Source organism: Nocardia sp. TBRC8007, assembly GCF_056629435.1.
Genome location: NZ_JBWSOR010000005.1, coordinates 173015 through 229699, shown reverse-complemented (window position 1 = coordinate 229699; position 56685 = coordinate 173015). Strand labels below are relative to the sequence as shown.

57 protein-coding genes, 1 tRNA gene and 2 pseudogenes (2 of these 60 only partly in view) are annotated in these 56685 nt (G+C 62.8%); 27 read left to right on the top strand and 33 right to left on the bottom strand.

Annotated features, from left to right (window positions below):
* From acs to ACX4ZE_RS08280, 4 genes are all read left to right on the top strand, one after another.
* Positions 1–1954, top strand: partial view of an acetate--CoA ligase gene (gene acs, locus ACX4ZE_RS08295; protein WP_480272719.1) — the 3' portion only. The gene continues 2 nt to the left of window position 1, outside the view; only the last 1954 of its 1956 coding nucleotides appear in the window; its start codon straddles the left edge of the window (only 1 of its three bases is visible, at position 1); the stop codon is at positions 1952–1954.
* Positions 1955–2135: 181 nt separating this feature from the next.
* The gene (gene nhaA / locus ACX4ZE_RS08290; protein WP_480272759.1) at positions 2136–3395 is read left to right on the top strand and encodes a Na+/H+ antiporter NhaA; all 1260 of its coding nucleotides are present in this window, start codon (positions 2136–2138) and stop codon (positions 3393–3395) included.
* Positions 3392–3898, top strand: a complete 507-nt coding sequence (locus tag ACX4ZE_RS08285) for a phage holin family protein (RefSeq protein ID WP_480272718.1) — start codon at positions 3392–3394, stop codon at positions 3896–3898. The genes nhaA and ACX4ZE_RS08285 overlap by 4 nt, the downstream gene beginning before the upstream one ends.
* 45 nt (positions 3899–3943) lie before the next feature.
* Positions 3944–4876, top strand: coding sequence for an alpha/beta fold hydrolase (locus tag ACX4ZE_RS08280; protein WP_480272717.1), 933 nt, complete (start codon positions 3944–3946; stop codon positions 4874–4876).
* A 62-nt stretch (positions 4877–4938) separates the two neighbouring features.
* Here ACX4ZE_RS08280 and ACX4ZE_RS08275 read toward each other — a convergent pair whose 3' ends face one another.
* From ACX4ZE_RS08275 to nth, 4 genes are all read right to left on the bottom strand, one after another.
* Positions 4939–6132, bottom strand: coding sequence for a MarP family serine protease (locus tag ACX4ZE_RS08275; RefSeq protein WP_480272716.1), 1194 nt, complete (start codon positions 6130–6132; stop codon positions 4939–4941).
* Positions 6129–6845 carry an NUDIX hydrolase gene (locus tag ACX4ZE_RS08270; protein WP_480272715.1) on the bottom strand — a complete coding sequence of 239 codons (717 nt, stop codon included), beginning with the start codon at positions 6843–6845 and terminating at the stop codon, positions 6129–6131. The genes ACX4ZE_RS08275 and ACX4ZE_RS08270 overlap by 4 nt, the downstream gene beginning before the upstream one ends.
* Before the next feature lie 85 nt (positions 6846–6930).
* A complete protein-coding gene (locus ACX4ZE_RS08265) occupies positions 6931–7506 on the bottom strand; it encodes a TlpA family protein disulfide reductase (protein WP_480272758.1) in 576 nt (191 codons plus the stop codon).
* A gap of 65 nt (positions 7507–7571) precedes the next feature.
* Positions 7572–8498, bottom strand: coding sequence for an endonuclease III (gene nth / locus ACX4ZE_RS08260; RefSeq protein WP_480272714.1), 927 nt, complete (start codon positions 8496–8498; stop codon positions 7572–7574).
* Between the two features lie 13 nt (positions 8499–8511).
* Here nth and ACX4ZE_RS08255 point away from each other — a divergent pair, with 13 nt between their 5' ends.
* Together ACX4ZE_RS08255 and ACX4ZE_RS08250 are read left to right on the top strand one after the other, a co-directional pair.
* The gene (locus ACX4ZE_RS08255) at positions 8512–8748 is read left to right on the top strand and encodes a hypothetical protein (protein WP_480272757.1); all 237 of its coding nucleotides are present in this window, start codon (positions 8512–8514) and stop codon (positions 8746–8748) included.
* 213 nt (positions 8749–8961) lie between these two features.
* Entirely contained in the window at positions 8962–9636 is a 675-nt protein-coding gene (locus ACX4ZE_RS08250) for a Crp/Fnr family transcriptional regulator (RefSeq protein WP_379206808.1), read from the top strand.
* 52 nt (positions 9637–9688) lie between these two features.
* Here ACX4ZE_RS08250 and ACX4ZE_RS08245 read toward each other — a convergent pair whose 3' ends face one another.
* Genes ACX4ZE_RS08245 through sp36 form a run of 3 tightly spaced genes read right to left on the bottom strand, consistent with a single transcriptional unit; the run spans position 9689 to position 11179 of the window.
* The gene (locus ACX4ZE_RS08245; RefSeq protein ID WP_480272713.1) at positions 9689–10480 is read right to left on the bottom strand and encodes an MBL fold metallo-hydrolase; all 792 of its coding nucleotides are present in this window, start codon (positions 10478–10480) and stop codon (positions 9689–9691) included.
* Between the two features lie 38 nt (positions 10481–10518).
* Complete coding sequence (locus ACX4ZE_RS08240) at positions 10519–10977, bottom strand: RidA family protein (protein WP_480272712.1); 459 nt, start codon at positions 10975–10977, stop codon at positions 10519–10521.
* 40 nt (positions 10978–11017) lie between these two features.
* On the bottom strand, positions 11018–11179 hold the full coding sequence (sp36, locus tag ACX4ZE_RS08235; protein ID WP_085994820.1) for a Sp36 family protein: 162 nt from the start codon (positions 11177–11179) through the stop codon (positions 11018–11020).
* Between the two features lie 89 nt (positions 11180–11268).
* Between sp36 and bagA the strand changes: the two genes are divergently transcribed.
* Together bagA and bagB are read left to right on the top strand one after the other, a co-directional pair.
* Positions 11269–12306, top strand: coding sequence for an ATPase BagA (gene bagA / locus ACX4ZE_RS08230; protein WP_480272711.1), 1038 nt, complete (start codon positions 11269–11271; stop codon positions 12304–12306).
* Positions 12307–12323: 17 nt separating this feature from the next.
* Positions 12324–13445 (top strand): ATPase BagB, encoded by a 1122-nt coding sequence (gene bagB / locus ACX4ZE_RS08225; RefSeq protein ID WP_480272756.1) that lies wholly within the window; start codon positions 12324–12326, stop codon positions 13443–13445.
* A gap of 99 nt (positions 13446–13544) precedes the next feature.
* Here the strand turns inward: bagB and ACX4ZE_RS08220 are convergent, their stop codons facing one another.
* Entirely contained in the window at positions 13545–13868 is a 324-nt protein-coding gene (locus ACX4ZE_RS08220) for a WhiB family transcriptional regulator (protein WP_014981178.1), read from the bottom strand.
* 361 nt (positions 13869–14229) lie between these two features.
* Here ACX4ZE_RS08220 and ACX4ZE_RS08215 point away from each other — a divergent pair, with 361 nt between their 5' ends.
* Positions 14230–16587 (top strand): penicillin-binding protein, encoded by a 2358-nt coding sequence (locus ACX4ZE_RS08215; protein ID WP_480272710.1) that lies wholly within the window; start codon positions 14230–14232, stop codon positions 16585–16587.
* Positions 16588–16643: 56 nt separating this feature from the next.
* On the opposite strand, the gene ACX4ZE_RS08210 is transcribed toward ACX4ZE_RS08215, so the two are convergent.
* The gene (locus ACX4ZE_RS08210) at positions 16644–17108 is read right to left on the bottom strand and encodes a GatB/YqeY domain-containing protein (protein WP_480272709.1); all 465 of its coding nucleotides are present in this window, start codon (positions 17106–17108) and stop codon (positions 16644–16646) included.
* 133 nt (positions 17109–17241) lie between these two features.
* On the opposite strand from ACX4ZE_RS08210, the gene ACX4ZE_RS08205 reads away from it, so the two are divergent.
* From ACX4ZE_RS08205 to ACX4ZE_RS08180, 6 genes are all read left to right on the top strand, one after another.
* The gene (locus tag ACX4ZE_RS08205) at positions 17242–18204 is read left to right on the top strand and encodes a metallophosphoesterase (protein WP_480272708.1); all 963 of its coding nucleotides are present in this window, start codon (positions 17242–17244) and stop codon (positions 18202–18204) included.
* A 116-nt stretch (positions 18205–18320) separates the two neighbouring features.
* Positions 18321–18394 (top strand) — tRNA-Pro (locus tag ACX4ZE_RS08200).
* 693 nt (positions 18395–19087) lie between these two features.
* Positions 19088–19534, top strand: coding sequence for a 6,7-dimethyl-8-ribityllumazine synthase (locus ACX4ZE_RS08195; protein WP_480272707.1), 447 nt, complete (start codon positions 19088–19090; stop codon positions 19532–19534).
* Between the two features lie 170 nt (positions 19535–19704).
* Entirely contained in the window at positions 19705–20313 is a 609-nt protein-coding gene (locus tag ACX4ZE_RS08190) for a DUF3558 domain-containing protein (RefSeq protein WP_480272706.1), read from the top strand.
* 43 nt (positions 20314–20356) lie between these two features.
* A complete protein-coding gene (locus ACX4ZE_RS08185; protein WP_480272705.1) occupies positions 20357–20605 on the top strand; it encodes a hypothetical protein in 249 nt (82 codons plus the stop codon).
* A 49-nt stretch (positions 20606–20654) separates the two neighbouring features.
* Positions 20655–21371, top strand: coding sequence for an SDR family NAD(P)-dependent oxidoreductase (locus ACX4ZE_RS08180; RefSeq protein WP_480272704.1), 717 nt, complete (start codon positions 20655–20657; stop codon positions 21369–21371).
* Positions 21372–21456: 85 nt separating this feature from the next.
* Here ACX4ZE_RS08180 and ACX4ZE_RS08175 read toward each other — a convergent pair whose 3' ends face one another.
* The gene (locus ACX4ZE_RS08175; protein ID WP_480272703.1) at positions 21457–21915 is read right to left on the bottom strand and encodes a hypothetical protein; all 459 of its coding nucleotides are present in this window, start codon (positions 21913–21915) and stop codon (positions 21457–21459) included.
* 192 nt (positions 21916–22107) lie between these two features.
* Here ACX4ZE_RS08175 and ACX4ZE_RS08170 point away from each other — a divergent pair, with 192 nt between their 5' ends.
* The gene (locus tag ACX4ZE_RS08170; protein WP_480272702.1) at positions 22108–22815 is read left to right on the top strand and encodes a GntR family transcriptional regulator; all 708 of its coding nucleotides are present in this window, start codon (positions 22108–22110) and stop codon (positions 22813–22815) included.
* Between the two features lie 55 nt (positions 22816–22870).
* Here ACX4ZE_RS08170 and ACX4ZE_RS08165 read toward each other — a convergent pair whose 3' ends face one another.
* From ACX4ZE_RS08165 to ACX4ZE_RS08120, 10 genes and pseudogenes are all read right to left on the bottom strand, one after another.
* Positions 22871–23035: an LppU/SCO3897 family protein gene (locus ACX4ZE_RS08165; protein ID WP_480272701.1), complete on the bottom strand. Its 165-nt coding sequence runs from the start codon at positions 23033–23035 to the stop codon at positions 22871–22873.
* A 174-nt stretch (positions 23036–23209) separates the two neighbouring features.
* Positions 23210–24088, bottom strand: a complete 879-nt coding sequence (locus ACX4ZE_RS08160) for an ETX/MTX2 family pore-forming toxin (protein ID WP_480272700.1) — start codon at positions 24086–24088, stop codon at positions 23210–23212.
* Between the two features lie 713 nt (positions 24089–24801).
* Positions 24802–25392 (bottom strand): TetR/AcrR family transcriptional regulator, encoded by a 591-nt coding sequence (locus ACX4ZE_RS08155; protein WP_480272699.1) that lies wholly within the window; start codon positions 25390–25392, stop codon positions 24802–24804.
* Entirely contained in the window at positions 25389–26540 is a 1152-nt protein-coding gene (locus ACX4ZE_RS08150; protein ID WP_480272755.1) for a cytochrome P450, read from the bottom strand. The genes ACX4ZE_RS08155 and ACX4ZE_RS08150 overlap by 4 nt, the downstream gene beginning before the upstream one ends.
* A 520-nt stretch (positions 26541–27060) precedes the next feature.
* Positions 27061–27981 carry a class A beta-lactamase gene (gene bla, locus ACX4ZE_RS08145; protein ID WP_480272698.1) on the bottom strand — a complete coding sequence of 307 codons (921 nt, stop codon included), beginning with the start codon at positions 27979–27981 and terminating at the stop codon, positions 27061–27063.
* Positions 27982–28109: 128 nt separating this feature from the next.
* Positions 28110–28817, bottom strand: a pseudogene (locus tag ACX4ZE_RS08140) (catalase); the annotation flags it as partial.
* Positions 28818–28916: 99 nt separating this feature from the next.
* Positions 28917–29357: a Fur family transcriptional regulator gene (locus ACX4ZE_RS08135; protein WP_480272697.1), complete on the bottom strand. Its 441-nt coding sequence runs from the start codon at positions 29355–29357 to the stop codon at positions 28917–28919.
* Between the two features lie 48 nt (positions 29358–29405).
* Positions 29406–29546, bottom strand: coding sequence for a hypothetical protein (locus tag ACX4ZE_RS08130; protein WP_480272696.1), 141 nt, complete (start codon positions 29544–29546; stop codon positions 29406–29408).
* Between the two features lie 153 nt (positions 29547–29699).
* A pseudogene (locus ACX4ZE_RS08125) lies at positions 29700–30350 on the bottom strand (helix-turn-helix domain-containing protein); the annotation flags it as partial.
* A gap of 1 nt (position 30351) precedes the next feature.
* On the bottom strand, positions 30352–31314 hold the full coding sequence (locus ACX4ZE_RS08120) for a nitroreductase/quinone reductase family protein (RefSeq protein ID WP_480272695.1): 963 nt from the start codon (positions 31312–31314) through the stop codon (positions 30352–30354).
* Between the two features lie 661 nt (positions 31315–31975).
* Between ACX4ZE_RS08120 and ACX4ZE_RS08115 the strand changes: the two genes are divergently transcribed.
* Complete coding sequence (locus ACX4ZE_RS08115; RefSeq protein WP_480272694.1) at positions 31976–33325, top strand: serine hydrolase domain-containing protein; 1350 nt, start codon at positions 31976–31978, stop codon at positions 33323–33325.
* Positions 33326–33430: 105 nt separating this feature from the next.
* Here ACX4ZE_RS08115 and ACX4ZE_RS08110 read toward each other — a convergent pair whose 3' ends face one another.
* The 3 genes from ACX4ZE_RS08110 to ACX4ZE_RS08100 form a co-directional block, all read right to left on the bottom strand.
* Positions 33431–34354: an aminotransferase class IV gene (locus ACX4ZE_RS08110; protein ID WP_480272693.1), complete on the bottom strand. Its 924-nt coding sequence runs from the start codon at positions 34352–34354 to the stop codon at positions 33431–33433.
* A 237-nt stretch (positions 34355–34591) separates the two neighbouring features.
* A complete protein-coding gene (locus ACX4ZE_RS08105) occupies positions 34592–35626 on the bottom strand; it encodes an aspartate-semialdehyde dehydrogenase (protein WP_480272692.1) in 1035 nt (344 codons plus the stop codon).
* Positions 35627–35629: 3 nt separating this feature from the next.
* Entirely contained in the window at positions 35630–36895 is a 1266-nt protein-coding gene (locus ACX4ZE_RS08100; RefSeq protein WP_480272691.1) for an aspartate kinase, read from the bottom strand.
* A gap of 164 nt (positions 36896–37059) precedes the next feature.
* Between ACX4ZE_RS08100 and ACX4ZE_RS08095 the strand changes: the two genes are divergently transcribed.
* Entirely contained in the window at positions 37060–37473 is a 414-nt protein-coding gene (locus tag ACX4ZE_RS08095) for a secondary thiamine-phosphate synthase enzyme YjbQ (protein WP_480272690.1), read from the top strand.
* A gap of 70 nt (positions 37474–37543) precedes the next feature.
* Here ACX4ZE_RS08095 and ACX4ZE_RS08090 read toward each other — a convergent pair whose 3' ends face one another.
* Positions 37544–38122: a dihydrofolate reductase family protein gene (locus ACX4ZE_RS08090; RefSeq protein ID WP_480272689.1), complete on the bottom strand. Its 579-nt coding sequence runs from the start codon at positions 38120–38122 to the stop codon at positions 37544–37546.
* 241 nt (positions 38123–38363) lie between these two features.
* Between ACX4ZE_RS08090 and ACX4ZE_RS08085 the strand changes: the two genes are divergently transcribed.
* Positions 38364–38555, top strand: a complete 192-nt coding sequence (locus ACX4ZE_RS08085; RefSeq protein ID WP_480272688.1) for a DUF1918 domain-containing protein — start codon at positions 38364–38366, stop codon at positions 38553–38555.
* An 18-nt stretch (positions 38556–38573) separates the two neighbouring features.
* On the opposite strand, the gene ACX4ZE_RS08080 is transcribed toward ACX4ZE_RS08085, so the two are convergent.
* Positions 38574–38912, bottom strand: coding sequence for a spore germination protein GerW family protein (locus ACX4ZE_RS08080; RefSeq protein ID WP_480272687.1), 339 nt, complete (start codon positions 38910–38912; stop codon positions 38574–38576).
* Between the two features lie 252 nt (positions 38913–39164).
* Between ACX4ZE_RS08080 and ACX4ZE_RS08075 the strand changes: the two genes are divergently transcribed.
* The gene (locus ACX4ZE_RS08075; protein ID WP_480272686.1) at positions 39165–39623 is read left to right on the top strand and encodes an SRPBCC family protein; all 459 of its coding nucleotides are present in this window, start codon (positions 39165–39167) and stop codon (positions 39621–39623) included.
* Positions 39624–39711: 88 nt separating this feature from the next.
* Here ACX4ZE_RS08075 and ACX4ZE_RS08070 read toward each other — a convergent pair whose 3' ends face one another.
* The 4 genes from ACX4ZE_RS08070 to ACX4ZE_RS08055 all read right to left on the bottom strand — a co-directional run bounded on the left by ACX4ZE_RS08070 (position 39712) and on the right by ACX4ZE_RS08055 (position 44922).
* Positions 39712–40572, bottom strand: a complete 861-nt coding sequence (locus tag ACX4ZE_RS08070) for an ion transporter (protein WP_480272685.1) — start codon at positions 40570–40572, stop codon at positions 39712–39714.
* A gap of 111 nt (positions 40573–40683) precedes the next feature.
* Positions 40684–42303: a GMC oxidoreductase gene (locus ACX4ZE_RS08065; RefSeq protein WP_480272684.1), complete on the bottom strand. Its 1620-nt coding sequence runs from the start codon at positions 42301–42303 to the stop codon at positions 40684–40686.
* A 77-nt stretch (positions 42304–42380) separates the two neighbouring features.
* On the bottom strand, positions 42381–44015 hold the full coding sequence (locus ACX4ZE_RS08060; protein ID WP_480272754.1) for an alpha/beta hydrolase: 1635 nt from the start codon (positions 44013–44015) through the stop codon (positions 42381–42383).
* A gap of 139 nt (positions 44016–44154) precedes the next feature.
* Positions 44155–44922 carry a sulfite exporter TauE/SafE family protein gene (locus ACX4ZE_RS08055; RefSeq protein WP_480272683.1) on the bottom strand — a complete coding sequence of 256 codons (768 nt, stop codon included), beginning with the start codon at positions 44920–44922 and terminating at the stop codon, positions 44155–44157.
* A gap of 266 nt (positions 44923–45188) precedes the next feature.
* Between ACX4ZE_RS08055 and leuA the strand changes: the two genes are divergently transcribed.
* Both leuA and ACX4ZE_RS08045 read left to right on the top strand, forming a co-directional pair.
* Positions 45189–46982, top strand: a complete 1794-nt coding sequence (gene leuA / locus ACX4ZE_RS08050; RefSeq protein WP_480272682.1) for a 2-isopropylmalate synthase — start codon at positions 45189–45191, stop codon at positions 46980–46982.
* Positions 46983–47339: 357 nt separating this feature from the next.
* Positions 47340–48866 carry a MinD/ParA family ATP-binding protein gene (locus tag ACX4ZE_RS08045; RefSeq protein ID WP_480272753.1) on the top strand — a complete coding sequence of 509 codons (1527 nt, stop codon included), beginning with the start codon at positions 47340–47342 and terminating at the stop codon, positions 48864–48866.
* Between the two features lie 73 nt (positions 48867–48939).
* Here ACX4ZE_RS08045 and ACX4ZE_RS08040 read toward each other — a convergent pair whose 3' ends face one another.
* Positions 48940–49854: a LysR family transcriptional regulator gene (locus ACX4ZE_RS08040; RefSeq protein ID WP_480272752.1), complete on the bottom strand. Its 915-nt coding sequence runs from the start codon at positions 49852–49854 to the stop codon at positions 48940–48942.
* 110 nt (positions 49855–49964) lie between these two features.
* Here ACX4ZE_RS08040 and ACX4ZE_RS08035 point away from each other — a divergent pair, with 110 nt between their 5' ends.
* From ACX4ZE_RS08035 to ACX4ZE_RS08015, 5 genes are all read left to right on the top strand, one after another.
* Positions 49965–50903 carry an EamA family transporter gene (locus ACX4ZE_RS08035; protein WP_480272681.1) on the top strand — a complete coding sequence of 313 codons (939 nt, stop codon included), beginning with the start codon at positions 49965–49967 and terminating at the stop codon, positions 50901–50903.
* Between the two features lie 230 nt (positions 50904–51133).
* A complete protein-coding gene (locus ACX4ZE_RS08030; protein ID WP_480272680.1) occupies positions 51134–51772 on the top strand; it encodes a pyridoxamine 5'-phosphate oxidase family protein in 639 nt (212 codons plus the stop codon).
* Positions 51773–51848: 76 nt separating this feature from the next.
* Entirely contained in the window at positions 51849–53087 is a 1239-nt protein-coding gene (locus tag ACX4ZE_RS08025) for a DUF1727 domain-containing protein (protein WP_480272679.1), read from the top strand.
* A gap of 151 nt (positions 53088–53238) precedes the next feature.
* Complete coding sequence (locus ACX4ZE_RS08020; protein WP_480272678.1) at positions 53239–53949, top strand: type 1 glutamine amidotransferase; 711 nt, start codon at positions 53239–53241, stop codon at positions 53947–53949.
* An 864-nt stretch (positions 53950–54813) separates the two neighbouring features.
* Entirely contained in the window at positions 54814–55458 is a 645-nt protein-coding gene (locus ACX4ZE_RS08015) for a hypothetical protein (protein WP_480272677.1), read from the top strand.
* Positions 55459–55532: 74 nt separating this feature from the next.
* On the opposite strand, the gene recR is transcribed toward ACX4ZE_RS08015, so the two are convergent.
* From recR to ACX4ZE_RS08000, 3 genes are all read right to left on the bottom strand, one after another.
* On the bottom strand, positions 55533–56141 hold the full coding sequence (gene recR / locus ACX4ZE_RS08010) for a recombination mediator RecR (RefSeq protein WP_480272676.1): 609 nt from the start codon (positions 56139–56141) through the stop codon (positions 55533–55535).
* Between the two features lie 13 nt (positions 56142–56154).
* A complete protein-coding gene (locus tag ACX4ZE_RS08005; protein WP_480272675.1) occupies positions 56155–56487 on the bottom strand; it encodes a YbaB/EbfC family nucleoid-associated protein in 333 nt (110 codons plus the stop codon).
* A 185-nt stretch (positions 56488–56672) separates the two neighbouring features.
* A protein-coding gene (locus tag ACX4ZE_RS08000) for an SRPBCC family protein (RefSeq protein ID WP_480272674.1) crosses the window boundary here: on the bottom strand, positions 56673–56685 show its 3' portion. 422 nt of this gene lie beyond the right edge of the window; only the last 13 of its 435 coding nucleotides appear in the window; the start codon falls outside the window, past its right edge; the stop codon is at positions 56673–56675.

Here is a 56685-nt window from a genome sequence, read left to right as displayed (position 1 = left end):
GACTGAAACCACCGCCGATCCCAAAGGCTCGTATCCACCGGCCGCGGCATTCGTCGCGACGGCGAACGCAGGCCCGGAACTGTACGACCAGGCGGCGGCCGATCGCGATGCGTTCTGGGCCGAGCAAGCCGGACGACTGCACTGGCATCAACCATTCGAGCGGGTACTGGACTGGAGCGCGGCCCCGGTAGCGCAGTGGTTCGTCGGCGGTATGCTCAACGTCGCCTACAACTGTGTCGACCGGCACGTGCTGGCCGGACACGGCGACCAGGTCGCCATTCACTGGGAAGGCGAGCCAGGCGACTCCCGCGCCATCACCTACCGCGAGCTGCTCGACGAAGTCTCCCGCGCGGCCAACTACCTCACCGAACTCGGCCTCGTCGCAGGCGACCGGGTGGCCATCTATATGCCGATGATCCCCGAAGCGATCGTGGCCATGCTCGCCTGTGCCCGCCTCGGTCTACCCCACTCGGTGGTCTTCGCAGGCTTCTCCCCCACCGCCTTGCGCCAACGCGTGGACGATGCCAGGGCCCGGCTGGTGATCACCGCCGACGGCCAATGGCGACGCGGTAAGTCCGCGCCACTGAAAGAAGCGGTCGACGAGGCCCTCTACGCTCACGGCGGCACCCCGGCCAGTGTGGAACACGTGCTCGTGGTCCGCCGCACCAATATCGAGGTCCCCTGGACCGATGGCCGCGATCTGTGGTGGCACGAGACCGTCACCCCCGCATCCCCCGAGCACTATCCCCAGCCTTTCGAGGCCGAACACCCCCTGTTCATCCTCTATACCTCCGGCACCACCGGAAAGCCCAAGGGAATCCTGCACACCACCGGCGGCTACCTCACTCAGACCTCTTACACCCATCACACCGTCTTCGACCACAAACCCGACCGAGACATCTACTGGTGCACTGCCGATATCGGCTGGATCACCGGGCACAGCTATATCGTCTACGGTCCGCTCGCCAATCGCACCACCCAGGTGGTCTATGAAGGCACCCCCAACTTCCCCGATGAACACCGCCACTGGCAGATCATCGAGAAATACGGCGTCACCATCTACTACACCGCCCCTACTCTGGTACGCACCTTCATGAAATGGGGTAGAGACATCCCGGCCGCGCACAATCTGTCCAGCATCCGGCTGCTCGGCTCGGTCGGCGAACCCATCAATCCCGAAGCCTGGCGCTGGTACCGGGAAGTCATCGGCGCCAACCGCGCCCCCGTTGTGGACACCTGGTGGCAAACCGAGACCGGAGCCATTATGATCTCCCCTCTCCCCGGTGTCACCGCCACCAAACCCGGCGCCGCCATGACCCCGCTCCCTGGCGTCTCCGCCCGAGTGGTCGACGAGAAGGGCGAGCCCGTATCCCACGGCGAAACCGAAGCCAACGGGTATCTCGTGCTCGACCAGCCCTGGCCTTCGATGCTGCGCGGTATCTGGGGCGACACTCAGCGCTACCAAGCTACCTACTGGGAGCGCTTCGCCGAACAAGGCTGGTATTTCGCCGGAGACGGCGCCAAACTCGATATCGACGGCGACCTGTGGGTCCTCGGCCGCATCGATGACGTCATGAATGTCTCCGGCCACCGAATCTCCACTGCCGAAGTCGAATCCGCGCTCGTCGCACACCCCAGTGTCGCCGAAGCCGCCGTTGTCGGTGCCGAGGACCCCACCACCGGCCAAGGCATCGTCGCCTTCGTCATCCTCACCACCGAAGCCATCGATACCGGCAGCACGCTCATCGGCGATCTGAAGACCCAAGTAACCCGAGAGATCAGCCCGATTGCCCGGCCTCGCGAGATCCACGTGGTGCCAGAACTACCCAAAACCCGCAGCGGGAAAATCATGCGCCGCCTCCTTCGCGACACCGCCGAAGGACGGCGACTCGGCGATACCTCCACTCTTGTCGATCCCAGCGTCTTCGAGGCGATCCGGGCCAGTAAGGACTGACGAACAAGGAACTACCGGAAACAGGGATATAGCCAGGATCGGTGTCCGTCCTGGCCACACCCGCTAGAATTGCGGGAAGAATGCCGGAAAGTCTGTCTGCGAGCGGTCGTGTACCCGAGCACCCACTCCGGTGCGGGAGCCGCATCCGCTTGGCCGACTGCTGGCCGAAAGGTTTCCCGTGATCACGCAGGTGCGCTCAGAACTATCGCGTTATCTCCGCACCGAAACCGTTGGTGGCGCGCTCATTCTGATCGCAGCAGCAGTGGCGTTGCTATGGGTTAACTCACCGTGGGGCGAAAGCTACTTCGCCCTGATCCATACCGTCGTCACAATCCGGCCCCTACATCTGGAGTTGCCCCTCGACCACTGGGTCGGGGACGGCCTGCTCGCCGTGTTCTTCTTTGTTGTCGGACTGGAACTCAAACGCGAGCTCGTGGTCGGCGAACTCGCCGACCGCAAACGTGCCACTTTGCCGGTCATCGCAGCGATCGGCGGGGTGGTGATCCCCGGAATGATCGCGGGGATCATCGGGCTCGGCATTCCGGGCATGGAACGCGGCTGGGCCATTCCGGTCGCCACCGATATCGCGTTCGCACTCGCGGTACTCGCACTGACCGGCTCGCGGATTCCGGCGGGCGCTCGAGTGTTCCTGCTCAGCCTCGCGGTGGTCGACGACGTGATGGCGATCACCCTGATCGCGGTGCTGTTCACCATGACGTTGTCGCTGTTGTGGCTGCTCACCGCGTTCGGGTGTTTCGCTGTGTGGGCGCTGGCGCAGCACAAACGGATCAGCACACCTGTGCTGTATCTACCGCTGGCACTGGTGTCCTGGTACGCGCTGCATCAAGCTGGCGTCCATCCCACCTTGGCCGGTGTCGTTCTCGGCCTGCTCACCAGAGTGCGTCCAGATCCCGATGAACAAAAAGCGCCGGCAACCCGGCTGGAACATCTATTCCAACCCATCTCAGCCGGGCTGTGCGTTCCGCTGTTCGCGGTGTTCGCCTCCGGAGTTCGGTTGAACACCGGATTCTTCGGTGCGCTGTTCACCAATCGGATGACCCTCGCCGTCGTCCTCGCTCTGCTGATAGGAAAACCTCTCGGCATCTTCGGGATGAGCTGGGTGGCAATCCGGTTGGGCATCGCAGCACGCCCGCGCGAACTCGACTGGCGGGACGTGTTCGCCCTGTCGGTGCTCGGCGGGATCAGCTTCACCGTTAGCCTTCTCATGGCGGCACTCGCCCTCACAGATATCGGGGACGGGTCCGCCGTCGAATTGGCGAAAGCCGCGGTGTTGGTCACGTCAATGACGGCCTCGCTCGCCGGTTCGGCGTTACTGTGGCGGCGTGGGCGTGCCCACCAGGCGCGGCGAGACGCCCGCACGCTACATCCTGAAGAGCAAGGCCGAGCAGTGCCGGGACAGGGAGAAGGGTCGACCAAGTGAGTTTCAACCACGGCGGTAACGGAAATGACGTGCAGCGCGGTCGTACGGTGACCTCTATCCCTCTCACAGATACCGATCCGCTCGGCTCCGCCAGCTTCGGCACCCTGGTCCGGGACGCCGCCGAGCAGATGTCGACTCTGGTACGCGCCGAAGTCGAGCTGGCCAAGGCCGAGGTCACCGGTGAGATCAAAAAGGGGTTGCAGGGCAGCGGCTACTTCATCCTCGCGCTGACCGTGCTGCTGTTCAGCAGCTTCTTCTTTTTCTTCTTCCTCGGCGAACTACTCGACGTGTGGCTGTACCGCTGGGCAGCCTTCCTGATCGTCTTCCTGCTGATGGTGGCGATGGCCGGGGCGTTGGCGTTCCTCGGCCTTCGGCGGGTGAAGAAACTGCGTGCGCCGGAGAAGACGATCGACTCGCTCAAACAGGCCAGAACAGTGCTCCCGCACTCCCGCGGGGCAGCTGCGGACGGGAATCAGCTGACACTGGAAAAGTCGGCTTTCTAGACGCGCGTTCGCGAGGCGGCACCGCGACCATTAGGCTGCATCGGCGTGTCGGCGAATCTGCTTCCGGATCCGTCCAGCGTCCGTTACGGGGGACCGTGGACGCATCGGGATGTGCACGCCAACGGCATCCGCTTCCATGTCGTGGAAGCCGCGTCGGCCCCGACTGCGCCGCTGGTCGTGCTGTTACACGGCTTCGCGGACTTCTGGTGGTCGTGGCGGCACCAACTGACCGGCCTCGCCGAACTCGGCTACCGCGCCGTGGCTGTCGATCTGCGCGGCTATGGTGACAGCGACAAACCACCGCGCGGCTACGACGGCTGGACACTGGCAGGCGATATCGCCGGGCTGATCCGTGCGCTCGGCTGCACTGAGGCCGCATTGGTCGGACACGCCGAGGGCGGACTGGTCTGCTGGACCACCTCGGTGCTGCACCCTCGGCTGATCCGTTCGATCGCACTGGTCAGCTCGCCGCATCCAGCCGCACTGAAGAGCGCCGTGCTGCACGACCGCCACCAACGCGCAACCTGGCTACCGAACTTCCTGCGCTATCAGCCGCCCCGCTATGGCGAACACCTGCTCACAGCCTCCGATGGCCGGGAGGTAGAGCGGCTGCTGCGACAGCGCGTGAACCCCAGCTGGTCGAGCACCATCGAATTCCTCGATACTGCCCAGCGTATGCGCTCGGCCATCCAGATCCCCGGCGCCGCGCACTGCGGGCTGGAATACCAACGCTGGGCTTTTCGCAGTCAATGGCGTCCAGACGGTCGCAGGTTCATGGCGATCATGCGCGAACCCATCGAGATCCCGGTCCTGGCGTTACACGGCGAGCTGGACACCTACATGCTGCGACGCACACTTCATCGAGGAAAGCAGTGGTCACCGCATCGCCAGTTAGTCACGGTCGCCGATGTAGCGCATTATGCCCATCAAGAGAACCCGGACACGGTCACAGCCGAACTCGCGAAATTCCTTAGCTGAGCGTTCGCCTAACATGCGATCACCCCACTATCGCGGTGAAACCGACAAGTCGGAATCGTTGTTCAGCTGAGCGCACATGCGCCGGTGGCGACCGGCGCAGCGGAGCGGGACGCGGCGTTCAGCTGGGTGCTGACTTCATCGAGAGTGAGCACATAGCCGGTGTCGTTGTCGGTGACGGCGGCACCGAAGACGACTCCCAGCACTCGTCCTTGGGGGTCCACAAGTGGCCCGCCAGAATTCCCTGCCCTGACCAGCCCGCGTACCGTGTACACCTCACGCTCTACCGTGCCATCGCGATAGATATTCGGTCCGGTCAGATTCAAGGTCTCACGTATCCGAGCCGCGCTCGCCGTATATCGACCCCCACCGGGGTAGCCGAGCACGATCGCGCTCTCCCCCGAACGCGCGGGAACCGATGTCCGCGGCACGACCGGAGCGGTGAGTCCGGGTACCGCCAGTATGGCAATGTCGGTAGCCGGATCGAACAACACGACCCTGGCACGCAGCGGGCCAACCGCAGTATCCACATCGACACTGCTTGTGCCCGCGACGACATGAGCGTTGGTCATCACACGCTCCGGCGCGACCACGAAACCCGAGCCCTCCAGCGCCCGCTGGCAACTCGGCGCGACGCCACGGATTCGCAGTACGCTCTGCTGCAATGACGCGGCGACCGGACTGGCGAGCACGCTCGGATCGGGCGGCTCGACAGCGGCGATCGGCGCGCGGCCGAACGGCCCGATCACATCGGGCAGGCCCGAGGTGTTGAGCAGCTGGGAGAATTCGTTGGGTAAGCGACGCAGCCAATTCGGTGCGACGTCGTTGACATCGGCGAGCACTCGCGAACCATTGATCGCGGTCGCGATAGCCGGCTGCGACGAAGTGGCCAGCGGCAGGGCCAGCAACCATGCGATAGCCAGTACGGCGGCCGCCTGCAGCCCGGCGCCGACCACACTGTCCATACTCCGGGCGAACGGATGGCGCATACCGCTGCGTGCGGCGCGTCCGAGTACTATGCCCGCGATCTCACCGATGATCACTAGCATCACGATGAGCAGCACGCCAGTGAGCACCCTGGTGCGGCCCTGCTCGATATGGACCAGGATGTGCGGCGCGATCAGGATGCCCGCGAACGCACCGAGCACCACCCCGAGAAAAGCCAGCGCCGAGGCTATCGCACCCTGTCGCCAGCCCGACGAGGCTGCGAATAGCGCTAGCAATACGACAGCTATATCGAGCCAGATCGAAGAGCTCATAAAGTCATACCTACGGCGGCGAGCGCGGCCTCCAGATCACGAACGTCCCTGCGGTCCCAATCCTGGTCCCAGCAGGCGACTTTGCTGATCCCGGCGAGGATGCCGCCGGTCAGGCCCCAGACCAACATCCCATCTACTTGGAACGCCGGACTTTGATAGCCCATCGGGCTCCGGACCGAGAACCGGTTCGCCGGATCCAGCAATTGAACGAGCGGAACGCGCACGACCCGTTCGGTCTCACCCTCGTTCACCACCTGGACATCGCCGGGCGTACGCCAATAAGCGAGTACCGGAGTGACATCGAACCGGGACGGTGGCACGAATAGTTTCGGCAACACCGCGAAGGGCTCCACTCCCGCGGGATCGAGACCGGTTTCTTCGCATGCCTCACGCAACGCGGTATCGATCGGCCCGCTGTCGCCTGGGTCCACCGCGCCGCCGGGAAACGCGACCTGGCCGCGATGCTGGCGCATGGTGGTGGCGCGCTGAGTGAGCAGCACCTCCGCATCGGCAGGAAGCCCGCCCGGCGCATCTGGATCCGGTGTTGGTGAGCCACCGAACAACACGAGCACCGCGGCTTGCCGCGGTGTCGAGGTCAAGGCGAAGACTCGACGCAGCGCACGCGCCTTCACCGAAGTACCGATGATATCCGCGGCCGGATCCGCCGCCCTGGTCAGCCACTCGGGAAGTTGTGGCGGCACCTCGGTGGTCATCGCGGGCCACCCCCACACTCGCATCCGCGGGCTCCAGCGCATACCCGCGCCGAAATCGTCATAACCGAATTGTCCATCGGCTTCCTCATACGGCCACCCCGAGCCTATCCGCGACCGTGTTCGCGATATCGTCGACACTGCCGAAAGCCCGCACGACAACATCGGCGATAGAGCCATCGGCCCGGACGAGCACCGAGACCGGCAGCACCGCTGGAGCTCCGACGAGACTGCGTATTCGCGCGTCCGGATCGAGCACACCGGGCAGATGAACATTCAGCCCGGTGAGCCTGACCAACGCTCTGGCCTCATCGGGGTCGCTGTGCACCGTCAACACGGTAATCGTGTCCCCTGCGCGCCGCGCGTATTGCTGCACAAAAGGCAGCTCCTGGGCACACGGTGCGCACCAATACGCCCATAAGTTCAGCAAGGCCGGCTTGCCCGCCAGCATGGCGGCGACATCTATCGGTCTACCATCCGCCAGGCATCGCACCATGACCCCGGCCAGCGGGCCACTGCCTGGCGCCGGCCCACTCGGGCAGGCGACCAGCCCGGCCGCGGCGCGCAGTTCGCCGGGCACAGCGGGGGGGATGCGGGCAGGCCGTTGTCCTGTTACCTCACCGTCATCCCCCCGTGGCCACACTGCGGCGGCCAACGCCACCATCACGATCAGACCGGCAAGTGCCCAACGCCACACATGCCCAGCTCGATCATCTGGGGATTTCGAGCTCACCGGCCCACCAATTCGAGCAGATGCTCCCGCTCCGGCCCTTTCACCAGCTCGGCCGCAGCCTTCGGATCGGTCGGGCCTACGCCGAATGACGGGCAGTCGCCAGCCAAAAGGCACGCTCCGCATGCGGGCTTGCGCGCATGACAGACCCGCCTGCCATGGAAGATCACCCGATGCGAGAGCATCGTCCACTCTTTGCGTTCGATCAGCTCGCCGACAATGTGCTCGACCTTCACCGGATCTTCCGCCGAGGTCCACTGCCAACGTCGCACCAGACGACCGAAATGAGTGTCGACGGTGATGCCAGGCACCCCGAAGGCATTACCGAGGATGACGTTGGCGGTCTTGCGTCCGATGCCGGGTAATTTGACCAGTTCTGACAGTGTGTGAGGCAATTCACCGTCGTAATGTTCGAGCAGTGCCTGTCCGAGACCGATCAGTGCGGTGGCCTTGTTGCGATAGAACCCTGTGGAACGGATGCATTCCTCCAGCTCCACACGGTTGGCCTCAGCATAGGCGCGGGCGTCCTGGTACCGAGCGAACAATGCGGGAGTGGTGAGATTCACGCGTTCGTCGGTGCACTGCGCGGAAAGTATGGTCGCTACCGCCAGTTCGAGCGGGGTGGTGAAATCCAGCTCACAATGCGCGTCGGGGAACGCGACCGCAAGCGCCCGGTTCATCCGCCGCGCTCTGCGAACAAGTCCGAGTCGAGTTTCCGCCTGTCGCACCCTATTTCTCCGTTTCGGGGCAGTGCCTGCGTCCTGTTGCTCCGCAGCGAGCTCAGCGCCGGTCGAAGGCCCGTTTTCGACGGCGATAGGAGAGGAGACGCGCACCCGTCCACCATACGGAACCGCCGACCACCGTTGCGCTTCCAGTTCGGCTGCCGTGTTCCATCTGAGACCTCGACAGTGTTTACTGCTCGTCATGCAAGGACTCGCTGTGGTGATCTTCCCAGTGGTGTTGATGCTGTTCGCACTGGGCATGGAGCGGGTCGAGAATCGGCTCCGCAAGCTTCTGGAACCCGACGAAGAGGTTCAGCAATATCTGGACAAAGCAAGCAATGCTGAGGTGAAGGAGTTGACCAGGCTCGGCCTGCCCGCAGCTGTGGCCAAGATGCGTAAGCGTCGATCCCGCGCCGAAGAAGACGCGGAAATGGATGTCGCGCGCGCGAGCTGACACGGAGACAACGACGGCCCGGCGACGAGATCACACGTAGCCAGGAAGGGGAACCGCGAACGTCACCGAGAATGCTGGTACGGTTTTCCGCTGCGCCACAATCCACTCGTTACGTGGTGTCCGTCACTACGCTGCCATCACGCCGCGTAGACTGCGCTGTTGGCCGAGCCGCTTCGGCCCAGTACAGAGCCATTTCCCATAAGGAGCACATTCGTGGACGAGGCCCTCGCCAGAGCAGGCATCTTCCAGGGCGTCGAGCCCACTGCGGTGGCCGCCCTCGCCAAGCAACTGCAGCCGGTGGACTTTCCACGCGGCCATGTCATCTTCAATGAGGGTGAGCCGGGCGACAGGCTGTACATCATCACGTCCGGCAAGGTGAAGATCGGCCGTCGCTCCCCCGATGGCCGGGAGAACTTACTGACCATCATGGGCCCGTCCGATATGTTCGGCGAGCTTTCGATCTTCGACCCTGGCCCGCGTACCTCCACCGCCACCACGGTCACCGAAGTACGCGCGGTGACGATGGACCGCGAAGCCCTGAAAGCGTGGATCGATCAACGACCCGAGATCGCCGAGCAACTGCTGCGCGTTCTCGCCCGCCGCCTGCGCCGGACCAACAACAATTTGGCCGACCTGATCTTCACCGACGTTCCCGGCCGGGTAGCCAAAGCCTTACTGCAATTGGCACAACGGTTCGGCACGCAGGAGGCGGGGGCGCTGCGAGTCACCCACGATCTGACTCAAGAGGAGATCGCTCAATTGGTCGGCGCATCCCGAGAGACTGTGAACAAGGCGCTCGCCGACTTCGCGCATCGCGGCTGGCTGCGGCTGGAGGGCAAGAGCGTGCTCATTTCCGACTCCGAGCGGCTCGCCCGCCGCGCTAGGTAACGCCCACTCGGGTGTCCGTACGGCACGCCGGGTTCGGCCCCGCTGAGCCCGGCTAGCCATACGCGCGTAGATAGTCCAACTGCGCCTGTACCGAACTGCGCGCGGCCGGCCACAGGCGCTTGTCCACGTCGGCGTATACCCTCCGCACCACCGCCATCGCACCAGGATCGGGGCCGAGCACCCGCAACGCATCCCGCACCTGGTCGAGTCGCTCGTGCCGGTGCGCGATGTAATAGCGCGCGACGGGCTCCAGATCCGGATGGTCCGGTCCGTGCGCGGGGAGCAGCGCCTTGCCCTTCCCCGCGTCGACCAACCGGTCCAGCGACGACAGGTAGTCGGCGAGCGTGCCGTCCTCAGCATCCAGCACTGTGGTGCCCGCGCCGAGAATGGTGTCGCCGGTCAGCACCGCGTCATCGAGAACGAAACTCACCGAGTCGGCAGTATGTCCTGGTGTACCGAGCACGGTGATCCGCAGCCCCGCGGCCTCGATCACTTCACCGTGAGCAAGCGGCACGGCCGAGCCGCGCAGGAAAGCGGGATCTTTGGCTCGCACAGCCGTACCGGTCGCCTCGGCCAACCGGTCGATGCCACCGGTGTGGTCGTGATGGCGGTGAGTGACCAGAACGAGTGCGATCTCGCCGCCCACCGCTTCCACGATCGCCCGGCTGTGCGACTTGTCCACAGGCCCTGGGTCCACCACCACGCAGTCCGACCGTCCTGGCGCACGCAAGACCCAGGTGTTTGTTCCATCCAGGGTCATCCGACCAGGATTTCCGGCCAGTATTACCGCCGCTGTCTCAGTGACCTGCCTGAGCTGGCCATAGGCGGGGTGTGTCAACGTCATCGCAAACCTCGAATAGTTGAGCTGCCGGAAGGCTCGACCTAACGAACCTCGGCGATCAGTTCGACCTCGACCGGAGTATTCTTGGGCAGTTCGGCGACTCCGATGGCGGAGCGAGCATGCACGCCCGCATCACCGAAAACCTGGCCGAGGAACTCCGAAGCGCCGTTGATGACCATCGGTTGGTCGCTGAATCCCGGCGCGGAGGCGACGAATCCAACGACCTTTACGATACGTACCACCGCGTCCAATCCAACCAGATCATGCACTGCGGCCAGCGCGTTCAGCGCGCACCACCTGGCAGCCTCCTTGGCCGTCTCGACCGAGACCTCGGCACCGACCTTGCCCACCGCGGACAGCTGCCCATCCACGAACGGCAACTGACCGGAGGTATGGACAAGCGACCCGGTACGGACCGCGGGGATATAGGCAGCGACCGGGGCCGCGACCGGTGGCAGAGCGAGCCCGAGCTCGGTGAGGTTTTTCTCCCACTGGATCATCGCGTCATCTCTCCTTTTTCTCTTTCGTTACCATGTTCCGCTACTTGGGTCGCTTGAGATAGGCGACGTGCTGTTCCCCGGTTGGGCCGGGCAGCACAGTAACCAACTCCCAGCCGTCGGCACCCCACTGATCGAGAATCTGTTTCGTCGCGTGCGTCAGCAACGGCACAGTCGCGTACTCCCACAGGGTCGTATCACTCATGTGCGAGAGCGTAGCCGGGTTCATTGTCCACGCCGACAGTAGCTGGAGTCTTCGGGCTTGATCGCCGATCGGGTTATAAGCTCGCGATCGTGGGACTACCAACAGCAGTACCGTTTTCGGCAGAGCCGGGACTGGACACAGGGTGGCCGAAGCGCGCCGAAAAGGCTCGCTTGCACTATGTCTCGGGTAAGGGAGGCACCGGGAAATCGACAGTTGCCGCGGCACTGGCACTAGCGCTGGCCGCAGGTGGACGGCGCGTGCTGTTGGTGGAAGTGGAAAGCAGGCAGTCGATCGCGCAATTGTTCGATCTGCCGCCACTACCGCCGACCGAGACCCGGATCGCCACTGCTGACGGCGGCGGCGAGGTGGTCGCGCTGGCGCTCGATATCGAACATGCCTTCCTCGAATACCTCGACATGTTCTATAACTTGGGTTTCGCGGGCCGGGCGATGCGGCGGATGGGCGCCATCGAGTTCGTCACCACCATCGCGCCAGGACTGCGTGATGTCATCCTGACCGGAAAAATCAAGGAATGCGCGGTCCGCGTAGACAAGTCCGGCAAGCGGATCTACGACGAAGTCGTGGTCGACGCGCCCCCGACCGGCCGAATCGCCAGTTTTCTCGACGTCACCAAGGCCATGGCCGAGGTGGCCAGGAGCGGTCCGATCGCCGGACAGGCCGAAGGCGTTTCGCGGCTACTACACTCCGACCAGACCATGATCCACCTTGTCACTCTGCTGGAGGCGCTGCCAGTACAGGAGACAGCCGACGCCGTCGCCGAACTTCATGCCGCCGACCTGCGTATCGGTACGGTAGTCGTGAATCGGGCGACCGCGAGCCACTTGCCGCCCGCCCTGCGCGCGGGGGCCGCGCAGGGCAACTTGGATGCCGATGCCATTCGCGCGGGACTCACTGCCGCGGGGATCACTTTGTCCGACAGTGACTTCCAAGGGCTGCTCACTGAAACCACAGAGCATTCGGCCACGCTGCAGGCTCAGGAGGACAGCGCCGGGGAACTGGCCAAAGTAGACATCTCCCGGCTCTATCTGCCCGCACTTCCGGACGGGATGGATCTGGGCGGGTTATACGAACTAGCCGAATGCCTCAGCGCACAGGGAGTCCGATGAGCACGCCGAACCAACCCATGGCCACACCGCTGGAGATTTCCCAGATCATCGCCGATCCCTCCGCCCGCGTGGTGGTGTGTTGCGGCTCCGGCGGCGTAGGCAAGACGACTACCGCCGCCGCCATCGCATTGCGCGCCGCCGAGCTGGGACGCAAGGTCGTGGTCCTCACCATCGACCCCGCACGCAGACTCGCCCAATCACTCGGTGTCGCTGACCTCGGCAACAGCCCCCAACGGGTGGCGTTGGGACCAGAGGTCAACGGAGAGTTGTACGCGATGATGCTCAATATGCGCCGTACGTTCGACGATATGGTGCTCGAGCACACCAGCAGGGAGAAAGCGGAACAGATCTTCGCCAACCCCTTCTATCAGACTGTCGCTTCTTCCTTCGGGGGCACGCAGGAATACATGGCGATGGAGAAGCTGGGGCAGCTGGCTCAGCGCCGTGAGTGGGATCTGATCGTGGTAGACACCCCGCCCTCCCGAAATGCCCTAGACTTCCTGGACGCTCCCAAACGGCTGGGCGCTTTCCTCAACGGCCGTATGATCCGACTGCTCATGGCGCCGGGCCGAGGCGTGACCCGGTTCGTGACCGGCGCGATGAGCCTCGCACTGCGCGGTGTTTCCACCGTCGTCGGCGGACAAATGCTCAAGGACGCGTCGAACTTCTTACAGTCCTTGGAGTCGCTGTTCGGCGGCTTCCAAGAGCGGGCCGACCGGACCTACGCGTTGCTGTCCGAGCCGGGCACCCACTTTCTCGTCGTGGCTGCGCCGGAACCGGACGCGCTGCGGGAAGCCTCCTTCTTCGTCGACCGACTCTCCACCGAGCGCATGCCGCTGGCCGGACTGATCTTGAACCGGACGCATCCGGTACACAGCTCGCTGCCGGCCGATCACGCATTGACCGCCGCCGACCGGCTCGCGGAATCCGATCCGCTCACCGCTGCCGTGCTGCGAGTGCATGCGCAGCGAGTCGCCACCGACAAGCGCGAGCAGCATCTGCTGCATCGCTTCACCGGCGCGCACCCGCGCGTACCGATCGCCCCGATCACGGCGCTCCCCTTCGAGGTATCCGATCTCGACGCACTGCAAGCGGTCGGCGATCAGCTCATCCACACAGAGCGAGCCACCGCCGGATGATCAGATACCTCCGCTATAGCTCGAACATCCTCGAGCGGACACCACCCTGAAACGAAACCGAGCCCGCTTACGCGGGCTCTGTTTCACTGCGTACCTGGACTACATCGCCACCTGATGCTGACGCTGGGCCTGGAAGAAATCAGCCCACGAGGTCACTTCTGGATGCTGCTTCAGCAGGGCGCGACGCTGTCGCTCCGTCATCCCGCCCCATACGCCGAACTCGACACGGTTATCGAGAGCGTCAGCACCACACTGCATCAACACCGGGCAGTGCCTGCAAATCGTCGCCGCTTTGCGCTGCGCCGCACCACGGACGAACAACTGATCGGGATCCACTTCCTTGCATCGAGCCTGGGCTACCCAGGCGATCCTTGCTTCGGCCTGCTCCACGTCCAATCGAGCGATGGGGGTTGTCATGTGCATTTGGTGTGCCCCTTTGCAGTCCGAACACCGATCAACGGCGCTCCAGAATCGCGTTGCCACTTCGCAGCACCGGTACCCTGCTGCGAAGTGCACCACATTCCACTTTGAGTGTTAGCTCTATCACACTGGGTTCTCAATCTAGGTAAAGGTATGGCGCTTGCGCAAGACCATCCCGAGATTTTCTGGTACGACCGTCCCTGCGGTATCAGGTATACGCGCGGCGGTCAGGCGGATTACGCACGCAATCGTGTCCGACACGCCGGGCACGATTGCGCGACACGCCAGGCTCCCTCACTACCGGTTCCTGGCTTCGGGCAAATGCCGCCAAGAAAGCCCGGAAACCACCCCGTAGTCTTGATCAGTGCCGATCACACATTCGCTCGCACGTCTGGCCGTCAGCTGCGTGCTTGCCGCCGTGCTCGTCGCCGGATTGCTGTTCCCGCTCGCCGGCGGCTTCGGGTTCGCCTCCAACCGCGCCGCCGACGCGGTCGACAACGTCTCCGCGGAGCTGCTGGATGGAGTCGCCCCCGCGGTCTCGACCATGGTCGACTCGGCAGGCAACCCGATCGCCTGGCTGTATGAGCAACGCCGCTTCGAAGTCCCCAGCGACCGGATCTCCAACGACATGAAGCTGGCCATAGTGTCCATCGAGGACCGGCGCTTCGCCGAGCACGATGGTGTCGACTGGCAGGGCACGCTGCGCGCATTCCTGACCAACACCACCAGCGGCGAGGTCCAGCAAGGCGCGTCGACCATCGAACAACAGTATGTGAAGAACTTCCAGCTGCTCGTGGTCGCCAAGACCGACGCAGAACGCCGCGCCGCCGTCGAGGCCACCCCGGCACGCAAGATCCGAGAAATCCGGATGGCCCTCACCTTGGACCGCGAGCTGACCAAAGACGAGATACTCACCCGATACCTCAACCTCGTACCGTTCGGTAACTCCTCCTACGGCATCCAAGACGCCGCACAGACCTACTTCGGCATCGACGCGGCCGATCTGAACGTACCGCAATCAGCGATGCTGGCCGGCATGGTGCAGAGTTCGTCGAAATTGAACCCCTACACCAATCCAAAGGGAGTGCTGCTCCGGCGCAACACCGTGCTGGACACCATGATCCAGAACATCCCCAGCCGAGCTGCCGAGTTCCGTGAAGCCAAGACCGAGCCCCTTGGGGTGCTTCCAGAGCCCCACGGCCTGCCTCGCGGCTGCATCGCGGCAGGTGACCGCGGCTTTTTCTGCGACTATGCCCTGCAGTACCTGGCCAACGCGGGGATCAGCCGAGAACAGATCGACAAGGGCGGCTATGTGATCAGAACGACCCTCGACCCGGCCGTACAGGACTCGGTGAAGCGCGCGGTAACCGACGCGGCCGACCCGAATCTGAAAAATGTCGCGGAAGTCATGTCCGTCATCGCGCCGGGTCAAGACACACATCCGGTGCTCGCGATGGCCAGTAGCCGCACCTATGGCCTGAATCAGGATGCCCACGAGACTGTGCAGCCGCAGCCGTACTCGATGGTCGGCGACGGCGCAGGCTCGATCTTCAAGATCTTCACAACTGCTGCGGCCATGGAGAAGGGCCTCGGCATCGATGCCAAGCTCGATGTACCCGGCCGGTTCGAAGCCAAGGGCATGGGTGACGGCGGTGCGCGCGGGTGCCCGCCCGCCACCTACTGCGTCGAGAACGCAGGCAGATACAAGTCGCCCATGTCGGTGACCGAAGCCTTGGCCACATCGCCGAACACCGCGTTCGTCAAGCTGATCCAAGCCGTCGGAGTCACTCCGACTGTCGATATGGCGGTCCGGCTCGGCATGCGTTCGTACACCGAACCAGGCACCTCCCAGCACGGCAACCAGAGCTTGGCCGACATGATCAAGGAACAGAATCTCGGCTCGTTCACGTTGGGCCCGGTTGCGATCAACCCGCTAGAGCTGTCCAATGTCGCCGCGACGCTGAGCTCGGGCGGGCGGTGGTGCCCGCCGAATCCGATCAAGGAAGTCCTCGACCGCAATGGTAAACAGGTGCCGCTGACCCACCAAGCGTGTGAACAGGTGGTCGAACCGGGCCTGGCGAACACCCTCGCCAACGCGATGAGCAAAGACGACGTCTCGGGTACGGCGGCGGGCGCGGCTCGGTCGGTGGGCTGGAAGTTCCCGACATCGGGCAAAACCGGCACTACCGAGAGCCACCGCTCCTCGGCCTTCCTCGGGTTCACCAACTCACTGGCCGCTGCCGTCTACGTCTACGGCGACAGCCCGACGCCTGGTGAGATCTGCTCGTTCCCCCTGCGTAACTGCGGCGACGGCAACCTGTTCGGCGGCAATGAACCAGCGCGTACCTGGTTCAGCGCCGTCAAACCTGTGATCGGATTGTTCCCGCCGCCCGCGCTGCCGCCACTGGACGACAAGTATGTGCGCGGCGCGGACAACGCCCAGGTACCCGATGTCACCGGTAAGTCTCGGGCCGCGGCCGCGTCTACCCTACGCACCGCGGGCTTCAAAGTGACTACGATCACCGGCCCCGGACCGGAGCCCAAAGGGGCAGTGATGGGAACCGCGCCGAACGGCTCGGCGATCCCTGGTTCGGTGATCACGCTCTACATCAGCGACGGCACCGTGCGCCCCACGCCGACGCCTGCCCCGCCATCCGCACCACCACCAGGGCTGCCACTACCCCCGCGGCTACCACCGATTCCGATCCCGATCCCACGCTGAGCAAACGAAAAGGGACGCGCACCGGAGGGGTGTGCGACCCCTTTCGGATTTCGACACTACAGTCGCGCCTTCACCGCGGCCGAGATACGCGAGCCGTCGGCCTTACCCGCTGCGAGCCCGGTCGCGATCTTCATGACCCGACCCATCTGGCGCATCCCTGGCCGTTCGCCGATCTCCTCGGCGACCTGCGCGATGGCGGTGTCGGCGAGATCGGCGACCTCGGCGTCGGTCAGCTGGGTCGGCAGATACTCATCGATGATGCGGGCCTCGGCGTGCTCGTTCGCCGCCAGTTCACCGCGTCCGGCCTGCGTGTAGACCTCAGCCGATTCGTTGCGCTTCTTCGACTCGCGCTGCAGCACAGCGACAACCTCGGCATCGGTGAGTTCTTGTGCCTCCGTGCCGGCGACCTCGGCGGTCTGGATCGCGGACAGCAGCATTCGCAGCGTGGCGAGGCGCAGCGTGTCCTTGGCTTTCATCGCGGCGGTCAGGTCCGCCCGTAGCTGCGATTTGAGTTCCGACATGCCGCTCACGGTAGCCGGTCCAGCGCGCCGGTCCTACTTCATTTACCGCGCTGTCCTGCTTTCCCGCGCGGGAACGCGCGCTTACGCCCATCCACACTCAGCGCTCATACGTGAGGTCGCCTATGCTGGGCAAATGCCCGTAATCTCGACTTCTGTTGTCCGCACGACCGCGCTGAGCGCTGCTGGAGCCGCTGTGGCCGGAATCGGCTACGCCTCGCTGGTCGAGCGCAACGCCTTCGTTCTACGGGAGACGACTATGCCGGTGCTGGCGCCAGGGTCGTCGTCGCTGCGGGTACTCCATCTCAGTGATCTGCATATGATGCCCGGTCAGAAACTCAAACAGCAGTGGCTGCGCGAGCTCGACCGGCTGGAGCCGGATCTGGTGGTCAACACCGGCGACAATTTGGCGCACCAGAAGTCGGTGCCCGCGGTAGTCCAAGCCCTCAGCGGATTGCTTTCCCGTCCGGGACTTTTCGTTTTCGGCAGCAACGACTACTTCGCGCCGGTAGTGAAGAACCCGCTGAAGTACTTCAAAAAAGATCACCGCCACAACTATGGTCCGCCGCTGCCGTGGAAAGACCTGCGCGCGGCGTTCAACGAACGCGGTTGGCTCGATCTGACCCATGTCCGCCGCGACCTCGAAGTGGCGGGCATCCGAATCGCCACCGCCGGTGTCGATGACCCACACCTGCAGCGGGATCGCTACGACACCATCGCAGGCACCCCGAATCCGATGGCCGATCTGCGGATCGGACTCACTCATTCACCCGAGCCACGGGTGCTCGACCGCTTCGCGAATGATGGTTATGACCTGGTGCTGGCTGGACACACCCACGGTGGTCAGCTGTGCCTGCCCGGTTACGGCGCGCTCGTCACCAACTGCGGTATCGACCGGTCCCGGGTAAAGGGGCCGTCGAGCTGGGGCGAACATACTCAGCTGCACGTCTCCGCGGGTATCGGCACCTCTCCGTGGGCACCGTACCGCTTCTGCTGCCGCCCGGAGGCAACGCTGTTGACGCTGGTCGCCGCGCCGCCGAAACGACCGGGAGCCGACACTGGCCGGGATGTATCCGCCTCGACAGCCGCCGCACGCTAAGGGCTTCTACCCGGACATGGGTCACACCGGCGATTGGCCGTGGATTCGAAAGTGGATCGACCTGCTGGTTTAACGACTCACGCCACCGTGCTGTAAGCTACAGCAGGTCCACTTCACGGGGTGTGGCGCAGCTTGGTAGCGCGCTTCGTTCGGGACGAAGAGGTCGTGGGTTCAAATCCCGCCACCCCGACTCGTGTGGTTGAGACACGAAGATGGACCCCGGTTACAGTTGACCGGGGTCCATCTCCTATACCGGTCCAGTCCCATCTAGTACCGGTCGCTTCCCGAAACGACATCCCGACCCGCCTCCTCCTGCCACAATGGCGTAAGTGACTTCCGAACAGGGGCGGTTCGAGGCGGGCACACAGCGAGATAGCAGATCTCGGCGATGGCTGCACGTAGTGATCACAATCACTGATGTACTCGGATGGATGATCTTGGTTGTGGCAACCCTGTTTGCCATCGCTGTCATTGCGGGGGTGGCTGTTGTGCTCTTCATAGGTTCCCCGGTCTCTGCCCAGCCATAACAATGCGCAGGAATAGTCGAGCACGGTTCGACACAATCCACCGTTTTCATTCGACCGATTCCATCGGCTAGTACGTGAGAGGTCGATTTCGGGTATCGGCAGCTTTTCCTGCCGCGCATGATCAAGAACATAAATGTTCAATATGTGCGAATATTGCACTCAATTCGGCGACCCTGGTACAGTGCGCCTCGCACACATTCTCGGGGTAGGAGAATTCCCCACCATAGTGATGACATCCGGATAGATCCGGATGGAAGAGAATGTCACGCAGGAGCGCTCACATGCGAGTGCTCCTCGTTCGCGCCGATTTGCCCTGAGTGGCATTCTGGGTGGCATAGCGAACAGGAGGAATCTTTATGTCACCCACTTCGAACCGTATCGCTGTTGTCGCCGCGCGCTGGCACGCAAGTATCGTTGACCAGGCGGTAGCAGCCTGTCGTTCCGGACTCGCCGAACACGGATTCACCGATGTCGAGGTGATCGAAGTTCCTGGTGCCTTCGAAATACCTTTGCGTATCAAACGCTTGGCCTCCAGCGGCCGGTACGCGGCCCTCGCCGGCTGTGCACTGGTCATCGACGGCGGTATCTATCGGCACGATTTCGTGGCAGCGACCGTAGTGGACGCGCTCATGCGAGTGCAGCTCGACACTGATGTCCCCGTGTTCTCGGCAGTCCTCACTCCGCATCATTTCCACGAGCATGGCGAGCATCAGGCATATTTCTCCCGACATTTCGAGATCAAGGGAGCGGAACTGGCCGATGCTATCGCTGCCACCGTGAGTCTGGACGCCGTCCCGGCCTGATACGGCGAAGACTGCCCCGGTGCGCGGGAACCGGGGCAGGAGAACTCCCATCCGATCTGCCGAGATCTTTCCGCGCTCCAACGGCAGAGACCGAGCTGGTATATAGTCCAGCCATGTGGGGGGGACCGCCGAACAAGCGCCCCGGCACGCCGACAACCGGGACAGGAGATATGGGGCGGAAGCATAGGCGACGCACCAGGGTGCGGACGGCCACGCGATTCCTGGCCACGCTGCTCGCTGTCGGCACAGTGACCGGAGTGGCTGGGTGCTTCATCGAGGGATCGCACACCGCCGCCGATCCCTCGACCACGGTCGCCAGCGCCGCGCCGGCCTCCTCGACACCCCCCTTCAACACCACCTGGAATCCCTGCTCCATACCTGACGCCGATATCGCGGCGACCGGACTCAACCCGGCCGAGAAAGCTGGTGATACAAGCCAGTACGGCGCGAAATTCCCCGGCTGGGATATCTGCGCTTGGGACAGCGACAGCTGGTACGGGGTGGAGGTGTACTCGACGAACGCCCGCACATTCGACGAGATCGTGCACAACACCGACAACCTCCGCAATCCTCGTCCGGTGACCGTAGGCGGGCGCAGTGCCGTCATGCTCGACCCGCTGAACATCCCACAAGGGTGCACCCTGGTCTTCGATGCGATCAGCGGCCCCATTCGATTCGACCTCGACCCGAAGCTCAGCGCAGACACGATCGGTGACTCGTGCGCTGAGGTGATGCGGATCGCCGAAGTGCTGCTAGAGAACCTGCCGACCGAAAAGTAGATGTAGAGAAAAGTAGATGTAGCTAGGGGGAAGGTGACGGCTCATGTCGGAAATGGACGCGTGGCGACAACTCGCCGATGAGGTCGCACAAGGCGACCTGAAGAAGGGCAGCGGTGACGAGTCGATCCGGCAGCGGGTGGTGGAGCTGGCCCATGAGACCAAAACTGTTCAGAACACACTACGCAAGGCCGCTGTCGCCTACGCCGAGACCGATCAAGCGTTCGCCGAGCACATCCGCACCCTCACTTGGCGAGTCCGCGAGCTCGGCTCCAGATCAGCGGCGCGGTCGTAACCGAAAACCACCCTGAGCCATACCTCCGCAATCGACGAAAGAGCGGCAGATGAACAGACTCGTAAGCAGCGTCCACGCAGATAAGACACTGTCCGGAAAGTCCGCGCTGGTCACAGCGGCCTATACCGGAATAGGCAAGTCGATCGCGAAAAGTCTTGCTAAACATGGAGCTCAGGTTGTCGTACAGCATCCGCACTTCCCAGAACCCGCCGCGGACGTGATCAAGGAAATCGAAGCCGAGGGCGGTACCGCGCTCGGGCTAGCGGCGGATATCGCTGATCTCACCGAATACGAGCAGCTGGTGCAGGTACTGCTCGCGGAATGCGGCGGTTGGGACCTTCTGATCAACACTGCCATAGTCCCCGAAACCGAGCCGTTCGCCCGAATCACCCCGAACACGTTCGACCTGGGCTTCGCGATGACGGTCAAGGGGGTATTCCACGGCATGCAACTGGCCTGGCGGCACTTGGCGGGTGCAGGCCGGATCATCACTTTCTGTGACGCCGCCGAGCCGGGAGGTGCGATCTACGCCGCCACCCGCGGTGCGGTCGAACAGCTCGGCCAGGCAGTGGCGCCCGATTTCGCACCACGGCGAATCACCGTCAATACGGTCAGTCATGGCGGCGGTACTACCGGGAACGCCGAACTCGCCGCCACACTAAGCGCGACCCGGCCTACCGAACCGACCGCGGTGATCGCTTATCTGGCCGGAGAAGCTGCGAGCACTGTCACCGCACAGTCCATTCGCATCAACAGCACCGAGTAGAGCCGACGAGATTCGCTCCCGCGATCTCTTGTCCGCCGGTCGGCGCCGCCATATCCGGCGCGACACCGACCAGCACGACCAGCGGCTACGCGACGATAGTGGAACCGTAAGAGGCGAATCCCTGCCCCATTGCCTGGCAGGTGAAACTACCGAGGTAGCCCACCTGACACGACGCACCCGCGTGCTCGATGACCGGACCCCACTGGCCCGAGCCGGTCTTCACGGAGTGAATGCTGGGATTTCCGCCGGCCAGCGTATGCCGTAGCACAGGGTTGTATGTGGGGTGTGCCGGCAACCATGGCTGGTCGATCACCACCTCGTTCACTGACATCGGCATCGGTATGTAGACAGCACCGAGGTAATAGCTCAACTGTACGGGCTGAGCGAAATCGCATCCGAGCGAACCATCCTGGAAAATCGCACAATCCGTGCTGCCTACCGAAAAGTAGACCGTGCCCGTATCCGCCTCGGCGTTGCCAACCGCGATGATCGGCGCCATGGCCGCAGCGACGAGCGCTCCGGCGAACTTCGTGCTTCGCTTCATGCCATCTCCTTGGTGAGCTCTGTGGACAACCGGCCCGACAGCCCTGCCGAATGGCGTCGGATTACCTTTCACTCCCGCGAATATCCAGCCCGGCCGAAGCGCCTCGCCCCGACCAGAGCGGTGAGCAGACGCTAACATAGCGATAACGTATGGACACCCTCTGGACATGCAGGGGCAATAGCGTATACGGGCATGTCGGCACCGATGGACGCGCCAACGGGAGCGGTGGGGAAACCTCTGCGGGATATGGTGTATTCGACGCTACGCAGTGAACTTATGAACGGGGACATCACGTTCGGTGAACGATTGACCGAGCCGAAGCTCTCGACACGATTCGGTATCTCGCGCACGCCGATCCGCGAAGCACTGACCGTCCTGTGTTCGGACGGTCTGCTACGTCGGGAAGAGTACGGCTTCAGCCCGGTGCGTCCGAGTATCCCGCTGATCCGCGATCTGTATGAGCTACGGAACACCTTGGAGCTTGGTGGTTTACAGCGCGTCATGACCAACCCAACCGTCACTCACGACCGGCGATCACTAGAAGCCGAACAGGCCGCTTGGCTGGAACTGCGCGCCGATCCCCCCGAGCAAGAGCCAGGTTTCGTAGTGCGCGACGAGGAATTCCACGTCAGGCTGCTCACCGCGGCGGGCAATACCGAGATGGTGCGCGCCCTGTGCGCGGTGAATTCCCGTATCCGGCATGTGCGGATGTACGACTTCATAGTCAACAACAGGATAGAGACCACCATCGCCGAGCACCTCGGCATTCTCGGCGCTGTGTTGGCGGATGATCTCCCTCTCGCCTACCGGCTACTGCACACTCACATCGGTGAATCTCTGGATGTGGTGCTCGAACGGGTCACCCGCGCGTTCACGGCGATGTCGCTGGCCACAGATTAGCGAGAACGGCTGTGGCTGCGATGATAGTCATGCGGCGTGGCCGGAGCAGATCCAGTCAACGACGGCGCAAACAGACAGTCCACCCATTGGTCACGCTGGAATCGCAGGTAATCATTAGGGAGGTGCCAGACGGGCACACGCCGTCGTCGGGCTCATACAATTCAGTCACCTGATACTCGGCCGCTGGATTGGCGCAATCGATCCGTTGTAATGACTCCATGACGGTGGAGCAAATTTCCTTGTGCGGCCTGCAATTTCGGGCTCTATCGTGACTTTCTTCCTGAAATAGCGTGCTGAGGCGAGTTGCCCGGCGTACACCAGCTCCTGGTGCATGACCGCGGACCCTCTCCCCGATAACTATCGAGTGAGGGCCCGCGGCCAATATGTGCGCAGGTCAGAATGCCTTGAAGGTTCGCGTCAAGGTCTTCGGCGCAGGTGCGCTGGGAGCATCTGGTTTGATCGAAACCTTGACCATGAAGGTCGTCCCGTAGGTGGCAGTGTAAGTTCCGGCGCCCTTGAAGTGCAGCGTCTTCTTGGCGTTGTCCAGCGAGAATCCTTCTCGCAGTGGCGGGGCCTTTCTGAAGTCAGGGGTCTTTCCGCTGTCTTGTGACTTCTTGATCGTGTCATAGATCGGGAAGCCGGAGGAAGGGATGAGTGCGTTTTTCCACAACTGCTTGTCCCATGGGTGAATACTGCCACTGATATCGGTGGACAGGTCGACATTTCCGCTGGCCGTTGACCCCTGCAAGGTGACAGTGACGGTGGCCGTGGAGTGGGGAGGAACCTTAATGGTTTGTCCGGGCGCGGTGTAGGTCGTCGATTTGGATGTCGAGGTGCTGTGTGTCTGGTTGAAGGTCCAGGTCGTATTCAGTTCAGCGCCTACCTTCAGTGCTTTGCTGATATCCAGGGAGGCCGATACCTTGGTCCAGACTGCGAACCCGCGCGTGACCGATGTCGTCGTCGTGTTGGCTATGGTCCTGGAGAAGCTCTGGCTGGTCAGCGCCTGTTCTTGGTTGGTGGTGTTCCGCAAGGTCGCCGTACCCGCGAACCACTGTTTACCCAAAGAGATTTTGGGACTTCCCGTAAGCGCCGCAGCGGAATTGGTGAACGTCACTCCATCGGTATTCGCACCGGCGTAGTCCCAGATTTGATCCTTGAACAGGCCTTCGAGGCTGGTGATCTGAGTGGTGCCCGCCTGCGCGGGAATTGCCGTCAGGAGAACGGTGGATATCGCAGATATCATGCCGACAGCAACGCTGATGCCACACTTCATGTTCCGATCCTTCTGCCTTTGTTCAATTCTTGAACACTTCAGTCGCGCAGTAAGTTCTCGTGGTGCGCACGAAGTCCGCCACGGCTGTGTCGATCATCTTTCGGCATTTCGACCGGAAAACGTGAAAGGAGCAGGTCCGTGCGGTAATGCTTCGCGCCCGTGATCGAGGTTTCCTCAACACCTTCCCGGCGGAGATCAGTAAACATGGTTCTGCGAGATATTGTCAACGATATTCTTTTTTGTTCATTTTTTCACGGTGGTTCCCAAGTGCGCCGTGATCAAGCGTAGGTAGCAGTCCAGTGCTCCACACATCCAATTCCATTGTGATACATACAATTCCATGACAGTGGAGCTGATTCCCTTGCGCTGTCCGTAATTTTGTGTTCTGCCACGTCTGCTTGCGTGAGTTGGCGTACCGAGGCGAGTTGCCCTGCGTGTACAAGAGTTCCTAGTGAGCTTGCGTTTCTGACCGCGGGCCTCTTCTCTCGATCGTTATCGGGAGAAGAGGCCCGCGGTGAGTGTGTATGAAGATCAGAACGCCGTGAAAGTTCGTATCGTGGTCTTCGGCACAGTTCCGTTGAGAGTGTCCGGTTTGATCGAAATCTTGGCCATGAAGATCGTCCCGTAGATGGCAGTGTAGGTTCCGGCTCCCTTGAAATGCAATGTGTGCTTGGCGTTGTCCAGCGAGAATCCTTATCCTGGCAGCACGTGCATCAATCGATCACTATCCGGTCGTCGAACAGAAACGGCAGCACGAAGTTTCGGAGCATCGCACGTTCCTCATCCTCACTCGAGCCCGGCAATGTCAGCAGCGACACCATGGCGCGCACCACCCACTGTCCCACTTGCCCGGCCGCGGAGGTAGACAACTCGGGACGGAATCCGGCGACAAAATTCGCAGCCAACGCATCGACTACCCCTGGCGAATCAGCCAGCTGGGCAACAATTCCGGCATTGGACGGCTCGAACCATACGGACAGGTGCGGTGTCTTGCGCACCTGAGTGAGCAGCTCGGTCAGCATATCGAGCAACTGCTCCTGCGGCGCCGCATGCGCTTGGACTGTCCGAGCACGCCATACCCGCTCGGCCAGCTGACGCGCCTCCCGTCCCGCGAAGGCCACATAGAGCGCTTGCCGATTCTCGAAGTAGCGGTACAGAGTGGCCCTGGAACAGCCTGCGGCATCCGCGACTTCGGCCATTCCGACGCCCACGACCCCTTTATCGATGAACAGCTCGCGGACCGCATCCAGAATACGTTCAGCGGCCAGTTCGGCGCGGCCCCGCGCCAGCCAGTCACCGGTCATGCGGTGCACCGGAACGGCACAGTGGTCGGCCTCCGCACGTAGGGACCCTCGGCATACTCGACCGCATCGATATCGACCACATATCCGGGGAAACGCTCCAGCAATTCCTCTAGCGCGACCCGGGCCTGCATCCGCGCCGCAGCCGCGCCGAGGCAATGGTGTGGACCGTGCCCGAATGTGAGGATGCGCTGTGGGTTCCGGTCGACATCGAGAACGGCGGCATGGGCGCCGAAAACCTGCTCGTCCCGGTTGGCCGACCCGTATACCAATAGCACTTTGCGGCCTGCGGGGATCGTCTTCCCGGCCAGCTCGATATCGTGCGTCGTCGTCCGCGCCAATCCCTGCACCGGCGAGGTCAGCCGAGCGAATTCCTCTACCGCGAGACGAATCCGGTCGGGGGTAGCGACGAGCGCGGCACGCTGGTCGGGATACTGCTGAAGCAACTGCACCGCGCCGCCGAGCAAGCCTGTCGTGGTGTCGTTTCCGCCCGCCACCATGGTCCACGCGTAAGCGAGAATCTGCACCATCCCGCGCACATCCGTATCGTCGGCAGCCATCCCCGCCTGCACCAGCAGGGACACGGTGTCGTCGCCGGGATCGGCACGCCGACGCTTGATCAGCTCGGCGAAATAACCCATCATCTCCGCCGACGCCGCTCGCGCCCTCGGGCTCGAGCGGTCGATGCTGCCTGCGACGACCGCATCGGTCCACTCATCGAACTTCTTCCGGTCTCGCTCGGGCACGCCGAGGTAGTACGCCACCACCATGCTCGGCAACGGCTTGAATAGCTGCTCGACGATATCGCCGCCGCCTCTGGCGGCGATATCGTCGAGCCGGTCGCGGACGAACCGACGGACTGCCGGCTCGACTTCCTCGACCTGGCGAGGGGTGAATCCACGAGCAACCAGCTTGCGAAAATCGCTGTGCCGCGGAGGATCCTGCATCACCAACGGCGGATTGTCGGTCAGGCCGATCTCGTCGAGCTCACCGTATTCCACAGTCAGCCCGGCGCGCGAAGAGTACGTCTCACTATCGCGTGCTGCCGCGAATACGTGCTCATGTCGAGTGAGTACCCAGTAATCACGCTCGGGCTGCCCGGCAGGCACAACATGATGCACCGGGTCCTGCGCACGCAGCGCGGCATACATCTCCCAGGGGGATGTCCAGGAGGAGCCGGAACGGAGTTCGAATATCGGAGGGTCGCGATACGTAATGCTGGTCACGTATCAAAGGTAAGACATTATTCAATATTCGTCTAGAACAAGTTCTAGATCATCTGCCGCGAAACCTCCCGACCACCCTTTCCCGCACCGCACACCGTGAGAAGCCTTCGATATCGACAGCCCTGGAAAACGAGAAAGCCGAGAACCGGAAGGGAGCACTACCAAGCGATGATGTGACGAGTTTCTCCACTCGGACATAGATCGCGGGATGATGGAGACAAGCGCATCAGGAGTTGGGAGCGATGATGGATACCGTAGTGGTCTGGATACTGGCCAGCCTGTTCTACTGGTGGGGTCTGCTGTAAGCGAACGAGACCTGGCCGCTGACTCCGACCAGGTCTACGACGTCCATCGTGATTTCTCCACACGAAAATACCGCACCAGTCGGGGATTCTCCGCGAGCGACTTCCCTCGGATCATATCGGCGGAATCGGCCCGACCGAAGTCATCTCAGACTGTCGACAGCCACCTTCGTCACCTCGGCCAGCAGGTCGTTGTTCGCCTTGGCGTCCGCCGCCGACTTGCGGGTCTGGATCGCGATCACGATCGGCGCGCCGCCGTTCTTCGGCCACGTGATCGCAACGTCATTGGCGGTGCCGTAGGCTCCGGTGCCGGTCCTGTCGCCGGTGATCCAGCCCGCGGGTAGTCCGGCACGGATGCGTTTGTCCCCCGTGGTGTTGGCTTTCAGCCAGCTGTTCAACTGATCGCGTTCGCGCGCACCGAGCACGTTGCCGACCAGCACGGCTCGATAGTCCGTAGCCAGTGCAGCTGGAGTAGTGGTATCGCGCTCATCGCCAGGAATCGCGGTGTTGAGATCGACTTCCCAGCGGTCCAGTCTGCTCGTCCGGTCTCCGATAGCACGCAGGAACGCGGTGAGACGCTCCGGGCCGCCGAGTTCGCGCAACAGCAGGTTGCCCGCGGTGTTGTCGCTTCGGGTGATCGCGGCCTCAGCCAGTTGAGCGACGGTCATCCCCTCGGCCACCTTGGTACTGGTTACGGGTGAGTAATCGACCAGATCCGCCTCGGTGAACCGGACGACCTTGTCGAAATATCCGGTGTCGAGCGGATGCGCCTGCAACAGTGCCGCGACGGCAAGCGTTTTGAACGTGGACAGCAGCGGGAAACGCTCGTCGGCACGGTTGGTCACCTTCATTCCTGTGCCGGTATCCACTGCGAACAGCCCGATCTGGGCATCGTACCGACTCTCCAAATCCTTCAGCCGCGCACTCGCGTCGGATTTCGCCCGCACACTCGAGGTTAACGACTCCGATTGCGCCGAATCAGTCCCCGTACCACATCCTACGAGGATCGGCAGGGACAGTGCCGCAGCCAAAATCACCCGATAGCTACCCGTTCGTTGAAACACCCCCACACTCTGACAGTCGTGCGTCCACCTGACAAACGAAGGGTGCTTCTACTACGGCGAAGGCAGGCGCGCGCCCATGCGGCATACACCTGTCTTCCTACAGTCCGCAGTCGGTCCCGCGACGAGTTCTAGCCACTGTCACGCCCGGCGCGTACGCCTTCCTCCACCCGCTTGCCGAGGTCGGCGTCCACATTCTTCCAGTATTCGAAGACCCGACTGAGCACCGGCTCCCGCACGCCGCCGAGTACATGGCCGACGATATTGCTCACCAAACGCTCGCGCTGCGCATCGTCGAGCACCTCGCGCACCATGGTGCCCGCCTGGGTGAAGTCACCGTCCTCGGCGTGCTGAATGTAGGCGGCCCGCACCATGGTCGGGTCGAACTCCCAGATGCCACCGTCGGGTGCCCGCTCCGGGTCGGCATGCGGACCGCCGAACGAATTCGGCGCGTACACCGGCATACTCACGTCGTTGTAGTGGTACCGCATGGCGCCCTCCTTGGAGTAGGAGTTCACTTCCGTGGCCCTGGCCTGGTTCGGCGGCAGCTGCGCGTAGTTGGTGCCTATACGGTAGCGGTGCGCGTCCGCGTAAGCGAAGACTCGGCCGAGCAGCATCTTGTCCGGTGAGAAGCCGATACCTGGTACGACATTCGACGGCTCGAACGCCGCCTGCTCGATGTCGACGAAGTAGTTGCCTGGGTTACGGTTCAGCGTCCACTTGCCGTCCTCGATCAGCGGGTAGTCCTTATGCGACCACACCTTGGTCAGGTCGAACGGGTTGAACCGGTAGCCCTCGGGATCGGAACCGGCCAAATGGTCGGCCTCGGCCTGAGTCAGGGTCGCTCTCCACCGGGGTTCCGGCGTTCGTGGTTGTCGGCTTGGTCATATAAGCCTTCTCAGCTGATGAACAACTTCCCGGGATGAGCTGCTCGGAGGTCAAGGTGTCGGCCGCTCCCCGGAACGGCACGTCGGACACAAACCCCAAAAGACGACCTCGGCCTCATCGACCGCGAATCCGTGATCATCCGAAGGTTCCAGACAAGGAGCCGCGCCCACAGCACAGTCGACATCGACGACCATGCCGCAACCACGGCACACTAGATGGTGATGGTTGTCCCCGATCCGGGTTTCGTACAGCGCGGCCGAGCCGGCCGGCTCGATCCGCCGCAGAATTCCGGCCCGCACGCACGCATGCAAGACGTCATATACCGCCTGAGTCGACACCGAACCCAGCATTTGACGAACCGTGGCGGCCACCCGATCGGCATCCACATGCGGCTGGGTCGCAACCGCGTTCAATACCGCGATCCGCGGGGCCGTAACCCGCAGACCTGCCGCTCGCAACCACGCGCGCGGGTCGGTGCCATTGGCGTGCATATCCCGATTGTGCTCCTTTTCTGGAATTAGTTAAGAAAAGAACTGGTATCAATAATGGGCGGCGATAAGAACTCCACCGCCGATGCCGAGTAGGGCGAGCCCTTCCATCCCGATGCTCGCGGTGGACATGACGCGAGAGACCTGAGTGTGGTCGGTCTGGGTCTGCAGGGTTCCGTACACAACAGCCACGAGCAGGGTGCAGGCAAAGGCGGATAGTAGTTCGAAGAGGATCACCAGCGGATACATCAGGTTCGGCAGTTGAGGGCTCGCGAACAGGCAGGTCCAGGCGTCGTTGTCTGTGACGACCCGCTCGATTCGTGTGATTCCGTGGGCCGCGAATCAGACTCGTGCCCGGTGGAAGAACGCGACCGCTGTGGTGGCCTTCTCGTCGTCGAGTGCTTCGGTGTAGGCGAGGCGGGTGTGTCTGTCTATGGCGGAGTGGAGGTAGACGTAGCCGCCGCGTCCAGTCTTTCGCTTGCGCAGGCTGACGTCTTTCGTGGCGGCGCTGCCGCGCTCGTGAGCTCGCCAGCCGCCATCGGGGATTCGCCCGACCTTTTTCACGTCGATGTGGACCATGTGGCCGGGGTGTCGGGCGATAATTGTGCGTGGTTCCCGGTTGGCTTCGCCAGTGGGGTCGATGATCCGTCGGCGGTTCAGTCCTAACGCGGTGAGGTGCCGCGCCACTGTCCGGCGACTGCCAACGATGCCTTCGACCTGTAGCTCGAAGGCGATCCTGGCGGCCGACCACTTGTTGGTGCGGCGGAGACCCTCGATCCTGACGACGACCGCGGTGGCGGTGGGCTGGTGGTGTGGCGTTGAGGACCGGTCGAGCAGGCCGAGTTCGCCATGACGCCGGTAGCGGTTGACCCACTTCGAGGCACAGGCACACGAGATCCTCATCTCTGCCGCGACGTGCGCGATCCAGCGGTTCTGGCAGCGTTGCACCAGACGCCGACGGCCTTCGACTGATAGCGGTGCGTTGCTATGCGTCATTTCAGCACTCACCCGAATCGGATTCGGGCTCTGCCGCGTTGTCCGAAGGTGGTGCGTCAGCGACGGCATTGAGTGCGTCGAGGATCGTCTGTTCCTCGAACGCGAAGTGTTCGCGCAGTCGGGCAACCAGGCCGTGAAGCTCGACACGCAGCTCACGCGGATCACTCGCTCCTGGCGTGTACCCTTCTAGCAAGTCACGGATAGAGGCGTTGATCTGGGCTATCACGACATGCTCGGCACGGAGTCGCTCCAGTGTCGGCGCGAGCGCGGGAAACGCCTCCGCCACCATCGGGAACGCGCCGAAGTCCTCGCCTGTGTGGTGTCGTTCGAGCGCTCCGCAGAAGGCCGCGCAGCGTTCACGCATTTGGGCATGGAGCGTTCGTGGTGGCAGCGTCACCGGTGTGGTGGTATCTGCCGTTGCGATGAGCGTGTCGACCTGCGCGAGGACGAGATCCATTTTTGTGGACAGCCATTGGTGTACTTCTTTCAGGAAGTCTCCCATCCCGCGCACCCGGTCGAGCCCATCGCGAGGTAGGAGGGGCTGGATCTCTACCAGCGGGATCACGCGGGATGTCATCTGCTGGTAATCGCCGTAGCCGGGATGCCGGCACACCACCTCGTTCCAGAAGCGATCGCGAAACGCACCGGGCAATACGGACGCGATCGCCGGGTAGGCTTCGGGACCAACCTCGACGGTCACCACCGGATGCGCCCGAAGATTGTGCAGCCACGCTGGATTACGGTCCGTACCGCCAGCAGAGGCGACGACCACACGTGTACCGTCGATGTCCACGTAGCCCAGCGGAGTGGTGCGACGGCGCCGGGTCCGTGCGCCCACAGTGGTCAGCAGAAGCAAGGACGAACCCTGGAACGGGCCACCAACGATGCCTGCGTTCGCGCGGAACTCATCGATGACGCGCTGCTGAAAGTCGACGGCAGGTGAGGGTGAATCGAGTTCGTGCATACGAAGTTCCTTTGTCCGCTCGCGCTGGATTCCGCACCGCCGAGCCTCGCGACCGCACGCGATATCAGGCTGTCGTGAGTTGGCCGGCGCATACCGGCAACGAAAAAACAGGGTGACAGCGCCGTCGAACTTCCTCAGCGGACGAAGGTAGGGCTGAAGCATCGACCTCGCGCGGTGGATGTCTGGCTCCTCGTCCGCCCTCTAACTCGGACTCACTGCATACGGCAGGGACACGAACACCCGAGTCAGCATTCTGCCATCGAAAGCCGGAGCAGATCAACAAATATCAACAACGTCTTGTCCCGCAACAACTAGGCGGCAAAGGAGGGGCGGAGTTCTGGGTTCGGCGCAGCAATGCGACAGTCCAACTGCATGGCGACGATATGGTGCGGTTCCAGAAAGATCACTGGGGATGAACTGTTCCTGATCGTTCCGCGCTTGCGGGGCGGGGCCGCGCGGCAAGCGCGGCATTGTCGACCAATGCGGTGTCGGCGGTGATCGAAAAGGACCGCCCGTCGAACTCGTGCGGCAGCTGCGATCTCGCATCGTGTTACCGACCACGTCCATAACGACGCAAGCTAGCCCCTCAGCGGTAAGACACGCTCAGACTTATCCTGCCTGTTGACCGGATAGTGGCACTCCAGCGCGCTAGCCTCATGCCATGGGGCGTTCCGGTGGATTCTTGACAGGCGTCATGACTGCTTCCCTACTGCTGGGCAATCTGTTCGCAGTGAGCGCGAATGCCGCGCCCAGTGACCAGGTGCATTGCGCGGTCACCTCAGACCGCGATCCGCAGCGGGCCACACCAGAACAGGTCGGGCTGGACTCTGCACGGCTACACGATGCGATGGTGTTCGCGGCCGAACGGAATCGGTTCAACGTACAGGTGTTCCGGCGCAATTGCCTGATCGGCGAAGGGCTGATGAACGACCGGACCGACAATGTCGCATGGAATATCTGGAGTTCGACCAAAAGCATCGTCTCCGTTCTAGCCGGAATCGCTTGGGATCAAAGCAAACTCGATCTCGATGCATCGATCGACCAATATCTTCCCTTCGGACTCGGCAGCCAGGTGCATCGGTCGATCACTGTGGAGAATCTGCTCACCGAGACCTCCGGCATGCAGGTCGGGATACTGACGGAGGGCATAACCGGTGTGATTCCCATCGACCCGAACAGCGCGGTACAGGCACTCGGTATGCCGCTGATCCATCCGCCGGGAGCCGTTTTCACCTACAGCCAGCGCAACGTCGACTTGCTGGCCTTCGTGATCGAACTGGCCGTCGGAGAACCACTGCAACAGTTCGCACAGCGAGAATTGTTCGATCCACTCGGTATCCCTCGCAGCGACTACTACTGGGCCAAGGACCGCTCCGGGCACACCTACGGCTACGCACATCTGTTGATTCCGCCGAAGGATTTCGCCAAACTCGGGCTGCTGGTGAGCAACGACGGGCTGTGGGGCGCACAGCGGATCGTCTCCTCCGATTATCTGCGCAAGGCACGCACACCATCGGCCAAGAACCGGTGCTATGGATATCTGTTCTGGATCGGGCCCGGCTGCGCTGACGTTCCTGGCTTCCTGCCCAGAGACACCTACTCGATGTCTGGTCTCGGAATGCAGAACATCTTCACCGTTCCGAGCCTGGATCTCACTGTCATGTGGACGGGAGTTTTCGGCAATGTCAGTAGCCAAGGCATATCGGGGATCGTGCAGAACACCGAAGAGCTGGCACACGAATTCTTCCGCAAGCTGTTCGACGCGTTCGATGAGCGGCCGATGCCCGATCCTGGGCCGTTCATCGAGCAGCCCGCACGGGTGGACGCGCGTCTGTTCGTCGACTGGGACATCCTGATGTCAGTATTCGGGGTCGGGCCGGCAGCATACCCTGGCTGCAATGTTTTCGCGTGCCTGAATCACCCATTGGCTACGCCGTTCGAAGGCATCCCGCCAGGGTGTGCTGTCCTGGTTTGTCTCGGTCCCGACCCACGCACCCCCGGCATCCGCTGAGCAGCACCGGATCGCTCCACCTGGCCAACGAGCCCAGACCAGGACCCGACACGCTCGAAACGACCTGGAACTCGACTCGAACACCGACAGCAATCCTGTCGGCTTCTACACCTCCTCGGACAGATCGGTGACCCAGCCATGGACGTCGTCAGTGCGCAAAGCGGCATGGTGACGTTTGCGTAAAGCCTGGGAGATCGGGCCTGGAGCGCCCTCGGCGATCAGCCGACCGTCCACCTCGACGACCGGCGCGGCGCCGGAAGAAGTCCCGGTTACGAACACCTCGTCGGCGATATACAACTCGGTGAGGTCTACGGTGCGTTCTATCACCGGAATCCCGTCCTCGGCCGCCAAAGTGAGCACGGTCCTGCGGTTGATGCCGTCGAGGATGTCGCAGGAGACATCGGGAGTGATCAATGTGCCACTGCGGACCAGGAAGATATTGGCCGCGCTGAGTTCGCAGACATGCCCGTTATTGTCGAGAAATATGCAATCGTCGTAGCCACTGTCAATAGCGTCCTGCTTCGCCAGCACCGAATTCACATAGGCGCCATTGACTTTGGCGCGGGAAGGAATCGCATTATCCGGAATGCGTCGCCACGGACTCGACTTCAGACGCATACCGTCTTGCGGAACGATCGGTACCGCATCGTAGACGAACATGCTGACCTGGATCGCGCAGCCGCGCACCCTGGTGCCGGGGATGGACTCTACCACATGCACCGTTGCTCGCACGAAGACATCAACACACGGCGCGTTCCGCCCGATCAGCGCCACAACCGCCGCGCGGAAACGCGCGAAATCCCATTCCTCGGCGAACCGATCGATCCCGATGATCTTGCAGGATTCCTCTAGCCGTTGGAAATGGTCTTCCAGGCGAAACGCTGTGCGTGCTGTCCCTTCCACATGCACGGGAAAGACGGTGTAGACACTCAAGCCGTACAGCACCGCCGATGAGGCGATGCCTACTGTCGCTGCGTCGGCGGTGACGATCCGGTCGCCGAAATACACATGAGGATGAGGTTTCGCCATCGGCGTAGGCTAGCAGCCGCGCCAACCGACAGCGAGAGTTTTCAGCTGCCGCGAGGTCAGGGGCAGTCGTAATGCTTGCCGATGCGGAGAAAACGACTCCCATTCGATGAGGTCGCGTCGACACCGCTACCGGCCTGCAGCTCCTGAACCGATCGACGTAGACGCGCGCCATCACGACCGCCCAGTACCTGCGGAACCACACCTCAACGGCCGGAAAGTCGTGTCAACAGCTCGATATCAGCGGTTGCTGAGCAATACCTCGGCGATCTGAATCGTGTTGAGGGCAGCGCCCTTACGCAGATTGTCTCCGGAGACGAACAGCGCGAGACCGCGACCGTCCGGCACGCCGGGGTCCTGCCGGATGCGGCCGACGAGCGAATCATCGATGCCTGCCGCCGCGAGCGGAGTCGGTACATCGGCCAACCGCACACCTGGAGCCTTCGACAGGATCTCTTCGGCCTGTTCAGCCGAAAGCGGTTCCGCGAATTCGGCATTCACTGACAGCGAGTGACCGGTGAGCACCGGAACCCGCACACAAGTGCCGCTTACCGCGAGATCCGGGATACCGAGAATCTTGCGGCTCTCGTTACGCAGCTTCTGATCCTCGTCAGTCTCACCGGAGTCGTCATCGACCAGCGAACCAGCCAGGGGAAGCACATTGAACGCGATCGGCGCGATATATTTGTTCGGCGCGGGGAAATCCACGGCGCGACCATCGTGAATCAACTTCTCGGCCTCGCCGATCACCGCGCGCGCCTGACTCACCAGCTCTTCCACACCGGCCGAGCCGCTACCGGATACCGCCTGGTAGCTGGACACGATCAGGCGGCGCAGACCCGCGATGTCGTGCAATGGCTTGAGCACCGGCATGGCAGCCATGGTTGTGCAGTTCGGGTTCGCGATGATGCCCTTGACCAGGTTGCGCGTCTGCTCGGGATTGACCTCGCTGACCACCAGCGGCACCTCGGGGTCCTTGCGCCAAGCCGAGGAGTTGTCGATCACTGTTACGCCCGCTGCCGCGAAACGCGGAGCCTGCACGCGAGACATAGTGGCGCCGGCGGAGAACAACGCGATGTCCAGCCCAGACGGATCGGCGGCCTCGGTATCCTCGACGAGGATCTCGCCGCTGCGCCACGGCAGCGACTTCCCCGCCGAGCGCGCGGATGCGAAGAACCGCACCTCGTCGGCCGGGAAGTTACGTTCTTCCAGCAGTTTCCGCATGACGGCACCGACCTGCCCGGTCGCGCCGACGATTCCTACCCGTACACCCATGACCTAGCGCCCCGTTCCCGCGTGAACCACCGCGACCTCGTCGCCACCCAGATCGAACGCCTTGTGTAGCACCGCCACAGCTTGATCCAGTTCGGTGTCCTTGACCAGTACGGAGATCCGGATCTCCGAGGTGGAGATGAGATCGATGTTCACCCCAGCCTTGGCCAGCGCCTCGCAGAAGGTGGCGGTGACGCCGGGGTGACTCTTCATGCCCGCACCGACCAGTGAAACCTTCCCGATGTGATCGTCATAGACCACCTGGGAGAAGCCGATTTCGGCTTGGCGTTTGGTCAACATCTCGACCGCACGCGCGCCATCGGTCTTCGGCAGTGTGAAAGTGATGTCGGTCTTGCCGGTCTCGATCTTCGAGATGTTCTGCAGGACCATATCGATGTTGATCTCCGCGTCGGCGACAGCACGGAACACCTTGGCGGCATAGCCAGGCTCGTCCGGCAGTCCGACCACGGTCACCTTGGCCTCGCTGCGGTCGTGCGCGACGCCGGTGAGGATTGCTTGCTCCAAGGGGATGTCCTCCATCGATCCGAAAACGTAGGTGCCTTGCTTGTCGGTATAGGACGAGCGCACATGCACGGGCACGTTGTAACGGCGGGCGTATTCGACACAGCGCAACATCAGCACCTTGGCGCCGCAAGCCGCCAGCTCCAGCATCTCCTCATGGGAGACCTGTTCCAGTCGCTGCGCGTCGGACACGATCCGTGGGTCGGCGGTAAAGACACCGTCGACATCGGTGTAGATCTCACAGACGTCCGCGTTCAGCGCCGCGGCCAGCGCAACCGCTGTGGTGTCCGAGCCACCACGACCCAGTGTAGTGACGTCCCTGCTGTCTTGACTTACCCCTTGGAAGCCTGCGACCAGCACGACGAGGCCCTCGTCGAGTGCGTCGCGGACCCGTCCCGGGGACACGTCGATGATCTTGGCATTACCGTGCGCGCTCGTTGTGATGACGCCTGCTTGCGAGCCGGTGAACGAGCGAGCCTCGGCGCCGAGAGAATGGATCGCCATGGCGACCAGCGCGTTGGAGATACGCTCACCGGAGGTGAGCAGCATGTCCATTTCGCGGGCCGGCGCCGCCGGCGCCACCTGTTGGGCGAGATCGAGCAACTCGTCGGTAGTGTCGCCCATGGCGGAACAGACGACCACTACATCGTGGCCCTGCTTCTTCGTCTCCACGATCCGTTCAGCGACGCGCCGGATCCGCTCGGCGGTCGCCACCGAGGATCCTCCGTACTTCTGAACCACGAGAGCCACGACAGGGTCCTCCAGAGTAGACAACAAACCGATAACAACACCCCAGCCTACCGACCGGGAGCCAGCGATTTTGTTTCTACCTACCCGCTTGTGCAGTAGCCCACACTCGCGCCGATCCCGGAACCCAGGCCAGAGCCATGGCACAACGGAGGACGATATGCGACATGAAGAGCATACTGTTCGAGGTGAAAACGGGCCGCGACGAAGTGGTACAAGACATCACACCAGAGTGTTCGGCATTCGCGCGTGAGGCGGGTGTAGACGGGCTTCTCCATATCTTCGTGCCCCACGCCACCGCAGGCGTCGCGATCATGGAGTTGGGCGCGGGCAGCGATGACGACCTGCTGGCCGCACTGCGCGATCTGCTGCCCACCGATGACCGGTGGCGACACGCACACGGCTCACGGGGGCATGGGCGCACACACGTGATGCCCGCGTTGATCGCGCCACAGACGACGATCCCGGTGCTCGGAGGGAAGTTAGTTCTCGGCACCTGGCAGTCGATCGCATTGGTCGACCTCAATGTCGATAACCCTGACCGGCAGGTACGGCTATCGTTTCTCACCGACGCGAGCTGACTTTCCGATCGCGGGCGAGTCCGGCCTGGTCGGATAGTCGCGCTGCCTGCCACAAGGCCCACACATATGTTCAGGCTCTGGTGAGCCAACTGATCTGAGTGCCGTTCTCGAACTGCCTGCGCGCAGTCGGGCGGAACAGGGTCGGGCGGAACTCACCGGAGAATACGGACACGCCCGCTCCTGCGACGACCGGATAGCTCTTGATGATCATTTCGTCGATCTCGCCGAGTAGCTCACCTGCGAGTTCGCCGCCACCAACGAGCCAGATGTCTCCGCTATCCCTCCCCTGCTTCAGCTGCCGCACGAGCTCGACCGGGTCGCGCTCGACCAACTCGACGTCTGGGTCGCCTATGCGGCCGAGCGTGCTCGAAACGACGTACTGCTTCATATGCGCATATGGACTGGCCACGCCGGCGGACAATGCGGGCTCGTACGTGCCGCGGCCCATCACCGCGGCACCGAACCGCTTGTTCGGCTCGTCGATCGCCATTCCGATATGCGGACGCACGTGGCTTGGCACGCACTCTGGATATTCGGCATTGATCCAGGCTCCCATGTCGTCACCGAGTGGATAGAAGTCGAATTCGCCCGAGGGGCCCGCGATGTAGCCATCGAGCGACACACCCACGTAGTAGACCAGCTTTCGCATGTCCGGCATCACCCATTTCGCCGTACTCCAACTCCAGCGATATGCGACCCAACACCACAAACAGAGTACTGTCAACGCGAATAAGCCCGAAATGGCAACAAGCACTGGCAGATGCGGCGAACGAGCCCCCGCGCGCGAGAGCACGCGGGTCGGCTTTCCGATGCTGCTCGAACTACGATTGGCGACGACCCGCGCATCGGCCAAGCTTGTGACGTGTAGCACTCCGTCCGATAATGGGGCGATGATGGCACATGTAGGAGATCGGCTCTGCGTACACGGACACGTGGTGGGAGAAGTGGATCACCTGGCCGAGATCATCGAGGTCCGAGGGCCGGATGGGACGCCACCCTATGTGGTGCGCTTCTCCGATGGTCACGAGTCGCTGGTGTATCCAGGGCCCGACGCGATCATCGAACCCGCGACGTCGGATTGAACACCGCGCCGGGATGAGCTAGACGGGCCGCCTGCGGCGGCGCGTCAGGGCGAAGGCGAGGATACCAACGATCAGTACCTTGCCGACCACCTCGATGATCGCGTTGATGTCCACGACCGGGCGCCAGGTGAGCCGACCATCCCGCAGCACATACGCACCGACGGGCCGAGCGGCGAGGCCGAACCCGGCTCCCTCGCCCTCCCCCTCCGCCGTATTCCCGGTTCCGCCACCCCCACCGCCGCCTCGGACCGAGGCGGCGGGGAGAACCACTGTTCCATCCGATGCGTACGGCTCCCCGTAAACCCGGCTGACGGTGATCGAGTCTCGCGCCTGTGCCAGCAGTTCCGCGTATTTCATGACAGTCTCCCGCCCTGACCGACTACGCTGGATTTCCGATTCAATCTTAGGTGAGCCGGCTCGGCGTGACATCACCTTTCCTGAAAGCTTCCATATGGAAATTGTTGAAACAGTTGCCAATCGCTGATCTCGAGCTGATAAAGTCGCGTTATCCAGTTAGCCGAGAATCGGCTGCCTGCCATGAGGTTGACGAAGCCCTCGCATAATGGAGAGAATCGGCCCACTTGTCCACTCGGGGGTCGGAGGTATGCCATGCGCACCACAACAGATATCCGATTCTTCGTCGACGCCGATCCCGCGCAGACCATGGATGCCTTGATCGCCGTCGAATCACTCCCGGTATGGTCACCGGCCTATCACGATGTCCGGATCGCTTCGCGCGACGCGCGACAAAGGCCGCTCCGAGTCTTCGTCAAGGCAGAGCTCCTCGGAAGTTCGGATCTGCAAGTGCTGGAATATGAATGGACCGACTTCCGGGCCTCCTGGTCCGTCGCCGACAGCACTAGAGGGGTAAGAGGCGGCGGCTGGTTCGAGGTATCCGACGGCATCGACGGCACCGATGTCTGGTACCACGCCGAACTCTATCTACCCATCCCGGTTCCCGGTTTTCTACTCAAACGCACCATTCGCAAAGCCAACGAAGTAGTAGTGGATTGCTTCATCGATTTCGCCGAGCAATTTCCGGAATCGGAAAGCTATCAATCCGTATAGCGGAAACGAATAACAACAGGTATCAGCTTTTCTCTGATCATACCGACCGCATGGGAAACCGTATGTTTCGCGCAGCAGCGGGATGAGATCAGGTTCGTGGCATCCCGCTGAGCTGGTCGCGTGCACCGTTCTCCTCCGCAGGCATCTGACCATACTCGGACAGCGGCATCCGGATACCGCCGCGCACCGCATCACGCATCTGATCGATGTTCTCACGCAATAAATCCGAGACGAGCTCATCGGTGCGTGGGTCAGCCAATACCTGGAACACGATACGAAAAGTGGTGTCGGCGATCAGCCGGATGATCTCGTCGTGAAACGGGATATAGCGCATCCTGCCCGCCTGCGGGTCCTTCTTGATCAGTTCGAGAATCATCTCGTCCAGTTCTGCACGGTTCACCTCGAGCGCAGCGGCGATATTGCGAGTGTAGTGGCCGGTGCGCAGCACCTGTGCCACCTCGTCCATCACGGCGATGGTCATCGGCCTGCGGATAGTGTCCACGATGGTCGTCACGAAGCGGTTCACCAACGCGGCGGTTATCCGATCTCCGAATACCCGGTCGGCCACCCTGGCGAGTCGGACCGCGATCACCACAATCCGCAGCAGCCGGAAGCTACGGAAGAACGGGCTGGTCACCGGAATCATGCCGAGGACCTCGTACCAGTAGATGAATGGGAAGGTCCACGACCAACCCGTTCGTCGCCAGCGCCACAGGAACTCCCCCGCGAACACTGCGCACAGTGACCAGTCGATGAGCACAATCGTCTGCCGGATGTTCCCCGCGACCGGAAAGAAGGTGACCCAGAAAACAAGTATTACGGAGACAATGGCCAATCCCAGCATCAGAAAGTCGGTCCATAGCCTGGGCGGCTTGCGCGGATACCCTTGTTCCTGCGACAGTTTCCGCGAGTCGTGGTCGATGTCCCAGCTAGGGGTGAGAACAGACACTACAGATCCCTTCGACGCCGACCGGTGCCGCCGACAGTAGTACGCGCAGAGTGCACTCAGTACAGTTGAAAACGCCTGCTGAGAAGTGATGATTCACTATCGAAGCCGCACTCAGCGACCGGCTCGGATGATCGCTTCGATATTGCGTTCGGCCAGCGCGGCGATGGTGAGCGATGGGTTGACAGTTCCGGTACTGCCAGGAACCGCCGCACCATCCATCACATACAGGCCGGGGTGACCGAGCACCCGCCCATAGTTGTCGGTGGCTCGCCCCAATACCGCTCCGCCGAGCGGATGCGCGGTGAACAATGCGTTCGCGTCATAACCGAGAGCACCGTAATCGATGAGCGAGTCCGCATGTTCGGCGATCCGGTGATCAACCTCTTTGGCAGCGGTAACAACGTGGTCCTGGTTGCGCGCCGACCAACTGAGCCCGACCCCGTTCGTGGACCGGTCGTAGCCGAATCGAGTCCGGGCCGGGTCGAGCACCATGCCGAGCGAAGCAAGCGCACCGGTCTCGAACGGTATTCCGGGGATGTACCAGTTCTCCAAAGTCAAAGGCACCCCGGAGTCGTCGAAGATCCGGCTCGCACTCGGCGCTCCCTGACCGTAACCGGCCAATGCACTGGCGCCTCTAGCGAGCACCACATCGCCATTGGTGCCCCACCCATCACCGATATGCTCGTTCAGACGCGACAGCGTACCGGTGGCCTGAGCACGAACCAGCAACTCGGAGGTGCCGATCGAACCAGCACCGAGGAATAGCCGGTCACAGGTGAGAGTTCTGGTGGAAAGCACTACTCCGGTGGGCAATAGCTTCGTCACAGTGACCGAATAGCGGCCGTTGGCTTCCTGCGCGATGGCCTCGACCCGGTGACCAGGGAAGACCGCGCACCGACCGGTGTCACGAGCGTATTTCAAGTAGTTTTGATTCAGATCGAACTTAGCACCGTTGGAATTACCCAGATTGCTCCTGCCTACCGTGGCCGAAGGACGCATAGCTCCGGCGAGTTCGGCGCGCAGGGTATCCCATTTGAAGATCGAATCGTTCGACCTCAGCTGGTAGCCGGCCTTGCGCACCTGCTCGTCCCAGGCTCTGGTGTGGGTGAACGGCACGGAGTGATAGATGTCCGTCGGCATCCGACTCAACCGCAGCATCCTGCGCACTCGTGGGTAGTAGACGCGCTCCATTTCGGAGTAATCAACGGTTCCACCGAAGATATGGTCGAAGAAGCGACGTTCCGGCGCGATCATGGCGCCAGTGAAAATCACTGAACCACCACCGACCGCCGCCGCACGCCAGACGTCGATGCCCGGATACTCGGTGCAATCCAGCACACCACCGAAGTTGGTGAACTGCATCGTTACCTTGGTGACGCCGGTGAAATGGGTGCGGTGCCAGAAGCCCCGACCATCTGGCAAGTCGTCACCGGTGAAGATCTCCCGCCACGGATCGTTCGGCCAGCGCGAACCGCGCTCCAGCACGGTATTGGCAATCCCCGCCTCGGCCAGGCGCAAGGCGGTTACCGCGGCGCCGAAGCCCGAACCGACGACTATCGCGGGCGAATGCTCAGGCGGGTCCGGAAGCGGCGCGAAGATCTCCGGCACCCAGGCACGGAACATGACCTCCCACATCGGATCCGTGGAGGCGCGGCTGATACCTGCTGCCGTGCCCATGGCACCGAGTAACGCGGCCGTGCCCGCCGCCTTGAACAAGGCGCGTCTACGCAACCCCGGTCACCCTTCATCATCAAGCTCTAGCGTCCGCAGACTACCGGGATCTCCCCTCTAACGCACAGTCGAGGGTGCTATCGATCGAACGGCCGTACGTCGAGTCGACAGGTCGCCCCAGGAGCGGGCAGACGCAGGTCGACGAGATAGCGCTCTTGTAACTTCCGGGTGCAGTCGTTGAGCGTGTCGTGTCCGTATCCCCCCGTCACGACGACCAGTCTGGCGTTCACCAATTCCTGTTGCGCACGCCGCGCGGCGGACAGCGGAGTCACCGGATCGAACTGATTGTTGATCAGCAGAGCCGGAGTATTCGAGCGCAGAATCCATGGTCCGACATAGCGCTGGGCGTATTCTGCTGGAGATGGCCATGAAGCACAGGGTTGGCGCAGATACAGCCAGAATGCGCCATAGGTCGGGCTGACCTCCGCGAACTCCTTTGCCAGTACTGGCCAGCGATCGGGATCACGGGGAAAAGTGTTGTCAGAGCAGGAGATCGCGATAAAAGAATCGAGATCATCGAACGGCCGAGCAGCGGCAGCCAGAATCTCACCGACAGTGTCCGGGTCACCCGCTGGCCCACGCTCCAGCTCGGCCAGCAGTTCGGCCAACACTGGCCAGCCCGCCAAGGAGTCGTTCAACAAGAGTATGTGTGATGAGAGCACCTCGGTATAGGTGACCGTTCTGGTCCGCTCACCCGTCCCCACCACAAGAGGCCCCTCCTGCAGGCGCCGCAGCACAGCATTGTTCCGGGCACGCAGAACGGCGGACCGGTCGAGCTCGCCCGCATTTTCCTGACCTTCCTGCGGCTCGACATCGCTCTCGCCGTCTTCGGCCGCGAAGGCGCACCGCGACAGGCCGGCTTCCGCGCACATTCGCAGGAATTCGCCGAGAACCTCCTCGGTCGCCTGCGCAGTGCTCTCGATCGCGCTGCGTGTGTCGTTGGTATACGCGTCCGGATCTATCATCGACCGGAGATGTAACGCACGCACCCGGTCGCCGAACAGCGCGCCGTACACCTGTCCCAGATAACTCGCATAGGATCCGCCTACATAAGTGAGCTGCTCGTCACCGACCGCACGGCGCAGCAGATCCAGATCACGCACGGCATCAACGGCGGTCAGGTGCCCGAGCAGCGCACCACTGTGTGCCGCGCACCCCGCGGCCAGCTCGCGACTCGCCGCGGCGGCGGCACGCTCCTGTTCCGGATTCACCGGCGGCAGCCATACGCTGGACCAGAACTGCCGCTGCTGCTCGGCATTCGGGAAACAACGCACCTGTCCACTCCTGCCGACGCCACGCTGGTCAAAAGCAACCACGTCGAAACGGCGCGCGATTTCGCCATCGAACAACTCACCCGCAGCAGCCCGACGCAATCCGGAACCGCCCTGGCCACCCGTCGCGGTGAACAAAGTGCCGATTCGCCGTTGCGGATCGGCGGCCTGCTGTCGCACAAGCGCCAGCTCGAGCACCGGGCCCTCGGGGTTCGCATAATCCACTGGCACCGCCGCGGTCGCGCACTGGTATCTGCTCAGCCGCGGTTGGGCGCACTGTGCCCAATCCAACCGCGGCGTCGGCACGGCATCAGCCTGGGCTACCAGGTCCGCAACTGCCGACTCGTGCTCGCTCGGCAATGCGGTACATCCACCCACCGCGGGCAGTGAACCAGCGAGCACGGCAATGACAAGGATCTTCCAGCTGCGCACGCAAATCATCCTGTGCCGTGCGCGGGCGGTCGTCGTCCTTCTCGAGACTGACATCCGACCCTGAGATCCTCGACACTCCGCATCTGTCTGCGATCGCAGCTTCGGTCCGCCGCGAGCGGAGCACTTCTCCCGTGCCATCGACCACCTCCTACGGCATCATCAGTCTGAGCACTGCAACGAGGCCGACCACGACGATGACCGTGCGCAGCACGACCGGCGGCATTCTCCTCCCCATTCGCGCACCCAACTGGCCTCCGATGATCGAACCCAACGCGATCAACGCAGCAGCCCGCCAATCCACATCCGCGACCACAATGAAGATCAAAGCCGATACCGCGTTCACCAAGAGTGCGAGCACGTTCTTCAGCCCATTGAGGCGCTGGATATCGTCGTGCATGAAAACCCCGAGCAGCCCGATCAGCAACACGCCCTGAGCGGCACCGAAGTATCCGCCATAGACACTGGTCGCGAAGATCGCGACGAAGAGCACCGGGCCGCCGTATTCCGGAGGCGGGGCACCGTCGTTCGCTCGCCTACGTCTGACCCAGCCCGCCAGCCTCGGCTGTACTACAACCAGCACCAACGCCGCGATGATGAGCGCAGGCACTATCGTTGTGAACGCATCAGGGGGGAGCATGAGCAGCAGCATCGCCCCCGCGATGCCGCCGAGTAGCGACGCGGTGCCCAATCGCAGCAACCTGGTCCGTTGGCCTGCGAGTTCGCGACGGTATCCGTGCACGCCGCTGAGTGCGCCGGGGACCAAGCCGATGGTATTGGAGACATTCGCGGTGACCGGGGGCAGGCCGAACGCGAGCAGGACAGGAAAAGTGATCAGGGTTCCCGATCCCACGATGGTGTTGATGCTGCCCGCCGCGATACCCGCACCGAAGACGACCAGTTGCTCCAACCAAGTCATAGCCAATCCTTCGACGTTCTGGCGGACCCGGGACCGTACCAATGCTGTCCGCTACCGGCCGAACGGTAACTGGTCTGGAACCGACCGATAACTGGACCACCTTTCCGAGTGGTACTGCGGCACGGTAAGCTCACTCCATCATGCAGCGGGCACTTCTTCTCGGCCGCCGCGACGGGGTCTGATCGGACCGGCTCCCGCCGCGGGGTTTCGTTATGCCGGTCGCCCTAGATCATTGGGAAAAAACCACACCCTTGGAGAAACCGCCCATGACTCCTGCAGACTTTTTCGTATCCGGTACCCGCGCCATCATGGCGCCGGGCAAGCCCGCTCCCGCCGACCAACCCACCTGGAACAGGCAGAAGAACTCCTCGATGCCCGCGTTCCGCTACCGGCCGTTCGCCGAGGAGGTGGAGCCGATCACCTTGCCCGATCGCACCTGGCCGGGCCGGGTCATCGACCGGGCGCCCGGCTGGTGCGCGGTCGACCTGCGTGACGGCAACCAGGCACTCATCGACCCGATGAGCCCGGCCCGCAAGCGCCGCATGTTCGATCTGCTGGTGCGCATGGGGTACAAGGAGATCGAGGTCGGTTTCCCCTCGGCGAGCCAGACCGATTTCGATTTCGTCCGCGAGATCATCGAAGAGGGCGCGATCCCCGACGACGTGACCATCCAGGTGCTGACCCAGTGTCGCTCCGAACTGATCGAACGCACCTTCGAAGCTTGCGCGGGCGCGCAAAACGTTATCGTGCACTTCTACAACTCGACCTCGATTCTGCAGCGGAAGGTGGTGTTCCGCGCTGAACGCGCCGCGATCAAGAAGATCGCTACGGACGCCGCCGCGCTGTGCCTGGAGATCGAGAAACGCTACCGGGACACCAGCTGGCGCTACGAGTACAGTCCGGAGTCCTACACCGGCACCGAACTGGCATACGCCAAGGAGGTCTGCGACGCGGTATCGGAGATCATCGCCCCGACGCCGGACAAGCCGCTGATCATCAACCTGCCCGCCACCGTGGAGATGACAACTCCGAACGTCTACGCCGACTCGATCGAGTGGATGGACCTTAACCTGGACCGACGCGAAGCGATCGTGCTGTCGCTGCACCCACACAACGACCGCGGCACCGCAGTGGCCGCCGCCGAACTGGGCTTTCAGGCCGGCGCCGACCGGATCGAAGGCTGTCTGTTCGGCAACGGCGAGCGCACTGGCAATGTCTGCCTGGTCACGCTGGGGATGAATTTGTTCTCTCGCGGCATCGACCCACAGATCAACTTCTCCGATATCGATGAGATCCGCCGCACTGTCGAGTACTGCAACCAGCTGCCGGTACCCGAGCGTCATCCGTACGGCGGCGATTTGGTCTACACTGCGTTCTCCGGCAGCCACCAAGACGCCATCAACAAGGGTTTGGACGCGATGAAGGCAGCTGCCGACACCGCTGGTTCCGACGTCGACGACATCGTCTGGGAAGTGCCCTACCTGCCGATCGACCCGAAGGATGTCGGCCGCACCTACGAGGCGGTTATCCGGGTCAACTCACAGTCCGGTAAGGGTGGTGTGGCCTACATCATGAAAACCGACCACGGACTGGCGCTGCCCCGACGGCTGCAGATCGAGTTCTCTCGGGCGATTCAGAAGATCACCGACGGTGAGGGGGGCGAGGTAACACCCAAACAGATGTGGGATGCCTTCTCCGAGGAGTATCTGAGCCCGATCCGTCCCCTGGAGCGGATCCGCCAGAAAGTCACCGCGTCGGAGACCGACGGCGGCGTGGATTCGATCACGGCAGTGGTGAAGGTCGACGGCATCGAGCAGGAGATCTCGGGTCAGGGCAATGGACCGCTCGCGGCATTCGTCGACGCGATCGCGAGCGTCGGCTTCGACGTGGAGGTTCTGGATTACTCCGAGCACGCGATGTCCGCGGGTGACGACGCGCAGGCCGCGGCCTACGTGGAATGCGCGATCGGTGACAAAGTGGTGTGGGGCGTCGGCATCGCCACCTCGATCACGACCGCATCACTGCGCGCGGTGGTATCCGCGGTGAACCGAGCGCGCTGACCATGCACACTTCATAACACGTCCGCTCGGATACCGCGGCAGTTCGACCGCGGCGCGCGGTCGCCGATCCCACTGGTACGGAACACATATCGATAAGGTGCCGAGGCGGTGTGCCGCGGCACCGGTTCCACCACGCCTACCGCGGCACGACGCGCCGAACCCCGTGCTAGCGTTGGTTCGCACTTCAAGCGCCGAGCTCTCTGCTCGAATTCCCGAGCAGATGGGGGAACCGTGACAACAAATGACCACAATCCGACCTCTCCACCCTGGCTACAGAGTCATTCGGTAGACACGGCCGACGTGACCGAGGCGGAGTCATCGGCGCCATCGGCAACCGACCAAGCTGACGCATCGGAGATGCGGGGAACTGAGGGATCGGACAGGCCGCCTCAACCGGAAGCACAACGCGACCAACTGGATCCGCGCGAACCGGCGGAACAGACCACGACCTATCCGCAGAACGCTCCCGCGCAACCCTACGGCTCCGGGCCAAGCGGTTCCGCCGAACCGTACGGACCATCGAGTGTGAACGGGTATCCGCCACCGACATCGTTTCCCGCGGAACCGTTCTCGAGCGGCATGCCACAGGCACCGAATACCATCGGCAACCATCCTCCTGTCGCGCCTGAAGGCCAGGGACCGGAGTTCGGTTACGGCGACTACCGTCAGGAGATCGGCAGCGACGGCTTGGTCCGACGTGTTCCTGTGGACTCCGTACCGCCGGGACACGTTACGCCGCAGCCTGATCAGGCTCCGGGCGGACCGATCTACAGCTGGGCACCACCACCTCCGCCGATGCCACAGCAGCCTCCGTCGGCCACTTATCAGCCACCGCAGCCAGGGCCGAACTGGCAGGGCGGGCCGAACCCACACCAACAGGCACCGCCGTTCCAGCCACAGCATATGCCGCAGCCAGGACAGCCAGGACACTCGGTGAGCGACCTCAACCTGCTCAAGCGGGCCCGACGTGCGCCACGCAGTGGGTGGCGGCGCGCTGTGCACAAAGCCTCGGGCGGGGTGATCAACCCCGGCGAATCAGCAGCCGATATCGTCCACCGTGACCTCGTCGCCCGGGTGAATCAGCCGGTCCGCGGCGACTATCGGATCGCGATCCTCTCGCTGAAAGGTGGTGTCGGCAAGACCACGACCACGGTCGGCCTCGGCTCCACCTTCGCGTCACTGCGCGGCGACCGGGTTATCGCGATCGATGCCAATCCAGACCTGGGTACCCTCGCGCATCGCGTGCCTCGACAGACCCGCTCCACCGTACGTAACCTGCTGGAAGACAATCACATCACCAGATACTCGGATGTTCGGGCACATACCTCACAAGCGCCAAGCCGTCTGGAAGTGCTTGCCAGCGAACAAGATCCAGCGGTATCCGAAGCATTCAGCGAGGCGGACTATCGCAAAGCGATCAGTATCCTGCAGTCGTTCTACAACATCATCTTGACCGACTGCGGCACCGGTTTGATGCACTCCGCGATGACAGGCGTACTGGACATGGCCAGCTCCCTGGTACTGGTCACTTCGCCCGCCATCGATGGCGCACGCAGCGCGTCGGCCACCCTGGACTGGCTCGACCACCACGGCTACAGCAAACTCGTGGAACGAACAGTGGTAGTGGTGAACGCATCTCGGCGTGGCGCGTCCACCGTGGATCTCGACCAGTTACGCAAGCTGTTCCTCGACCGCACTCGCGCGGTGCAGGTGGTACCGTTCGACGACCACCTCGCCGAAGGCGCAGAGATCGATCTGGAGCTGGTGAGCAAACCGACCCGACGGGCGCTGTTGGAGTTGGCCGCGATGGTGGCCGACGATTTCGGCTATATCAGCTCGATGTCCCAGCACCCCTACCATCCGCCAGGTCCACCTGGAATGTAATCAGCGCGCTGAAGACAGAGAATCCCGCCCGATACGACATCCGCCCTGCCCGCTGAGCTGTTGCGGCGATGGCTTACTCTCTTGCCGTTCCAGCGCCTGTGGTCACCAGCGCGGCAGCCGATTCGAAAGCGCCGAGTACAGCGGCGATGGCAGGACGAGCGTCGGCCCGAGGACGGGTGGCCAATTCATATCTCCTGGCGGCGCGCACGCCGGACAGCCGCAGCACCGCGAGTCCAGGATCACTCACTGCGTAACGCGGCATGAGCGCAACACCGTAGCCGGTGGCCACCAGTGTCTCGATAACACGAAAATCATTGAGACGCTGCGCTATACGTGGTTGTACGCCGGTTACGGTGGCAATGGAGCGCAGCACATCGTCGACCGGGAAACCACCGCGTACACTCAACCAGGTCTCATCGGCCAATTCGTTCGGCACGACAGCAGAGCGGCAGGCCAGCCGATGGGTCCGCGCCACAACGACATCGATCGGTTCCCGCATGAGCATCCGAGTCACAACACGTGGATCGGCGATCGGCGCGGCACGTTCGTCCTGATGGGTCAGCACTACGTCGTAGTCTGCGAGTAGGCGCGTCACCTCGGACGGGGGCTCGTCCTCGTCCGAGGTGATCACGTCTACCCCGCTGTCCACCATGCCGGGCAGTACATATGGCAGCAGCAGTGCGCCGCCTGAGGGGAATACCGCGACTCGGACCCGGCCACGTGTAGAGCCGCGGTAGTGCGCCATCTCGGCAACCGCACGATCCATCGCCGCCAACACCTCGTCGGCACGCATCACCAACGCATGGCCGGCATCAGTGAGCCGGACCCGCCTGCCGTCAGGTTCGAGGAGCGCCACACCCGCTTCTTTGGCCAGCACCTTGAGCTGCTGCGAGACCGCCGACGGAGTAAGCGACAGCGCCGCGGCGACGGCGGCTATGGTACCGCGATCGGCGAATTCACGCAGCACCCGCAATCGCTCCAGTGTCATGGTCGCGCCGGGTTCGGCGCGGTCCAACTCGGAAATCATTAAGTTATTCTACTTTATTAGTGCATATTTATTCTATTGTACTGTCCATTCCTTGATTGCACGATGAAGGCGTGACCAACCGTGACCGCCTGCTCGGCTGCACCATCGTCCTGCTCTGGGGGCTGAATTTCATAGCTATCCGAATAGGGCTCGACCACTTCCCGCCGTTCTTCCTCGCAGCACTGCGTTTCGCGGTGCTGGCGATTCCCGCTTTGCTGTTCATCCCCCGCCCGCCGGTGCGTATGCGCTGGATTCTGTTGTACGGCACAGGTTTCGGCATCCTACAATTCGCATTTCTGTTCGCCGCTATGCAGGCGGGTATGCCGACCGGACTCGCCTCGCTGGTGCTGCAGTCCGCCGCGCCGTTCACCGCGCTACTCGGTGCGCTACTGCTGCGCGAACAGATCCGGCCGGGACAGGTTACGGGCATCGCCATCGCGATGGCGGGAATGGCAGTAATCGGCTGGGATCGCCTGGAACACGCCACCGTGCTGCCAGTGCTATTGACCTTGGCAGCTGGGCTCGGCTGGGCATTCGGAAATATCGGCGCGCGGATGGCCGGCGCCGAGACTCCGAATATCAACCCGCTGCACCTGGTGCTGTGGACCACGGTCGTACCACCATTGCCCTTCTTCGCACTATCGCTACTCACCGAAGGGCCGACGACCGGTCTACATGCCCTGGTCACGACATTCACCCCTGCGGGCGGGCCCGCTCTCGCAGCTGTCGCCTATATCGTCATTCTCGCCACGATCGTCGGTACCGGATTGTGGACCACCTTGCTCAGCCGCTATCCGGCCGGTCTGGTCGCGCCATTCTCCTTGCTCGTTCCGATCGTCGGGATCGCCGCCGCGTGGGCCTTTCTCGGAGAAACCCCGAGTCCGATGTCCTTGGCCGGTGGAGCCGTCGTACTGGCGGGCGCCTTCGCCGCCATATCGGCCACACCGCAGACAAACACCACAGTGTCATCGGAAGTGATTGCCCACACCGAGTCGACTCGCGCAGGCTGAGGTCGGGGTGGGGGTTATGACAGCGGGCGGGCTCAGTCCTACCCCAGCCGCGCCGCGCACGGTCGGCATACAGGTTGCGGTACTCAGCCCGGCGAGCATAGTTTTCGCTCTTCCCCCACTTTCCTAGCACTATGCGCCGACCCCCTTTCCTGAACAGTCGAAATGGCTTCTGGGAAAACCCCGTCGCAGTATCCGAGCACGCTGTCGCCGGCGGGTGATTGAATCAGAGTATGGCCGAGGACACATTCGCTGACGAAGTAACCGACCCGGTGGACCTACGACAATTGCTGGGTGAAGTCGCACCGAGGGTAGCTGCCAAGGTCCGGTACGCGCTACATGCCAGAGACCGGGAGTGGATCGCGAACACACCGTTCCTGGTGATGTGCACCAGCGACGCCAACGGCAACTGTGACGCCTCCCCCAAAGGCGATCCGGCGGGCTTCGTCCTGGTGCTCGACGACACCACCCTCGCCATCCCGGAACGTCCGGGCAACCGGCGTGCCGATGGATATCTCAACATCCTGTCCAACCCGCATATCGGCCTACTGTTCATGATTCCCGGCCGCGGCGAGACGCTGCGGATCAACGGCCGCGCCCGGTTGGTCCGGGAGGCACCGTACTTCGATGACATGGTGGTGCGCGGTCACCGCCCCATCCTCGCCGTCGAGGTGGATATCGATCAGATCTTCTTCCATTGCGCCAAGGCGTTCCTCCGGAGTCACCTGTGGGAGCCGGAGCACTGGCCGCACGACGCTCTACCCAGCCAAGCACGTCTGGTCAAAGAAATGCAGCCGGACGTCACTGAAACAACCGAAGAGCTGGAACGCTACTACGCGGAGCACTACTCGGCCAAACTCTACCGCAGCTGAGCTGCCTGTCATGGCATGACGCCGATCCCTCCGCCCGCGGCGCACCCGAACTACGGAGCGAACATAGACTCTCGGCGTGGCAGACATATCGGTGCGCGGACGGCTCGCGCTAGCGGCGGCGTCCGCGGCGTCGTGGGCCTCGCAAAAAGCGGGTCGCGGCAAAGGTTCGATGATCGGCGGCCTGATCGCGTTGAAGATCGATCCGACAATCATGGATCAGCTCGGGCAGCGCCGGCGCACCGTATTGGTGACCGGTACCAACGGCAAGTCCACCACCACCAGGATGACCACCGCCGCGCTCGGCACACTGGGTATGGTCGCGACACAGGCCGACGGCGCCAATATGGATGCCGGTATCGTCGCCGCGCTCAACGCACACCGGTACGCGCCGCTGGCCGCGATCGAGGTGGACGAGCTGCATCTGCCACACGTCACCGATTCGCTGAACCCCTCGGCGGTAGTACTGCTGAACCTCAGCCGCGATCAGCTCGACCGGGTCGGCGAGATCAATATGATCGAGCGCAAGCTACGCGCGGGGCTGGCACGCCACCCAGCAACCGTAGTGGTAGCCAACTGTGATGATGTGCTGGTTACCTCGATCGCCCACGACCATCCCAACGTGGTGTGGGTCTCCGCAGGCAGTGGCTGGGCAGTAGACGCCACCAGCTGCCCGCGCAGCGGGGAACCGATCGTCTGGGAAGGCGTCCACTGGCGCAGTACCGGCACGGATTTCTACCGTCCCGAACCGGACTGGTGGCTCGAAGGGGATGAACTGGTCGGCCCGCGAGAAATGCGCTTCCCCCTCGAGCTCGCATTGCCCGGCCGGGCCAATCGCGGCAATGCCGCACAGGCAGTGGCCGCCGCGGTGGCTCTGGGCGCCGATGCCGGGAAGGCTGTCGCGGCCACCGGCACAGTGCGTGAGATCGCTGGCCGCTACCGCACAGTGCGAATCGGCGAGCATGACGCACGACTACTGTTGGCGAAGAACCCGGCAGGATGGCAAGAAGCATTGTCGATGATCAATCCCACTTCGGCAGGATTGGTGATCGCGGTGAACGGCCAAGTACCCGACGGCGAAGACTTGTCCTGGTTATGGGACGTGCGGTTCGAACACTTCGAGGGCGTGCAGGTAGTCGCGGCGGGCGAGCGCGCCACTGACCTTGGGGTACGGCTCACCTACGCGGGCGTGGCGCACACCACAGTGCCGGATCCGTTGCGCGCCATCACCTCCTGCCCAGCCGGTCACGTCGAGGTGCTGGCTAATTACACCGCATTCCGTGATCTGAACCGAGCCCTAGAGGAGCGCCCGGCGTGAGCGGTCAGGCCCGGAGGCGGCAGCGCAGCATTACCACACAGGGCCCCGCACACGCCGAGAACGAACACCACGTGAGCGGTCAGGCCCGGAGGCGGCAGCGCAGCATCACCACACAGGGCCCCGCACACGCCAGGAGCAGAAAGGACACAGCATGAGCGAATCAACCATTCGCATCGGCCTGGTACTGCCGGATGTCATGGGTACCTACGGCGACGGCGGCAACGCGCTCGTGCTGCGCCAGCGGTTGCGGCTACGCGGCTACCAGGCCGAGATCATCGATATCACATTGTCCGATCCGGTACCCGATTCGCTGGATATCTACACTCTCGGCGGCGCGGAGGACTCCGCACAACGGCTGGCCACCCGGCACTTGCAGCGTTATCCCGGCTTGCAACGAGCAGCCACGCGAGGCGCTCCGGTGCTGGCGATCTGCGCGGCCATTCAGGTACTCGGCCAGTGGTATGAGACCTCAACGGGCGAACAAGTGGACGGCGTCGGCATGCTCGATGTCACAACCACACCACAGCACAAGCGCGCTATCGGTGAGGTGATGACCACCCCACTGCTCGACGGGCTCTCCTCGACGCTCACCGGTTTCGAAAACCACCGTGGTGGAACCGCGCTCGGCGGGGATGCGGCTGGTCTCGCCCGAGTCGACCGTGGTGTCGGCAACGGCGTCGGCGATGGGCTGGAGGGGGCGGTCCAAGGTTCGGTGATCGGCACCTATATGCATGGCCCCGCGCTGGCCCGTAATCCCGAGCTCGCCGACCTGCTGTTGCTGCGCGCGCTCGGCGTCACCGAGCTGGCTCCGCTCGAACTTCCCGAGGTCGAGCAGCTGCGCCGCGAACGCCTGCACGCCTGATCACGCAGACGTCGACCGAGTCTGTGATCGCGCTGTTCTCTCATTGGTGTAGCTGACGCCACACCATGGCGCGCCACCTCGACCGGTTCATACGCGCCGAATCGTGTATCCGGACGCAGGTCCAGCGGACCCGATAATCCAGCGTCCACCCGGCACGACACCACGTCGGTCCAGTGCGCCGCGGGCATCCACCGATTCGTCCTAGCAGCGCGGTCGGAAGGCCACATTCGTCATGGGCTGCGGACTCGGCCCTTTTCGCACGGTAAGGCGCAAATTACTCGCGCTTCTGCGTGCCGTCGTTTCCTCCGGCGGCTCATCACTCAACTCCACTGCCGCTCTCATTGTAGCAATACGGTGTTGCTTGATGATCGCCAACTACCGCCCATATAGCCTCTTCCGCATTCACCCCAGCCTCTCTTGGCATAAATTCGATAAACCTTGCTGTAATTTTCGCATGTAGAACCGTATGATCCAGCCAGATAGCGAAACGCTTACGGTCGCAACCTACTGATTGCGGAATGGTTGCGAGATGGTTGGAAATGGCGGTAACACCCGGGTCGCACCAGGAATCCGATCCCGGTACCCGCCGCGACAGCGACAGCGACAGAACGACAACTCTGATCTTGCTAGGAGGTCGCATGCGTACACCAAGTTGTTCCTCTCGTGAAACCACATCGAACTACTGCCACGGCACCCTGATCGTGCACGCGAGCTGGATCACCGAATGCACCGATGAACAGTGCATCGATTCCACCCATGCCCGGCACGCCTTCGTTATCGATTGCCACAACCTCTCGGGCGGCTGCCAGTGCGCAGAGGACGATAGGAGCCGCCGCACCTACGCACTTCCGTACCCTGGCCCGGGTGAGCTATGACCACGTGTTGCTGCCTTCTGGCGTCGCGTCATCGATCGCGCAGGTCGAGGCCTATCTGACCACTCAGCAGGGCTTCCCCGAGTCAGAAACGGTCACGCGAATCGCGGCCGAGCTGAACAGACGCAATGAGACGCTGCCCGAAGAAAACACCTTCCTCAGTACCGCCCCGGTAGGCGGTGCCGCCATTGGCACAGCGCTCCATGTGTCCTGTCCCTATGACGCGGTCGGCTTCGTCCGCCACCTATTGTTCGAGCTCGCGACACCGCTGAACTACGCCGTCTACGACCCGCAACTAGCCTGGTTGATCGATCCCGCCGGGAACATCGGGGCCACGGTCTCCCACGGGAGCGCAGGCGAGTTCCCATACCTGACCAAAATACTTGCTGAACAGTGGGTGCAGGAATTGAACCCGCCGAATCCGTACCTCATCGTCGAGCGCGGTGCACAGTTCTACATTCAGACCTATCGCGACAACTCCGGCGCGTACACGCTCGAATATCGGGACGGTTCTCCTGCTGAGCACTTCGGCACCACTGTAACCGACCCGGCCATTGTCTCCACCCTCATCTGGGATTGGGCCAATGACAACCGATCTCGCTTCTCACACTTGCCATGGACCCGTGTCGAGCTCTGACGGGGCATCGATCCCTGACTGCGGCAACAGTGCTCGGTATCGCGCAATCGCAAGCTCTCCTTCCGGAGAACCGGCTACAGTACGCGGCGCCCGGCAAACGCGCGACCGAGGGTCAGCTCATCGGCGAATTCCAGATCTCCGCCCATCGGCAGACCTGAGGCCAGTCTCGTCACACTCAAGCCGGGGAAATCACGCAGCATCCGAACCAGATAGGTGGCGGTGGCCTCGCCTTCGGTATTCGGATCGGTCGCGATGATGACCTCGGTGACGTCGACGCCGTCCTCCTGGTTGCCGATGCGTGCCAGCAGCTCTCGGATCCGCAACTGGTCGGGGCCGACGCCGCTGAGTGGATCGAGCGCACCGCCGAGCACGTGGTAGCGACCGCCGAACTCCCTGGTGCGCTCGATCGCCTGCACGTCCTTGGGCTCTTCGACGACACAGATCATGGATCGGTCTCGACGCGGGTCTGCACAAATGCGACACAGTTCACCGTCGGCGACAGTCCCACACAATGCGCAGAACCTTATGCCATCACGCACTTTCTGCAAAGCGGCCTGCAACCGATCGATCTCCGGCGGCTCCACCTGGAGCAGATGGAATGCGATACGCTGCGCGCTCTTCGGACCGACGCCGGGTAGCTTGCCCAACTCGTCGATCAGATCCTGGACCGGCCCCTCGTACACCTGCCGCTCCGGCTCAGAAACCAGGCAGCGAACCGCCGCCGAGACCGCCGGACAGTGGCCCGAGCCGCTCCGTGGCGAGGCGTTGCGCACTGGCCATCGCTTCGTTGACCGCGCCGATCACCAAGTCCTGCAAAGTCTCTACATCATCCGGATCGACGGCCTTCGGGTCGATGGTCAGTGATACCACTTCACCCGTCGCTTTGATGGTGACCTTGACCAGTCCGCCACCCGCCGCGCCGTCTACCTCGGTCTCCGCGATCTCGGCTTGGGCTTCCAGCACTGCCTGCTGCATCTGCTGCGCCTGGGCGAGTAACTGCTGCATATCGAACTGACCACCTGGCTGCACGGGAGGGTCCTCTCTGAAGAAGGTGTCACCGGCCAGCCTAGTCCTGCCGTGACAGCGGCCAGGCGCGGCCCGAGCCAACAGAGCGCCAACAGAGCATCGCACTCTCCGTACTGGAGGGTGTTCGCGGACGCCGCGTCAACAATCGTCCCTATCCGGATTTCTCCAGACTGAGCCATGGCGCACGATCAGGACAGTTCA

Bases quoted from the DNA above. Each gene is read 5' to 3' on its own strand.
- ACX4ZE_RS08195 (WP_480272707.1), top strand. From the start codon at position 19,088: ATGTCACCCACTTCGAACCGTATCGCTGTTGTCGCCGCGCGCTGGCAC.
- ACX4ZE_RS08085 (WP_480272688.1), top strand. From the start codon at position 38,364: ATGATGGCACATGTAGGAGATCGGCTCTGCGTACACGGACACGTGGTG.
- ACX4ZE_RS08270 (WP_480272715.1), bottom strand. From the start codon at position 6,845: ATGACCACCGAGGTGCCGCCACAACTTCCCGAGTGGCTGACCAGGGCG.
- ACX4ZE_RS08080 (WP_480272687.1), bottom strand. From the start codon at position 38,912: ATGAAATACGCGGAACTGCTGGCACAGGCGCGAGACTCGATCACCGTC.
- ACX4ZE_RS08105 (WP_480272692.1), bottom strand. From the start codon at position 35,626: ATGGGTGTACGGGTAGGAATCGTCGGCGCGACCGGGCAGGTCGGTGCC.
- ACX4ZE_RS08170 (WP_480272702.1), top strand. From the start codon at position 22,108: ATGTCGGCACCGATGGACGCGCCAACGGGAGCGGTGGGGAAACCTCTG.
- ACX4ZE_RS08055 (WP_480272683.1), bottom strand. From the start codon at position 44,922: ATGACTTGGTTGGAGCAACTGGTCGTCTTCGGTGCGGGTATCGCGGCG.
- ACX4ZE_RS08220 (WP_014981178.1), bottom strand. From the start codon at position 13,868: ATGCACATGACAACCCCCATCGCTCGATTGGACGTGGAGCAGGCCGAA.
- ACX4ZE_RS08160 (WP_480272700.1), bottom strand. From the start codon at position 24,088: ATGAAGTGTGGCATCAGCGTTGCTGTCGGCATGATATCTGCGATATCC.
- ACX4ZE_RS08165 (WP_480272701.1), bottom strand. From the start codon at position 23,035: ATGGAGTCATTACAACGGATCGATTGCGCCAATCCAGCGGCCGAGTAT.
- ACX4ZE_RS08075 (WP_480272686.1), top strand. From the start codon at position 39,165: ATGCGCACCACAACAGATATCCGATTCTTCGTCGACGCCGATCCCGCG.
- bagB (WP_480272756.1), top strand. From the start codon at position 12,324: ATGGCCACACCGCTGGAGATTTCCCAGATCATCGCCGATCCCTCCGCC.
- nth (WP_480272714.1), bottom strand. From the start codon at position 8,498: ATGACGAGCAGTAAACACTGTCGAGGTCTCAGATGGAACACGGCAGCC.
- ACX4ZE_RS08185 (WP_480272705.1), top strand. From the start codon at position 20,357: ATGTCGGAAATGGACGCGTGGCGACAACTCGCCGATGAGGTCGCACAA.
- ACX4ZE_RS08190 (WP_480272706.1), top strand. From the start codon at position 19,705: ATGGGGCGGAAGCATAGGCGACGCACCAGGGTGCGGACGGCCACGCGA.
- ACX4ZE_RS08155 (WP_480272699.1), bottom strand. From the start codon at position 25,392: ATGACCGGTGACTGGCTGGCGCGGGGCCGCGCCGAACTGGCCGCTGAA.
- ACX4ZE_RS08240 (WP_480272712.1), bottom strand. From the start codon at position 10,977: ATGATCCAGTGGGAGAAAAACCTCACCGAGCTCGGGCTCGCTCTGCCA.
- ACX4ZE_RS08265 (WP_480272758.1), bottom strand. From the start codon at position 7,506: ATGGTGGCGTTGGCCGCCGCAGTGTGGCCACGGGGGGATGACGGTGAG.
- ACX4ZE_RS08205 (WP_480272708.1), top strand. From the start codon at position 17,242: ATGCCCGTAATCTCGACTTCTGTTGTCCGCACGACCGCGCTGAGCGCT.
- ACX4ZE_RS08180 (WP_480272704.1), top strand. From the start codon at position 20,655: ATGAACAGACTCGTAAGCAGCGTCCACGCAGATAAGACACTGTCCGGA.
- ACX4ZE_RS08275 (WP_480272716.1), bottom strand. From the start codon at position 6,132: ATGAGCTCTTCGATCTGGCTCGATATAGCTGTCGTATTGCTAGCGCTA.
- ACX4ZE_RS08120 (WP_480272695.1), bottom strand. From the start codon at position 31,314: ATGCACGAACTCGATTCACCCTCACCTGCCGTCGACTTTCAGCAGCGC.
- ACX4ZE_RS08020 (WP_480272678.1), top strand. From the start codon at position 53,239: ATGAGCGAATCAACCATTCGCATCGGCCTGGTACTGCCGGATGTCATG.
- ACX4ZE_RS08045 (WP_480272753.1), top strand. From the start codon at position 47,340: ATGCGGGGAACTGAGGGATCGGACAGGCCGCCTCAACCGGAAGCACAA.
- sp36 (WP_085994820.1), bottom strand. From the start codon at position 11,179: ATGAGTGATACGACCCTGTGGGAGTACGCGACTGTGCCGTTGCTGACG.
- ACX4ZE_RS08150 (WP_480272755.1), bottom strand. From the start codon at position 26,540: ATGTATGCCGCGCTGCGTGCGCAGGACCCGGTGCATCATGTTGTGCCT.
- ACX4ZE_RS08090 (WP_480272689.1), bottom strand. From the start codon at position 38,122: ATGCGAAAGCTGGTCTACTACGTGGGTGTGTCGCTCGATGGCTACATC.
- ACX4ZE_RS08060 (WP_480272754.1), bottom strand. From the start codon at position 44,015: ATGATTTGCGTGCGCAGCTGGAAGATCCTTGTCATTGCCGTGCTCGCT.
- ACX4ZE_RS08135 (WP_480272697.1), bottom strand. From the start codon at position 29,357: ATGCACGCCAATGGCACCGACCCGCGCGCGTGGTTGCGAGCGGCAGGT.
- ACX4ZE_RS08115 (WP_480272694.1), top strand. From the start codon at position 31,976: ATGGGGCGTTCCGGTGGATTCTTGACAGGCGTCATGACTGCTTCCCTA.
- ACX4ZE_RS08175 (WP_480272703.1), bottom strand. From the start codon at position 21,915: ATGAAGCGAAGCACGAAGTTCGCCGGAGCGCTCGTCGCTGCGGCCATG.
- ACX4ZE_RS08030 (WP_480272680.1), top strand. From the start codon at position 51,134: ATGGCCGAGGACACATTCGCTGACGAAGTAACCGACCCGGTGGACCTA.
- ACX4ZE_RS08245 (WP_480272713.1), bottom strand. From the start codon at position 10,480: ATGACGTTGACACACCCCGCCTATGGCCAGCTCAGGCAGGTCACTGAG.
- ACX4ZE_RS08040 (WP_480272752.1), bottom strand. From the start codon at position 49,854: ATGACACTGGAGCGATTGCGGGTGCTGCGTGAATTCGCCGATCGCGGT.
- ACX4ZE_RS08210 (WP_480272709.1), bottom strand. From the start codon at position 17,108: ATGTCGGAACTCAAATCGCAGCTACGGGCGGACCTGACCGCCGCGATG.
- ACX4ZE_RS08095 (WP_480272690.1), top strand. From the start codon at position 37,060: ATGAAGAGCATACTGTTCGAGGTGAAAACGGGCCGCGACGAAGTGGTA.
- ACX4ZE_RS08110 (WP_480272693.1), bottom strand. From the start codon at position 34,354: ATGGCGAAACCTCATCCTCATGTGTATTTCGGCGACCGGATCGTCACC.
- leuA (WP_480272682.1), top strand. From the start codon at position 45,189: ATGACTCCTGCAGACTTTTTCGTATCCGGTACCCGCGCCATCATGGCG.